44 protein-coding genes, 1 tRNA gene and 2 pseudogenes (1 of these 47 running past the window's edge) are annotated in these 57,671 nt (G+C 59.7%); 25 read left to right on the forward strand and 22 right to left on the reverse strand.

The window, feature by feature from the left end; genetic code table 11:
- On the forward strand, positions 1-1,583 hold a 1,583-nt coding region (locus EOA78_RS14805), incomplete at its 5' end, for a GAF domain-containing sensor histidine kinase (RefSeq protein WP_164783761.1).
- Positions 1,584-1,796: 213 nt separating this feature from the next.
- Here the strand turns inward: EOA78_RS14805 and EOA78_RS14810 are convergent.
- Entirely contained in the window at positions 1,797-2,783 is a 987-nt protein-coding gene (locus EOA78_RS14810) for an NADP-dependent oxidoreductase (RefSeq protein WP_127315780.1), read from the reverse strand.
- Positions 2,784-3,271: 488 nt separating this feature from the next.
- On the opposite strand from EOA78_RS14810, the gene EOA78_RS14815 reads away from it, so the two are divergent.
- The 5 genes from EOA78_RS14815 (at position 3,272) to EOA78_RS14835 (ending at position 8,699) form a co-directional block, all read left to right on the forward strand.
- Complete coding sequence (locus EOA78_RS14815) at positions 3,272-3,727, forward strand: (2Fe-2S)-binding protein (protein WP_127315781.1); 456 nt, start codon at positions 3,272-3,274, stop codon at positions 3,725-3,727.
- Positions 3,728-3,852: 125 nt separating this feature from the next.
- The gene (locus tag EOA78_RS14820) at positions 3,853-5,940 is read left to right on the forward strand and encodes a xanthine dehydrogenase family protein molybdopterin-binding subunit (RefSeq protein WP_245477505.1); all 2,088 of its coding nucleotides are present in this window, start codon (positions 3,853-3,855) and stop codon (positions 5,938-5,940) included.
- 23 nt (positions 5,941-5,963) lie between these two features.
- On the forward strand, positions 5,964-6,569 hold the full coding sequence (locus EOA78_RS14825; RefSeq protein WP_127315783.1) for a sulfite oxidase-like oxidoreductase: 606 nt from the start codon (positions 5,964-5,966) through the stop codon (positions 6,567-6,569).
- Positions 6,570-6,576: 7 nt separating this feature from the next.
- Complete coding sequence (locus EOA78_RS14830; RefSeq protein ID WP_127315784.1) at positions 6,577-7,323, forward strand: FAD-binding oxidoreductase; 747 nt, start codon at positions 6,577-6,579, stop codon at positions 7,321-7,323.
- On the forward strand, positions 7,320-8,699 hold the full coding sequence (locus tag EOA78_RS14835; protein ID WP_127315785.1) for an FAD-containing oxidoreductase: 1,380 nt from the start codon (positions 7,320-7,322) through the stop codon (positions 8,697-8,699). The genes EOA78_RS14830 and EOA78_RS14835 overlap by 4 nt, the downstream gene beginning before the upstream one ends.
- Before the next feature lie 240 nt (positions 8,700-8,939).
- On the opposite strand, the gene EOA78_RS14840 is transcribed toward EOA78_RS14835, so the two are convergent.
- On the reverse strand, positions 8,940-9,797 hold the full coding sequence (locus tag EOA78_RS14840) for an ATP-binding protein (protein WP_245477506.1): 858 nt from the start codon (positions 9,795-9,797) through the stop codon (positions 8,940-8,942).
- Positions 9,798-10,041: 244 nt separating this feature from the next.
- Here EOA78_RS14840 and EOA78_RS35970 point away from each other — a divergent pair.
- Positions 10,042-10,154, forward strand: a tRNA-OTHER gene (locus EOA78_RS35970).
- A 287-nt stretch (positions 10,155-10,441) separates the two neighbouring features.
- Here EOA78_RS35970 and EOA78_RS14845 read toward each other — a convergent pair.
- The 5 genes from EOA78_RS14845 to EOA78_RS37940 all read right to left on the reverse strand — a co-directional run bounded on the left by EOA78_RS14845 (position 10,442) and on the right by EOA78_RS37940 (position 16,120).
- Entirely contained in the window at positions 10,442-11,059 is a 618-nt protein-coding gene (locus EOA78_RS14845) for a response regulator (protein WP_127315813.1), read from the reverse strand.
- Positions 11,060-11,151: 92 nt separating this feature from the next.
- On the reverse strand, positions 11,152-11,526 hold the full coding sequence (locus tag EOA78_RS14850) for a response regulator (RefSeq protein WP_127315786.1): 375 nt from the start codon (positions 11,524-11,526) through the stop codon (positions 11,152-11,154).
- Positions 11,523-15,098: a PAS domain-containing protein gene (locus EOA78_RS14855; protein WP_164783762.1), complete on the reverse strand. Its 3,576-nt coding sequence runs from the start codon at positions 15,096-15,098 to the stop codon at positions 11,523-11,525. Before EOA78_RS14855 ends, EOA78_RS14850 begins: the two co-directional genes overlap by 4 nt.
- A gap of 170 nt (positions 15,099-15,268) precedes the next feature.
- Entirely contained in the window at positions 15,269-15,415 is a 147-nt protein-coding gene (locus EOA78_RS35975; RefSeq protein ID WP_206533446.1) for a hypothetical protein, read from the reverse strand.
- A 102-nt stretch (positions 15,416-15,517) separates the two neighbouring features.
- A complete protein-coding gene (locus EOA78_RS37940) occupies positions 15,518-16,120 on the reverse strand; it encodes a glucose-6-phosphate isomerase family protein (protein ID WP_348628480.1) in 603 nt (200 codons plus the stop codon).
- Here EOA78_RS37940 and EOA78_RS14865 point away from each other — a divergent pair.
- Positions 16,031-16,246 carry a PfkB family carbohydrate kinase gene (locus tag EOA78_RS14865; RefSeq protein ID WP_348628481.1) on the forward strand — a complete coding sequence of 72 codons (216 nt, stop codon included), beginning with the start codon at positions 16,031-16,033 and terminating at the stop codon, positions 16,244-16,246. The two genes, EOA78_RS37940 and EOA78_RS14865, sit on opposite strands and share 90 nt — an antisense overlap.
- Before the next feature lie 122 nt (positions 16,247-16,368).
- Here the strand turns inward: EOA78_RS14865 and EOA78_RS14870 are convergent, their stop codons facing one another.
- Positions 16,369-17,181 (reverse strand): response regulator transcription factor, encoded by an 813-nt coding sequence (locus EOA78_RS14870; RefSeq protein WP_127315789.1) that lies wholly within the window; start codon positions 17,179-17,181, stop codon positions 16,369-16,371.
- Between the two features lie 346 nt (positions 17,182-17,527).
- Here EOA78_RS14870 and EOA78_RS14875 point away from each other — a divergent pair, with 346 nt between their 5' ends.
- Positions 17,528-18,109: a hypothetical protein gene (locus EOA78_RS14875; RefSeq protein ID WP_127315790.1), complete on the forward strand. Its 582-nt coding sequence runs from the start codon at positions 17,528-17,530 to the stop codon at positions 18,107-18,109.
- Positions 18,110-18,323: 214 nt separating this feature from the next.
- On the opposite strand, the gene EOA78_RS37055 is transcribed toward EOA78_RS14875, so the two are convergent.
- Positions 18,324-19,922, reverse strand: coding sequence for a family 16 glycosylhydrolase (locus EOA78_RS37055; RefSeq protein ID WP_245477513.1), 1,599 nt, complete (start codon positions 19,920-19,922; stop codon positions 18,324-18,326).
- Positions 19,923-21,573: 1,651 nt separating this feature from the next.
- On the opposite strand from EOA78_RS37055, the gene EOA78_RS14885 reads away from it, so the two are divergent.
- Entirely contained in the window at positions 21,574-22,290 is a 717-nt protein-coding gene (locus EOA78_RS14885; protein WP_245477507.1) for a class I SAM-dependent methyltransferase, read from the forward strand.
- A gap of 109 nt (positions 22,291-22,399) precedes the next feature.
- Positions 22,400-23,175, forward strand: a pseudogene (locus tag EOA78_RS14890) (IS3 family transposase).
- Between the two features lie 84 nt (positions 23,176-23,259).
- Here the strand turns inward: EOA78_RS14890 and EOA78_RS14895 are convergent.
- From EOA78_RS14895 to EOA78_RS14905, 4 genes are read right to left on the reverse strand one after another with little or no spacing between them, the layout of a single operon-like run.
- Positions 23,260-24,312 carry a UDP-glucuronic acid decarboxylase family protein gene (locus EOA78_RS14895; RefSeq protein ID WP_095521564.1) on the reverse strand — a complete coding sequence of 351 codons (1,053 nt, stop codon included), beginning with the start codon at positions 24,310-24,312 and terminating at the stop codon, positions 23,260-23,262.
- 58 nt (positions 24,313-24,370) lie between these two features.
- A complete protein-coding gene (locus EOA78_RS14900; protein WP_127315792.1) occupies positions 24,371-25,330 on the reverse strand; it encodes a glycosyltransferase family 2 protein in 960 nt (319 codons plus the stop codon).
- Positions 25,327-25,485, reverse strand: coding sequence for a hypothetical protein (locus EOA78_RS35985; protein ID WP_164783763.1), 159 nt, complete (start codon positions 25,483-25,485; stop codon positions 25,327-25,329). Before EOA78_RS35985 ends, EOA78_RS14900 begins: the two co-directional genes overlap by 4 nt.
- A complete protein-coding gene (locus EOA78_RS14905) occupies positions 25,482-26,774 on the reverse strand; it encodes a cellulase family glycosylhydrolase (protein WP_127315793.1) in 1,293 nt (430 codons plus the stop codon). Before EOA78_RS14905 ends, EOA78_RS35985 begins: the two co-directional genes overlap by 4 nt.
- 321 nt (positions 26,775-27,095) lie before the next feature.
- Between EOA78_RS14905 and EOA78_RS14910 the strand changes: the two genes are divergently transcribed.
- The 10 genes from EOA78_RS14910 to EOA78_RS14955 all read left to right on the forward strand — a co-directional run bounded on the left by EOA78_RS14910 (position 27,096) and on the right by EOA78_RS14955 (position 39,576).
- A complete protein-coding gene (locus EOA78_RS14910; RefSeq protein ID WP_128204289.1) occupies positions 27,096-28,775 on the forward strand; it encodes a hypothetical protein in 1,680 nt (559 codons plus the stop codon).
- Positions 28,776-29,389: 614 nt separating this feature from the next.
- Positions 29,390-30,208 carry a glycosyltransferase family 2 protein gene (locus EOA78_RS14915; RefSeq protein ID WP_084831445.1) on the forward strand — a complete coding sequence of 273 codons (819 nt, stop codon included), beginning with the start codon at positions 29,390-29,392 and terminating at the stop codon, positions 30,206-30,208.
- On the forward strand, positions 30,196-31,341 hold the full coding sequence (locus EOA78_RS14920) for a glycosyltransferase family 4 protein (RefSeq protein WP_127315795.1): 1,146 nt from the start codon (positions 30,196-30,198) through the stop codon (positions 31,339-31,341). Before EOA78_RS14915 ends, EOA78_RS14920 begins: the two co-directional genes overlap by 13 nt.
- Positions 31,317-33,308, forward strand: coding sequence for a hypothetical protein (locus EOA78_RS14925; protein ID WP_127315796.1), 1,992 nt, complete (start codon positions 31,317-31,319; stop codon positions 33,306-33,308). The genes EOA78_RS14920 and EOA78_RS14925 overlap by 25 nt, the downstream gene beginning before the upstream one ends.
- Positions 33,295-34,053: a hypothetical protein gene (locus EOA78_RS14930; RefSeq protein ID WP_127315797.1), complete on the forward strand. Its 759-nt coding sequence runs from the start codon at positions 33,295-33,297 to the stop codon at positions 34,051-34,053. The genes EOA78_RS14925 and EOA78_RS14930 overlap by 14 nt, the downstream gene beginning before the upstream one ends.
- A gap of 14 nt (positions 34,054-34,067) precedes the next feature.
- Complete coding sequence (locus EOA78_RS14935) at positions 34,068-35,345, forward strand: glycosyltransferase family 4 protein (RefSeq protein ID WP_127315798.1); 1,278 nt, start codon at positions 34,068-34,070, stop codon at positions 35,343-35,345.
- Positions 35,336-36,673 (forward strand): hypothetical protein, encoded by a 1,338-nt coding sequence (locus EOA78_RS14940; RefSeq protein WP_127315799.1) that lies wholly within the window; start codon positions 35,336-35,338, stop codon positions 36,671-36,673. The genes EOA78_RS14935 and EOA78_RS14940 overlap by 10 nt, the downstream gene beginning before the upstream one ends.
- Before the next feature lie 13 nt (positions 36,674-36,686).
- The gene (locus EOA78_RS14945; RefSeq protein WP_127315800.1) at positions 36,687-37,949 is read left to right on the forward strand and encodes a GNAT family N-acetyltransferase; all 1,263 of its coding nucleotides are present in this window, start codon (positions 36,687-36,689) and stop codon (positions 37,947-37,949) included.
- Between the two features lie 96 nt (positions 37,950-38,045).
- Positions 38,046-38,423 (forward strand): FAD-dependent monooxygenase, encoded by a 378-nt coding sequence (locus tag EOA78_RS14950; protein ID WP_206533447.1) that lies wholly within the window; start codon positions 38,046-38,048, stop codon positions 38,421-38,423.
- Positions 38,416-39,576, forward strand: coding sequence for an NAD(P)/FAD-dependent oxidoreductase (locus EOA78_RS14955; RefSeq protein WP_164783764.1), 1,161 nt, complete (start codon positions 38,416-38,418; stop codon positions 39,574-39,576). The genes EOA78_RS14950 and EOA78_RS14955 overlap by 8 nt, the downstream gene beginning before the upstream one ends.
- Before the next feature lie 49 nt (positions 39,577-39,625).
- Here the strand turns inward: EOA78_RS14955 and EOA78_RS14960 are convergent, their stop codons facing one another.
- Positions 39,626-41,560 carry a polysaccharide biosynthesis/export family protein gene (locus EOA78_RS14960; protein WP_127315803.1) on the reverse strand — a complete coding sequence of 645 codons (1,935 nt, stop codon included), beginning with the start codon at positions 41,558-41,560 and terminating at the stop codon, positions 39,626-39,628.
- Between the two features lie 869 nt (positions 41,561-42,429).
- On the opposite strand from EOA78_RS14960, the gene EOA78_RS14965 reads away from it, so the two are divergent.
- The 3 genes and pseudogenes from EOA78_RS14965 to EOA78_RS37060 all read left to right on the forward strand — a co-directional run.
- Positions 42,430-43,137 (forward strand): Crp/Fnr family transcriptional regulator, encoded by a 708-nt coding sequence (locus EOA78_RS14965; RefSeq protein WP_127315804.1) that lies wholly within the window; start codon positions 42,430-42,432, stop codon positions 43,135-43,137.
- Positions 43,138-43,581: 444 nt separating this feature from the next.
- On the forward strand, positions 43,582-44,367 hold the full coding sequence (locus tag EOA78_RS14970) for a response regulator transcription factor (protein ID WP_164783765.1): 786 nt from the start codon (positions 43,582-43,584) through the stop codon (positions 44,365-44,367).
- 926 nt (positions 44,368-45,293) lie between these two features.
- Positions 45,294-45,476, forward strand: a pseudogene (locus EOA78_RS37060) (hypothetical protein); the annotation flags it as partial.
- Between the two features lie 484 nt (positions 45,477-45,960).
- Here EOA78_RS37060 and lpxD read toward each other — a convergent pair.
- The 8 genes from lpxD to EOA78_RS15020 all read right to left on the reverse strand — a co-directional run bounded on the left by lpxD (position 45,961) and on the right by EOA78_RS15020 (position 56,084).
- Positions 45,961-47,001: a UDP-3-O-(3-hydroxymyristoyl)glucosamine N-acyltransferase gene (gene lpxD, locus EOA78_RS14985; protein WP_281034047.1), complete on the reverse strand. Its 1,041-nt coding sequence runs from the start codon at positions 46,999-47,001 to the stop codon at positions 45,961-45,963.
- A gap of 162 nt (positions 47,002-47,163) precedes the next feature.
- On the reverse strand, positions 47,164-48,042 hold the full coding sequence (locus EOA78_RS14990; protein WP_245477509.1) for a DUF3313 domain-containing protein: 879 nt from the start codon (positions 48,040-48,042) through the stop codon (positions 47,164-47,166).
- A gap of 49 nt (positions 48,043-48,091) precedes the next feature.
- Entirely contained in the window at positions 48,092-49,288 is a 1,197-nt protein-coding gene (locus EOA78_RS14995; protein WP_245477510.1) for a patatin-like phospholipase family protein, read from the reverse strand.
- Positions 49,289-49,963: 675 nt separating this feature from the next.
- Positions 49,964-50,452, reverse strand: coding sequence for an SAM-dependent methyltransferase (locus EOA78_RS15000; RefSeq protein WP_245477511.1), 489 nt, complete (start codon positions 50,450-50,452; stop codon positions 49,964-49,966).
- A gap of 275 nt (positions 50,453-50,727) precedes the next feature.
- Positions 50,728-51,594: a MipA/OmpV family protein gene (locus EOA78_RS15005; protein WP_164783766.1), complete on the reverse strand. Its 867-nt coding sequence runs from the start codon at positions 51,592-51,594 to the stop codon at positions 50,728-50,730.
- A gap of 224 nt (positions 51,595-51,818) precedes the next feature.
- A complete protein-coding gene (locus tag EOA78_RS15010) occupies positions 51,819-52,778 on the reverse strand; it encodes an aspartyl/asparaginyl beta-hydroxylase domain-containing protein (RefSeq protein WP_127315809.1) in 960 nt (319 codons plus the stop codon).
- Between the two features lie 1,144 nt (positions 52,779-53,922).
- Positions 53,923-55,332, reverse strand: a complete 1,410-nt coding sequence (locus EOA78_RS15015) for an ATP-binding protein (RefSeq protein WP_127315810.1) — start codon at positions 55,330-55,332, stop codon at positions 53,923-53,925.
- Positions 55,329-56,084, reverse strand: coding sequence for a response regulator transcription factor (locus EOA78_RS15020; RefSeq protein WP_127315818.1), 756 nt, complete (start codon positions 56,082-56,084; stop codon positions 55,329-55,331). The genes EOA78_RS15015 and EOA78_RS15020 overlap by 4 nt, the downstream gene beginning before the upstream one ends.
- Positions 56,085-56,356: 272 nt before the next feature.
- Between EOA78_RS15020 and EOA78_RS15025 the strand changes: the two genes are divergently transcribed.
- Positions 56,357-57,671: the 5' portion of an efflux transporter outer membrane subunit gene (locus EOA78_RS15025; RefSeq protein ID WP_245477512.1), read on the forward strand. It continues 257 nt past the right edge of the window; the window shows 1,315 of its 1,572 coding nt (coding positions 1-1,315); the start codon lies at positions 56,357-56,359; its stop codon lies off the right edge, out of view.

Genomic DNA, 57,671 nt, shown 5'->3' on the forward strand with positions numbered 1-57,671 from the left:
TCGCAATTCCGTCCGATGTTCTTCGGAAATGGCAGCGGATCGCCGACCTTTTGGCAAATATCGTGCACGTTCCGTCGGCGGTGGTGTGCAAACTCGAACCGCCACACTACACGCACTACAAAATTCTGGCTTCTAGCGACTCGGAGGGAAATCCTTTTCCAGTGAATGATACTTTCTCGATGGATATCGGGACCTTCTGCGAAACTGTAATCAAGAGCCGTGAACCACTGCTTGTAGTCAATGCCTTGGAAGACGATCAGTGGAAACAGGCTCCTGAGATTCAAGTGGGGATGGTCTCGTATTTGGGGCTCCCAGTAGTCTGGCCTGATGGGCGGATGTTTGGAACCATCTGCGTCCTTGATGATAAGGCCAATAGATACAGCGACCACTACCAAGAGCTCCTGTTGCACTGCCGCGATGTTCTACAAGCGGACCTGCAGACGCTGGTCCGCTTCGGCGACGAACTCGAGGACCAAAAGGCACATCTCAGTGAACTGTTCGCCCGGGTTCCAGAGGCAGTTATCATGATTGATCGCGACTTCAGGATTAGGCGTATCAACCCGGAGTTCACCAATATTTTTGGGTACACGGCCGAAGAAGCGATCGGTCACGGAATCAAAGAACTAATTGCGCCTGACGATCTCCTTGAGGAAGCCGAAGGCTTTTTGCATCGGATGTTTGAGACAGGAGAGACATTCGCCGTTGAGACTATCCGTAGGCGTAAAAACGGCACGCGTGTGCCGGTCTCCCTGATTTGCGTTCCGGTACCCTCCCATGGCGGTGAGCAGGTTGGTTACGTGATCTATCGCAATATGACGGATACCAAGCGGCTCGAGGATGAGCAGCGGCGATACCACGAAATTCAATTGGAACTCGCACACGCAAACCGTACCGCCACTTTAGGACAGCTGTCCGCGTCGATTGCGCACGAGCTCAACCAGCCGCTGACAGGCATCATTACGAACTGCAGTGCCTGTTTGCGAATGCTGACACGCGATCCGCAAGACCTTGACGGCGCGCGAGAAGCCGTGCGGCGCACAATGCGAGACAGTGACCGCGCCTCGCAGGTCATTGCGCGGCTGCGTGCTCTGTTTAGCAACAAGGAGCCCGCATTTGAGCCGGTGGATCTTAATGAGGCGGCGAGAGAGGTGGTCGGGCTGTCGCTCGGCGAGATCCAGAACGCCAAGGCAATCTTGAGGACAGAACTCGCCGACGACATCACGTGTGTCGCGGCAGATCGTGTTCAGCTCCAGCAGGTCATCCTGAATTTGCTCCGGAACGCGTTGGACGCAATGACGGCGGTCGTTGATCGCCCAAGAGTCTTGCTGATTAGCACCGCAAGGGAGGAAAATGACTCAGTGCGGCTAAGCGTAAAGGATGCGGGGATCGGATTCGATCCCCACACCATGAACAAACTATTCGACGCTTTTTACAGTACAAAGAATACGGGGATGGGTGTTGGACTTGCAGTGAGCCGCACCATCATTGACAGCCATCATGGCCACCTATGGGCGGCTCTAAACGATGGGCCGGGATCTACGTTTTCGTTTTCTGTTCCTAGTGTCCGCCGTCAGCACTCATGAGACAGATTGGCTGAACCTTGAGCGCGCGGCCGGCATCGATATCAGCCTATTGCGGAACCCGAATCCAGGCGATCGCAGCCCCACCAGCCAACGCCGCCGACGCGGCGCGAAAGCTAATGGCAATCTAGTTGTAGGCGTTCGTCCCAGCCGACCGCGATGGAGGTCGGCGAGCTCTTTCCTGTTAGCGGAACTGCTGCCGAATGCAGCGTTAACTTAGTTCGTCCCTGTGAGGATGATTTTTCCCTTCGGCTGAGGCCGTACGCCTTCGAGCATCAGATGGGCATCGCGTGCATCCGCGAGAGGTAGGACTGCGCCCACACGAGTTCTGAGCTCCCCACCGTCGATCAGCCTTGCGATCTCCGCGAGATGTTGGCTCGTGACGTTGACCAGGAAAAAGGCTGCTTCGACGCCATGGGTTTGTGCGAGATGCTGATCAGGACGGGAAACGGCCGAAATCAGCTTGCCTCCGCGACGGAGGACCTGAAACGAACGCGCTTGTGTTTCGCCACCGACCAGATCGATGACAGCGTCAGCGTCGCGAACTGCTTCCTCAAAGCGCTGGGTCTGGAAGTCGATAACCGTGCTGGCGCCGAGCTCGTGCACATAAGGTATATCCGCCATTGCGGCAGTCGCGAGGGTTCTCAGACCAGCGCGAGAGGCGAGTTGAACGGCATAAGCGCCAACGTTGCCTGCCGCTCCATGGATAAGCACTGTTTCGCCAGCTTCTAGTTGGGCTTGATCAAACAACCCCTGCCAGGCCGTCACGGCAATGACAGGCACAGAGGCAGCTTCAACGTGCGTCAGCGAAGCTGGCTTCCTCGAGACCATCGCTGCGGAAGCCACAGCATACTCAGCATAGGCTCCTACAAACCGGGGGTTTGTAACACCATAAACCTGATCTCCTGCACGCAGCTCAGAAACCCCAGCCCCCACGGCGACAACTTCACCTGACAGATCAGAGCCCAACGTCAGGGGAAGCGGTTGCGGCAAAACACTCTTTCCGGCCCTGATCCAGCCGTCCCATGGACCAACGCCAGCGGCTTTGACTTCGACAAGAACCTCGCCGGGGCCAGGATCGGGCCTAAGGACCTGCTCGAAACTCATGACGCTTGGTGGTCCAAATTCATGCACGCGCCAGGCCATCATTGACTGATGCACCAGATCAACATTTGCCTCGTGCACGGTGCTGCTAGGGGTCATCTCATGCTCCTTACGCCGGGTTGGCTGCCAAGGCCGGGCAGTCAGTTGAAGCCTTCGGCAGCCTGGATCTGGATCAGTCCATCATTCGGCGCAGAATGCAGGAAGAGTCTCTCCGGATGAATAGTACGATGGTGTCGATGATACGTTCGGTATGCTTGCGGCTCGAACCAATACAGAAGTATCGCCGACACCTTTGTGCAATAGATTTGTCTCCGCTGTCAGTCGACCTTGTGTGTCGCTTCCGAACGATCGGAACTCATTGGAGGAGACATGTCAGCCATTTTCTATTGCGCACCTGGCGTAAGGTTCTGGCCACGGCCGCTGCCGCCAGCGCCTTCAGCCTGCTCTTTCCAGTGCGCGGCGCCACCGAACGGTCGATGACGTTCCACCGAGATGCCCGAAGCGCGGGAGGTCACGAGCCCGACAGTTCGAAATCGCGCAACACTCGCGGATCCTATGATTGCCGCGGACGCAAGGGAGAGGACGCCATGGCCTTCACCATCAATGTCAACGGTCAGACGCATGACGTGGATGTAGACGACGACACTCCTCTGTTGTGGGTGTTGCGCGACGTGCTCGGCATGACCGGCACGAAGTTTGGCTGCGGTGTGGCACTCTGCGGCGCCTGCACCGTGCATGTCGATGGGGTCGCGACCCGTTCCTGCATCACGTCCATTGACAGCGTCGCAACCTCCGAGATCACCACTATCGAGGCAATCGGCACGACGGTGGCCGGTGCAAAGGTCCAGCAGGCTTGGCTCGATCGGGAGGTCGTCCAATGCGGTTATTGCCAGTCGGGCCAGATCATGTCTGCCGCAGAACTCCTCGCCTCCAATGCCGATCCAACCGATGCGGACATCGACGACGCAATGTCGGGTAACATTTGCCGTTGCGGGACCTATACCCGCATCCGCGAGGCCATCAAGCAGGCAGCGGCGAGCTGAGAGGCGTAATCATGACAATCGATCAACATGCCTTCCGATATTCCGATCGGGGAGAATCGCGGTCGGTGAACGGGCTCTCCCGACGCAGCTTTCTCCGGGCAGGCGTCGCCGCGGGCGGAGGCCTGATGCTAAGTCTCAGCCTGCCCTTCCCAACCAGGGACGCCGGCGCGGCAGGCGACGATTTTGCCCCGAACGCCTTCGTCCGCATCAGTCGCGACGGGCGGGTCGTCCTGACCATGCCCTACATAGAGATGGGTCAAGGCACCTATACGGCTATTCCGATGCTTATCGCCGAAGAGCTGGAGGTGGATCTGGATCAGGTCACCCTGGAGCACGCCCCGCCTGATGAAAGGCTTTTCGCCAATCCGCTTCTGGGGGTGCAGGCGACCGGCAACTCAAACGCGATCCGCGGAGCCTGGCAGCCTCTGCGTCAAGCCGGAGCGGCCGCGCGAACCATGCTTGTGGCCGCGGCGGCGAAACAATGGAATGTCGAACCGTCGACCTGCCATGCTAGGCGCGCTGAGGTGCATCATTCACCGTCGCGCCGACGCCTCGGCTATGGCGAACTTGCCGGCGACGCCGGTCGGATGCCGGTCCCGTCGGAAGTGGAACTGAAGCGGCCACCGGATTTCAGGCTGATAGGCACGCCGGCGAAGCGTCTGGACGCGCCAGCAAAAGTCGATGGGAGGGCCATCTACGGCATCGACGTCCGGCCGCCCGGTGTGAAGATCGCGACGCTTGCGCAATCGCCGGTGTTCGGCGGCCGCCTGAAGAGCGTCGATGATACAGTAGCCAAGGCCATCAAGGGTGTGCGCCAGATCGTCCGGCTCGCCGACGCCGTCGCCGTCGTCGCCGACCACATGGGTGCTGCCAAGAAAGGCCTGGAAGCCCTGGTGATCGAATGGGACGACGGCCCGCACGCAGGGCTGACTACCGAAGTGATCGGGGCGGAGCTTGAACAGGCTTCGCTCAGATCCGGAGCCGTTGCTCAAGAAATCGGTGACGCCGATGCAGCGATGGCGAGCGTGCCTACGAAAGTCGAGGCTGCCTACCATGTTCCATTTCTTGCACACGCGACTATGGAGCCGATGAACTGTACGGCTCACGTTAGCAGCGAAGGGGTGGAAATCTGGGTCGGCACCCAGGCGGTTGCCCGGGCCCAAGCAGCGGCTGCAGAAGCTGCCGGCGTTCCACTCGAAAAGGTCATCGTCCACAATCACCTGATCGGTGGCGGCTTCGGCCGACGGCTCGACGTGGACGGGGTCTCCCGCACTGTCGAGATCGCCAAGCACGTTGGTGGTCCCGTGAAGGTCGTATGGACGCGCGAGGAAGACATCCAGCATGACATGTACCGACCGATGATCTTTAACCGGCTATCCGCTGGCCTCGATGCTACCGGGAAGCTCGTAGCCTGGAAAAATCGCTATGCCGGATCCTCGGTGGCTGCGCGCTGGCTACCCTCAGCGTTCAAGGATGGGCTTGATCCGATCACGATCGAAGGCGCCGTGCATCTCGTCTATGACCTCCCGAATCTTCATGTCGAATATGTGCGGACAGAGCCGCCTGCTATCCCGACCGCGTTCTGGCGGAGCGTTGGTCCGTCGCACAATGTCTTCGTAACGGAAAGCTTCGTAGACGAGTTGGCTGTTGCGGCGGGGCAAGATCCGGTTGCATACCGGCTCGCTCTCCTCGGCAAGTCGCCTCGGGCGAAGGCCGTGCTCGCCCTCGCTGCCGAAAAGGCAGGCTGGGGCGAGAATCTGCCGGCAGGAATCGGACGGGGGGTCTCCGTTCAGAACGCGTTTGCAACGTACATGGCTCAGATCGCGGAGGTGGAGGTCGCGACGGACGGCGCAGTTCACGTTAGGCGGGTCGTGTGCGCGATCGATTGCGGAACCGTCATCAATCCCGACACGATCGAGGCACAGATCCAGGGTGGTGTGATGTTTGGCATCACGGCGGCACTCTACGGCAACATCACGATCAAAGACGGCCGTGTCGAGCAGACCAACTTCCACGACTATCAGGTACTGCGCATGAACGAGGCGCCGAATGTCGAGGTGCATATCGCGCAGAGTGATGATCTGCCGGGTGGAATCGGCGAGGCCGGAACCTCGGCCGTCATCCCGGCCGTCACGAACGCCATTTTTGCGGCCACAGGCAAGCGCCTGCGAAGGCTTCCCGTCCATACCGCGGCACTGAGGCGGCCGACATAATGTAGTTGTCAGAGGAGGACCCGATGGTCACACGCGGTTTCACAGGTAATCGGGGCAATTCCGATCAGTCGGCCCGCCTCCCGCCGGGCCAACATCTCGTCCTGGATTTTCCGGTTTTGTCGGCGGGGCCGACGCCCCGGATAAGGCTTGACGATTGGACGTTCACGCTGAAAGTCGGTCCGCGCACCGTAGCGAAGTGGAACCGGGCGGAGTTCAACGCGCTGCCGCAGACCAAAATGACGCGCGACATCCACTGCGTGACGACCTGGTCGAAGTTCAACACGGCCTGGGAAGGCGTGCTTGTGGATGACATACTCGGCGACGCCGGCGTCGAGCCGCCGACGGGCTTCACGCTCGCCCATTCCTATGACGGCTACACGACCAATGTGCCGACCGCTGACCTCGTCGGCGGCAAGGCGATGGTTGCGTTGCGCTACGAAGGCAAGCCGATCCCGCCGGACCATGGCGGGCCGTCACGGCTGCTCGTGCCGCACCTCTATTTCTGGAAATCAGCGAAGTGGATGAATGCGCTGCAGTTCACCGAACGCGATGAACTCGGCTTCTGGGAGTTGCGCGGTTACCACCGCTATGGCGACCCCTGGCGCGAACAGCGCTACACGAACGATTGACCCGCCCATGAATTGGCAGAACGCGATCATCACGCGCATCGAGACGCGGTCACCGCGCGTGAAAAGCTTTTTCTTTCGCCTTCCGGAGCCCATGACGTTCCGGCCCGGTCAGCACGTTTTGCTCCGGCTAACTGCACCAGACGGTTATCGCGCCCAACGCAGCTACTCGATCACTTCCGCGCCCGGGCCTGGAAAGGCCAAAGAGCTCGAACTCGCGATCGAAAGGCTCGATGACGGCGAGGTCTCACCCTTCATGCACGATGCCGCGGAGGTGGACGACGAAATCGAGATCCGCGGCCCAATAGGCGGACACTTCAACTGGAGCCCTGAGGATGGCGGCCCGATACTTTTTATCGGCGGCGGATCAGGCGTGGCACCCTTTATGTCGATGCTGCGCCACCGCGCAGCGATCGGATCGCGCGTTCCCGTCGCGCTGGTGTTTTCGGCGCGATTGCGCCAGGAGCTTCTGTTCTTCGACGAACTCTCGAAACTGGCCACCTCAGGCGGCGGCTTTAGCCTGATGGTGACGCTGACACGCGAGGCTGGCGCGCACCCATTCCGGGCTGGACGTATTGACGCCGCTCTCATCAAGGACATGGTCACGGCCATGAAGGCGCCGGTTCGCCAGGTGCTGATTTGCGGCTCCAATCCGTTCGTCGAGACGGCGGCCGAGGGAACGATCGCGTCCGGCATAGATCCGACCCTAATCAAGACGGAACGCTACGGAAAAGCAGACAGCGGGAGCCCGCCATGAAACGAAATTTCGACTCGATCATCATCGGCGCCGGGCAGGCGGGACCCTCCCTCGCCGGGCGCTTGGCGGCGGCAGGCATGAAGGTCGCTCTGATCGAACGCAAGTTCTTCGGCGGTACCTGCGTCAACACCGGCTGCACGCCCACGAAAGCGATGGTCGCGAGCGCCTATGCGGCGCATCTCGCCCGGCGCGCCGGCGACTACGGCGTCTTGGTGGGGGGAGAAATCACAATTGACATGAAGAAGGTCCAGGCCCGCGCGGCCAAATTGACGCTCGATTCCCGTTCGGGCCTCGAGAACTGGCTGACCGGCATGGAGAACTGCACCGTCATCCGCGGCCATGCCAGGTTTGTGGACCAGCACACGCTCGAGGTCGGCGGCGAAACGCTCTCGGCGGCGCGGATCTTCATCAATGTCGGTGGGCGGGCGGCAAGACCGAACATGCCCGGCATCGACCAGGTCAAGGTCCTCGACAACACCGACATGGTCGCGCTCGACCAGGTGCCGCGCCACCTCGTCGTGGTTGGCGGCAGTTATGTCGGGCTCGAATTCGCGCAGATGTTCCGCCGGTTCGGCGCCGAAGTGACAATGGTGGAAAAAGGTCCTCGCCTGGTCTCGCGCGAGGACGACGATGTCTCTGCCTCGATCAAGGACATTTTCGAGCGAGAAGGCATCACGATCCGGCTGGACGCCGAGTGCATCCGCTTCGATCCTTACGGCGATGAAATCCGCGTTGGCCTTCACTGCGCGCGCGAGCCCCGCGACGTCGTCGGCAGCCACGTGCTGCTCGCCGTCGGGCGACGCGCCAACACCGATGACCTCGGCCTGGAGGAGGCAGGAATAGCGCGGGACGCCCGCGGCTTCATCACGGTCGACGATAGACTTGCGACCAATGTCGAGGGTGTCTTCGCGCTCGGCGATTGCAACGGCCGCGGTGCTTTCACCCACACGGCCTATAATGATTTTGAGATCGTGGCGGCCAATTTGCTCGATGGCGAAAGCCGCAAGGTCAGCAACCGTGTGTCAGGCTACGCACTCTTCATCGACCCGCCGCTTGGACGAGCGGGCATGAGCGAGACGGAAGCGCAAAGGGCCGGTCTTCCTGTTCTCGTCGGCACGCGGCCAATGACGCGCGTCGGACGCGCGGTCGAAAAAGGTGAGACGCTGGGATTTATGAAGGTCGTCGCCGATGCCAGGAGCGGCAAGATCCTGGGCGCCGCGATCCTCGGGCCGGGTGGTGACGAGGCCATCCACGGCATACTCGACGCCATCAACGTCGGCACCTCATATCGTGACCTCCAGTGGGCCGTGCCGATCCATCCGACGGTCTCCGAGCTTATACCAACTGTGATCGGCGCGATGCAGCAGAGTGGCTAGGCGATCATTGCGCTCGGGACGAAATCCCGTGTCGGTTAACACGGCATCGTCAGTGGCATTGACCGCGCAATTGGCACATGTGTCTCGCTTCCAACAAATCCTGCAGCGAACGTCGATTGGTCCGAGACCGCGCATATGGTGGTATTCCGGCCGGTAGCAGGGCATGCCGAAAGGTAAAGCGCTGCAGCATCTCGTCAGACAGGAGCCCAAAGTCGGGGCGCGATTTTCTCCGTTCGATCGTCAACGGGAGCCGACAATGGAAGATGGCATCACGGGCAGCCATAAGTCGATCGCTGTGCCGAGATATGGGGTGCTTGTGATTGACAGCCCGCCGCCTTGACGTTCCATCACTTGGCGCACCATCGCCAGGCCGAGGCCTGTTCCGTGACTTTTGGTTGAGAAGTAGGGCTCCCCTGCACTTCGCAGCGTCGCCTGGCTCATGCCGGTGCCTGTATCGGCAACCGACAGGCGGATCGTCGGGTCACGCGCCTCGGCAACGCTAACGCGCTCCTGATCAATGGCGGCTGCAACGACAACCTCGCCGCCGTCCGGCATTGCATCGCGGGCGTTGAGCACCAGATTGAGCAATGCCCGTTCCATAAGATGGCGGTCGACGAAGGCAGGTGGAAGACCGTCGGCAACATCGAACTGAAGGATGATATCGGCAGGCAACACGCTCATCAGGATCGGCTCCAGGGACTTCAGAAGCTGGCGAATATCGACCGCAGCCGGCCGGAGACTCTGGGGGGTGGCAAAATCGAGAAGCTGCCGTGCCAGTACATTGGCGCGGAACGCGCAGAATATTGCAGCGTCGATGCGTGTGACCTGCCTCGGCGTGCCGACCTTCTGACCTTGCAATTCCTCCAAGATCGTGACGATCGGGGTGAGAAAATTGCTGAAATCGTGAACGATCGAGGCGAGCAGCACTCGTGGATCGGTGTCCGGCTGCGCAGTGGTGTCCTCGTCCACTCTGCGATACGGAGACGTGAGGGGCCGTTGTTCGATCATGTCTTCTCCATCGCAGGTAGCCACAAGAACGGCTACCGGCATTTCGACCTGGCGGAGTCTAACCGCGATTTCCTGTCCCGCTTCGCGCATTCTGCTCGTCGATGTAGAGATTTCGCCAATCTCGAACGCAAGTCCATTGCACGATGGTATCCTCTATACTTTTGCATCGGTCGCTCGGATTCGCCGCGCGCGGAAATCCAAAACTGACCAGATGCTTGGAATGATTTTCACATTCGATACCTCTGCTTGTCATACCGCCGACCAATAGTTTTGCGCCTTTATGCGAGTGTGATCCATGTTGCGGTTGCCGCAGATTTCGGTTAGCGTTTGGATTGCGCGATTGCCGCAATATTGGTAGACGGATCCGATGCACAAAACACTCATGATGGAGTGTTTCCAATTGGGTGTGGCGAAAGCCTCGTACGGGTTCGATTCCCGTATCGCGCACGAACATTCGCCCCACTAATCAGATTTCAACTGGCCGGTTCGGAGCCGTCCGCGACACCACCCGCCACAAACGGTCAAGAGCACAATTTCCAAGCGGATGTGCTATTCATCGCGGGGCTTATGGACGGATACCGCGGCCAGATGCAGAAGATAACAGCAACTTGAAGCGCCATTGGCCTTGGGCTGCTGCGGCGAAGCCGGCCGATGCTGAGCCGGCAAGAAGCCGCCGGTGTGTGGCTGCGATCTTGGGCTGGCTATGAGGGTGTGCCAGGCATGCCCATCCCGAGCTAGTGGGCGATGGCCAGCTTTGCCGCCATGTTCACTAAGTCCGGGAGAGAGCGAGCCATCATCTTGCGCATAACCTGGCCTCGGTGTGCCTTCACGGTGATTTCGCTGATACCCAGCTCGAAGCCGACCTGCTTGTTCAGTAGACCGGAGACCACCAGCGTCATCACTTCGTGCTCCCGACGGCTGAGTGATGAGTAGCGATCCCGCAGCGCGTGGATTTCAGAGTCTAGGGCAAGCAATTTCCTACTGCGATCCAGCGCCTGCTCGATGGCGCTCAGCAGCACTTCGTCGCTGAAGGGCTTCGTCAGGAACTCGACGGCGCCGGCTTTCATCGCTTTCACCGTCGTCGGCACGTCGCCGTAACCCGTGACGAAGATGATTGGCATGTCGGTGCGCTCGACGGAGACGAACTGCTGCAGATCGAGCCCGCTAAGTTCCGGAAGATTAACGTCGAGGACCAGGCAGTTCGGAACCAACGGACGAGGACAAGCGAGGAATTCCCGCGCCGACTCGAATGCTTCCGGTTGCCAACCGGCGGATCGGATCAGCAATTCGAGGGACTCGCGCACGGAAACATCGTCGTCAACGACAAACACGATAGGTGTTTCGTGCGACATGGATGCCGACCTCGCTTCATCCCCAGGTGCAATCGCCAAATCTGTATTCATCGCTCCTATCTCCTTGGGATGGCCATAAAATGGCGTGACGTTTAGGGCTTACTGAGCGCCGAACTGAGCGCCTCCTGAAGGGCTGTATCGCTGAACGGCTTGAACAGGCACTCCACGGCGCCCCGCTCCAGAAGACGCGGCCGTACTGCGTCGTCCCGGTGCGCAGTGATGAAGATGATCGGAAACGGAAGACCCCGACGCTCGAGTTCCCGCTGCAGGTCGGGGCCAGTCATCCCGGGCATCGAGACGTCGAGGATCAAGCAACTGGTCTTGTCGACAATATCGGACTCCAGAAACTCCTTCGCCGAGGCGAAAGTCCTGGCACTGAAGCCAAAAGCCTTCAGCAGGTCTGGTAGCGACTCGCGTACGGATTCGTCGTCATCGACAACCGACACGAGTGGATGCGCAACTTTCATGAAATCTCCGTTGAACTCTCGGTATTGCTGGCGACCGGCGCCTGCAGGACGCCGACCTCGTGGACAGGGTTCTCTTCCCTGAAGTACTCGGGGATGGAAAACGAGAATGTGGCTCCGGGGCCGTCGTTGGATGTGGCCCACAGGCGCCCGTGATGGTGCTCGATGATGGAGCGGCTGACGGACAGCCCTATTCCCATTCCATCGCTCTTGGTCGTGTAGAACGCTTCAAAGAGTCGCTCTGTGCCGTCGGGCCCGAAACCGATGCCGGCGTCCTGCACGCTCAGGCGCACATGATCGTCTTCGTCATGTTCGGTCCTGATCCGCATCCGTCTTGGGCGATCGTCGATGCCGCTCATCGCATCCGCACCGTTGCGCAGCAGGTTCATAATGACCTGTTGGAGTTGAACACGGTCGCCGCCGACAGGCGGAAGCCCATCCGCCAATTCGGTGCTCACCCTCACCCCGCTTCGCTGCAAGTCTTCCGAACACAGGGCCATTACCTCTCGCGCTGCCTCGTTCAAATCGATCGGCTCTATGCTTGCCGCCCGCTTGCTGAAGAGCGTACGCAATCGCGTGATCACGTCGGCGGCACGGTTGCCGTCGCGGATAGTGCGACGCGCGGTCTCCCGCGCGACGTCGATGTTCGGCGGTTCGGCAGCCAGCATACGAAGGCAGGTGCCGGCATTGGTTATGATGCCCGACAGCGGCTGATTGACTTCATGGGCAATCGACGCAGTCAACGCTCCGAGGCTCGTGATCCTGGTGACATGGGCGAGGTCGGAACGGGCCTTGCTGAGCGCTTCTTCGGCGAGCCGGCGTTGTGAGATGTCAAGAACTGCACCGATATACTCCAGTTGGCCTGGATCGCCTCGAGACCGATGCGCGATCAGGTGCAGGTGTTTGATCGAGTCGTCGGGCAGGACGATCCGATGCTGGTATTCAAAATCACTTTCACCGCGCGTCGCCCGTTCAACCATATCTGATATCAGGGGCATGTCTTCAGGATGAACTCGGCTGGCGATTAGTTCGAGGGTCACGGGCACGCCCGGATCAAACTGGAAGATGCGACAGAGCTGCTCAGACCACGTTATCTCGCCCGTCGCGACATGCCAGGCAAAATTGCCCATCCGCGCGAGATGCTGACCTTCGGCAAGAAACGCCTCGCTCCGCCTCAGCGCTTCCTCGGTCCGCGAACGTTCGATTGCGATGCTCGCGATGCGCGTCGCATGCGCGATTAGACTTTGATGCTGAGGCGACGGGGTAGCAGGCTGCCGTTGATAGAGGCAAAGTGTGCCAAGGACGCGTCCATCCTTTGCATAAATTGGCGTGCTCCAGACCGATCTCAGTCCGTGGTCCAGAACATGGGTTCGAACAGGAGAGGTGCGCCAGCGTGGATCCGATTCGATGTCCCCCGCGACTACCTGTATCTTCTGCTGGGCTGCTATCGCACAGGGCAATGCGTCGCCGCTAATAGAGAGCCCTGCAATCGGGTCGGTATAGGTGGCAGGAAGCGATGGCGCCACGCTATATTCGATGGTTGGGCCGCTCCAGTCGATTGGGTGGACGTCACAGTAACAGCCGGGGCCAGCCTCCTCGACCATCTCGCACAGGGCGCCGAGAACATCCCGAAGCGGACTGCTGGACGCAATCATCTCCAGCAGATGCTTCTCTCGAGCTAGATTGGTCTCCGCGCGTTTGCGGTCGTCGATATCGGTGTTGACCCCATACCATGCGCCGCGCAATGGGCTGACGCGGAACAGAAGCCATCTATACTCGCCATCAAACCGGCGTAGCCGCGCCTCGGTCTCTCCCTGCTTCCCGGAGGCAATGATAGCCTGCCACGTAGCGGCTAGCCCACTCAGATCGTCCGGGTGGACGGCCACCGTCCAGCCCCAGCCTTGCGCCTGCTCCGCTGAGAGACCGACATAATCGAGATATTGCTGGCTAAGGAATTCGGCTGAGCCATCAGCATGAGCCGACCACGCCAGCGCGGGAATGGCATCGATGGTCAGTTTGAAATTGCGCTCGCTCACCCGGAGAGCTTCCTCGGCGCGCTTCCGGTCGTCGATATCGATGCTCACTCCATACCACTTGACGATATTTCCGGCTTCGTCGCACAACGGATTGGCACGAACTAGAAACCATCGATAAATGCCGTCGAAACGGCGAATACGTGCCTCCGCCTCCCCCGATCTTCCGGATGCTAAAATTGCCTCCCACGTAGCAGTAAGTCCATCCACGTCATCTGGGTGGACTGCTGCTGTCAGGTCCCAGTACTCGGACAGCGCAGTCGTCGGTACCCAATCCTTTGATTGGCCGATCGAGAGGCCCACATAGTGGAGGTAATGTTGGTTGAAAAATGCGAGGGAACCGTCCGGACGTGCCGACCAGGCCATCGTGGGTATAGTGTTGATGATCAGGTCAAGTTCGCGCTCCTTGAGCCGTAAAGCCTCGTCGGACCGCTTACGATCTTCAATGTCGATATTTGTTCCGTACCACCTGACCACGTTGTCTTTGTCGTCGCGCAGCGGATTGACGCGGAACAATAACCACCGGTATTCCCCGTCAAAGCGTCTCAACCGCGCTTCCGCTTCTCCAGGCTTCTCGGACGCCCGAATGGTTTGCCAAGTAGCAGCCAGTCCATCCCGGTCGTCGGGATGGACCGCATCCGTCCAACCCCAACCCTCGGCATGTTCGGAGGAAAGGCCGACATAGTCGAGGTAGTGCTGGTTGAAGAACTCTGCCGAGCCGTCGGTCCGCGCTGCCCAAGCCAGTGCGGGTATTGTGTCGATTGTCAGCTTGAAGTTGCGCTCACTTGCAGCGAGCGCCTCCTCGGCACGTTTGCGTTCGTCAATGTCGACAAGCAGGTTGTACCAGCGGACGATGCAGCCGGTCGCATCCCGAACCGGAAGGCCGCGAGACTGAAACCAGCGATAGACGCCGTCGAAACGTCGCGCACGGACTTCGAAATCGAAGGGCTCGCCCGTCTCAATCGATCGGGTGAAGAGTTTGATGGCGCGAGGAAGATCCTCGGGATGACACGCATCGCCGGTTCCCCACCGCTTTAGCTCCTCTAACGTCCTGCCGAAATATTCGCGGTTCTGCTTGTTGATGAATTCGACTTCGCCAGCTGCGCTGTGAACCCCGACCAAGCCGGGAATGCCGTCTACGATCAACTGAAAATCAAGCTCGCGCTCACGCAGGGTCGCCTCTGCCCGCCGAAAGGCATCTACGTCCGTGCCCACTCCGCACCATTTTATAATCCGCCCGGCGTCGTCGCGCATTGGACTGCAGTGAATGACAAACCAACGGCATTGGCCGTCGTCGCGCCGCAGGCGCGCTTCAATTTCGCCGGGTTCGCCGGACGCTAGAATCGATCGCCAGCGTTCTAGCACCGTGGGCAAGTCGTCCGGATAGATCGTGGCCTGCCAATCCCAACCATGAGCTGCGTCCAGACTGAAACCGGTATAGTCGGACCAGCGGCGATTGGCGAAGTCGATATGCCCGTCGGGCCGCGCAGTCCACACCATGGCCGGTAGAGCGTCGAAGGCGCGGCCGAGATCGATCTCCATTGCCATCCTTTCGCGTGTGTCTGCGCGTGCACGAGCATGCGTCTTGCCAATGTAAACGTCTATTGTGCCTTGGTGTCGGTTTTGCGCGTTAGACAAGCATGCGCCATTCCACCAATACAAACGTATCGCGTGGTCGCTTTGCGGTAAGACCATCGGCAGATTCCTAATCTCTAGGTCACAGATTCGATTCCTGTCGGGATCACCAATAATTTCAGCCGGTTAGGTAGTGCCAGTGCGGCCACCTGCACCCCATCCCAAGGGCTACTCAGCGGCGGCGTGTAGCTCAGATCCAAATCGCTCATCTGTTCGACGCTCATCCGTGATGGCCGAAGTACACCTTCACGTGCCGGTGGGGGACGGGAGCACAACTCTCGTGCTTCCAAGCGATGTGCCGTTGCACGACCTCGGATTGCTCCGCACTACCTGCCGCTTGTCCTGCTTATCAAGACCGGCATGCCGTCCTGTTGCACAACGCGGACACCCCAGCCGTCTGCGGGCACTGCGCCTCTATTCCTGCCCAGCGTCAGAGCTGCAAACCAGAGGAAGACCAATGGGGCAGGCCCGACGTTGACGGACCGGTGCGCCCAATCGGGGGCTATGAACGCGCAGACGCCGGGAGCCATGGCAACTGACATGACTTCGCGATCTCGGAACTGGAGCAGCAGGATTCCTTGGCCGGCTTGCGTATAGTAGAATTCAGCCCTGTCTCGACGCGCATGGAAGTGGCCCCGGGTCATGTAGAATTCGGCCGCGCGAGGCGATGAAACAATTTGAGCAGCGTTGGCACCTCGGCGCGCACCTGCTACGGACTCGCGCTTGCCCAATCTCGAAGAGGCAACCGCTATAACCGGAATGGGCGATCCTATCGCCGCGATCGAACTGTTTGGCGAGGCATTTCCTGTCGTTGCGCTGAAGGCGGGAGCCGGCGGCGCGTGGCTCAAAATGTTTGGAACACTTCGAAGAAGGTTCCGGATGTGGACACCACCGGCGCCGGAGACGCCTTTAACACTGGCTTCATCCATGCTTGGCTCTCAGGCGAGAACGCGCAAACCTGCCTCGCCGCGGGCGTTACGTTCGGCAGCCTCGCCCTTCAGGCGGCGGGTGGAACGGCCATCCTGCGCGACCCGGAGCAAGGGCTGATTACCTGAAGCCAACCTGGTTCGGGCACATCAATCTGGTCGAGATGCGCTCCCTATCTCGAATCGCGCGACACCTTGATGGCGAGCTCGCTGACCAATTCCTCGACTGTCGCTCAAGAAGGAGAGCTGATTCAAATGGGATGCGTACTTTCGAGATGGCCGTCAGCATGTCTCTCAACTAGATCTTGTGTATCGCGAGGCTCGGCCGTCATATATTGATCGCTTGCCCAAGCGTGGCCAGACACAGTCTTGGTTAACAACCCGTTATTCATAGCCCAAACTGCAGCTTGAGTCCGGTTGCGGACCCGAATCTTTCGAAGAATCGTCTTCACGTGCACCTTCACCGTTGCGTCGGCGATATGAAACTTACGCGCGATGATTTTATTAGACTTACCTTCAGTTAAGCAACCGAGAACACATATTTCGCGAGGCGACAGCATCGAGAGGACGCGCTCCTCATGCTCCGGGATAACGCCAGGATTGCTTGGATTTTTTTTATGTTCAGGTTCCAGATTTTGCTTCACAGACGGTAAAAATGGCAACGCCTCCGCAGGCAATATGGATTGTCCAAGCAACACTAATTCAAGAGATTTGATGAACGTGTCGTAAGCGGTGAATTTTGTCAAATAAGCATTTGCACCGGAACGAAAAGCTGAGACGACATCGTCCAATTGATAGTGATCAGCCAAAACAACTACATGGCTATCAGGATAATTTTCCTTGAAATCTGCAATTTGTTCAAATCCAGAACTGGCATCGGAGCAATCGACATCAATTATAAGCAAGATAGGCCGGCATTGCGGCAACGGTTTGAGAAGGAGGTCGTGAACAGAATCTGCTGAGAAAGCAATACGAAACTTCGATTTATCTAGGATCCGAATTAGGCTCTCTCGGAGTAATCCACTCGGTCCGACAAGTAACGTCAAAAAGGATTGTCGTCCCATCGGTAGCCTCCCCTGGTACACTAGTTAACAACCTATGACACTTATGAGGTACTCTTGTTTGGTTCTCCATGCGGCTGCAAAAATGGTATTTAACCGTATTACCTTACGCCGCGAACGCCGAATTTCAAAATACCTCATTAGGAGTAGATGGCCGGCCCAAGGTTCTCACTGCGCCCGCCCGGACGCACGTCACGCATTAGAAGGAGGCGTTGTTTAGTTTGGTTTAGTTTAGTTTAGTTTAGTTTAGTTTGGTTTAGTTGAGGGAACAAAGGATCGCAAACCGGCGCGCTTTCAACCAAGAAACCGGTCCGACAGTGCTGCCTCAGGTTTTCCGACGTGACCGCAATTGATAGTCCATAGATCGCGCCTCTATGGTCAGGGCGATTTCTTGCATGAGCGCCAGCGCGTCAAAGCCGGGCCATTCGGACCGCTGGCCGACAATCTGGTGACCGGCGACTATGTCCGCAGAACGGCGGCCATGCCACTGCCGCCGCAGATCGACGGCTTGCCGATCGGCGCCACCCGGGGTGGCGACGCCAGCTGCTGGGCCGAAATGCGCCGCGACCTGGCGGCATTCTCGGGTCTTCTTGCCCGGCCATACGCTGGGCAATGGGATATTCCCAGGGCGCCCATGGCAGCTATTCCAACGTCGCTTGCTGAACCCAAAGAGCGCCGTGATGTGGTCGATCCGCACCGACGCGGCAACTGCCGGCGAGGCCGTGAAGCCTTCCTCGCCACGCACGTTCTGTCTTTCCGCGCCTGCTACGCCTGCTACAATGTCAGCGATGCGGCGCTCGACAAGGCGATGGCAGCGGCCGGCGGCTGGGTGCCGCTCGACCCACGACTGCTCTGGCCATACAGCTCAGTCCCAGACGAGGAGGTCGCGATGCTGGCCGAGGACGCCCGCATGGCCTTCCCCGAATGGTGATAGCGACTATCGATTAGATGCAACCGTCCAAGGCCTATGAGTTTACGAACTCGACCGGCGCGATGGAGCTCAACGACTACGCCCGCGGCAACGATCCTTTCAACGCCGGCTCATCCACGCTCGCCAGAAAGAGACAGGCTTCAAGGTGCAGTTTATCCACCTGTCTCTGTTGGCGACCGCGGCCCTCGCGCGATGTCGCTTCTCGCTAGCTCCTTCAGGTCACAAAGAATGCACCTGCCGTAAGCGACAGACCTGGAGAAAGCGTGGCGAACTGTGTTTGAGATGCGCCGCCGGCCCCGTCGCTGTCGAAGGAGAGCGCTCCAGTCGAACTGTTGTAGATGATGTGGTCGGAACTGTCATGCGCGGCTGTACCAGCAAAGAAAGCCGCGGATGGAAGCCCTCCCAAATGAAGCCCGGCAAAAATGGCGTCGTCGAGGCGGATCTTGTCTTGGTTGAAGTCGGTAATCCTGTCGACATTGCCGTTACCAAGGGCGCTATTGAAGACGAAAGTGTCGTTGCCGCCGAAGCCGCTCAACTTATCGGCACCGCCGCCGCCGTTGATGACGTTGGCGCCGGCATTGCCCTGGATGGTTTGGGCCAACCCGTTGCCGGTCAGGTTGATTGCCGTGGTGCCGGCGTCCTTTGTGGTGCCAAGGACTTCAATCGACGAGCCGGCCGAGAGAGCATAGCTCACGGAAGCCCACACCCTGTCTTGACCTTGGCCAGAGGACTCGACCACCTTGTCGCCGGCATTATCGACGTAGTACTCATCGTTGCCGCCATAGCCGATCATCGTGTGGGCGCCGGTTTCCCGAAGTACATCGGCGCCGCTGGTGCCGTACAAAGTGCCATCGCTGGTGCCGCCGGGAGGAAGGACAGTCCCGGTCCCAGACCCAGTCTCGGTCCCGATCGCGCCAGTGGTTGGGGGAGTGACGTTGGCACCTGTAACGGTGTCGCCGCTGCCTGCCTTCTGATACAGCTGGATCTCATCGACTTGCATCTGCATCGACGAGGGAGTCGAACTATTGAGAGCCGTGTGCCATCCGGCCGCGTTCGAATTCGCGACCTGATTGCTCATGATCAGCTCCATCGGTTGATTCGGAATCTGCGCCTCTGCGCTGGTCACTTGCGCCATCTGCTTCCCGTCGAGATACCAGGTGATCGACTTACCAGGATCCCAGTTGATGCCGTATGTGTGGAAGCCGGCCGTGAGGTCGACGCCGCTGTCGACGACGCCACCGTCTACCCCTGACGGCCCGTGGAGGTGGTAGGAGAACGCTTGGTTTGCCGGTCCCGAACCGGTGAATCCACCCTCCTGTATATCGATCTCAAAATTGTCGCCGCTGCTGCCGGCGCCTTTGCCGGGCATCAGCCAGAGGGCTGGCCAAGCGCCGTCGCCGCTCGGCGCCTTCATGCTGATCTGAAGGTAGCCGCCATTGAATTCGAAGTTGCCATAGCTGCTGACGACGCCGGACGTGACAGGGAATGTATATGCCGACCCCTGAGCCACGCCGTTGACGGGCTGTTTGATTGCCGTGAGATTCAACAGCCCGTTGCCCACCTTATCTTGGCTCGGCATATTGTATTCGGCATTAAACCGGTTGCCCATCCCACTTCCGCCCGATCCATTGCTGTCCCACGGCCAGCCGTTGGCGGCATTGCTGGTGATGTAGGTATGCCAATCGCTGTCGAGTGCCGTACCGGAGAAGTTATCCTCGAAGACGAGGTCGCTAGAGGCAAAGCCTGTGGGTGCGGAAAGAGCCATTCCGTGATCCTTCTTTGGCGTTGAAAACAGGAATTCCACGCCGCGCATCGCCAAGGCGCGCGACAAATCGCATGCCCGCTATTGGGCACCGCGAACGGATTTCAAAGTAGCGGAGATTTGGAAGTCCTCGCCCCGACATTATTGTCGAGCGAGCTTAACGCTGAACTCGCCATCGAAGGTGAGTTGTCGACGGGAATGCCCATCAGGCCCTCCCTTGAATCGGTGGGCGCGCGCGCAAGGTGTTCAACGGTTCGAGCCGCAGCCGAATTGAAGTCGAGCGCAGCTCTTTGGCGGAGGCACCGCCAAGCTTGCCGTTCAGTAAAAGCACGGTAAATCCTTAGTTAGTTGCGCTTTTCTTGTTTTCATTCCACCCGCGCCCTAAGTAAAACGCAGGCATTTCCGCTCTGTGATTTATACACACATCGTCTTGTACCACGTGAATGGATCATTCGTGGACGATGTACGCAAGCCAAGCGACCATTTGCGGCGAGAATGAGGCTAGGCGAAAACTTATTAACAGCTTCTAATATATCCGGTGCGTCGAACAACCACACCGAAACAGCCTTCCGGACGTCCTTCGAAAACCGTGTCCGTCGGTTAAAATGTCGCTGTTTTGGGGGCCTGTGGTTCGAGCGGGTCGTTCGCATAGAGGTCGTCGAAAAGCACGGCCGGGCTGCGTGGCGGATGGGCCGTCGGGCTTGGGCCGGAGCTGCCGGCCCGGATGTTCGACCGGCCATTTGCGCGGCCGATGCGCCGGCCCAGGTCCGCTGTTGCGGTTCGACTAAGCTCCAGTCTCTACACGTGTTGCTGAGCGACGTCGCCGGCGGCACGGCGGCGATGTCCGCATCATCCGTTTTCAATGATCGAAGGTGGAAGGCTGGCACCGTTATCGAGCGTACCCTACAGCACCGGACAGGCTGTTCAATCGCAACGCATCGAACAGCGCCAAAACCTGCAACCGCATCCAAGGGGAGTACGATCGCTTACGCGGCTTGTTGAAATGGCTAATACATGGCCCTAGGCGCGAGGGAGCTTTCTCGCCGCAGGACGGCCCCGAATTTGAACCGCGCAACCAGTCGCCAAGGCTCCACCTCGTGGCCAAGTGCCAACCGGTTAGCGTGCTCTTTCGCTGCATCGTCATCTATGCAGGCTAGGTTGCGCACCCATGAATTGGCCGTGTTCCTTCAGAATGCAGAGCCGATAATGCGGCATCGCTTGTCCCTGATCGGCGACAACATTCTACCAGCAGCGTCGCTGTGGAACGCGAAGAGTTTGGTTCTTTCTTATGAGCTACCTCAGATGGGCCGCGTGCTTTAAGGTGCCCCCCGGAAGCTTCGCAGCCGGCGGCTTGACGGCATCGAGAGTGTCGTTACATTTGTAATGACTAGGTTTTGTTTTTATCCGGTTGCGCCCACTTTCTGAGGTGCGCGGTTCGCACCCTGCGTGCAGCCCGGGGCAAGGGAGGAACTCTAGAACTCTGGAGCGACCTCAAGGCGGACCGGTGCCGACCTAAGATTCGTTCATTCCCAAAATGTGAAGTTCGATCAACAGGGACGACTTAGGATTCCCGTTCTGGAGCTGGCCTTAGGGCCATGCAGAGAGCTGGTTGTTTTCATTCAAAGTCACAAGCAATTATTAGGTCGAAGCATTCGAAGAGGCAACTTAATCTGGCTCAAGCACACTGAGATTGGCAGAGATGATGTCAAGTAATGACCTCTATACCGGAAAAGATTATGCCGCTGCCAATCCGACCTGGCATGACGAAGACGGCGGTGTCAAGGCCGCCAGCATCGCCAAGATCGTGCGCGCCAACAATATCAGTTGCCAGAAAATCGTAGACACAGGTTGCGGGACGGGAGGCGTTCTGAAAGCCCTCCTTCAGCACGATATCTTCCGTGACTCAACGGCCATCGGCTACGATATCGCTCCCTATGCTATAAATTTTGCCAAACAGCGAGAAAGAAACAACCTAAGCTTTCACTGCAGTGACTTCCTGCAAACCAACGAAAACTACGATCTTCTTTTGTGCATCGATGTTTTCGAGCACGTCGATGACTATATGGGCTTTCTTCGAAGGCTCAGAGGACGTTCGAAATACTATGCATTTCATATTCCTCTCGACATTAGTATCGTCGGCCTTCTGCGCGGTCAGCACCTTAAGCAACGCAAGGAGGTCGGTCACCTGCATTACTTTGATCAGGCAACAGCTCTAGCGACTCTGCGCGACACGGGCTTCAAGATTATTGACGCACAGTACACTAGGACGGCGGAAGATATCCTGCAGATCCATCCCGAATGGCGAACCACGACAGCCATCCTTGGTAACGCCGCGCGGCGCATTGTCCGGACTATTGCCGGAGAGGACCTGTCGGTGCGCTTACTCGGCGGCGCCTCACTGATGGTCCTCACTAGCTGAGGTGGTGTTAGGCGCGCGTCAGAACAACCGACTCCAAGTGGCGGCAAGGGAGATGTTTGATCCCAGGCTTTGATGGGGCATCCTTGTGTTCCGAATCAAAGGATGCGCTATGGGCCAGGTTCTGCATGGGAGCGCCACGACGACAGAGGCGGTCCGTCGAGCGATACAGCATAGTCAAGAGAGCCTGAGGACGCTGGCCAGGCGCTACGGGATCAACCAAAAGACCGTGACGAAGTGGAAGACGCGGACTTCGGTCGCCGATCTTCCGACTGGTCCGAAAGCGCCGCGATCGACGGTGCTCTCGGTCGAGGAGGAGGCGGTCATGGTCGCTTTCAGGCGCTATACGTTGTAACCGCTCGGGTAGCTCTTGAACTTCTTCTTCGCCGGCTTGTCGCCTTCGACATTCCGGCAGGCGGGCGCCTGCACGAGAAGGCCACCACCGCCATCTCGAGACTTCCTGCTGCGGCTGATCGCGGCCGTCCCTTACAAGATCCACACCGTGCTCACCGACAACGGCATTCAGTTCACCACCCCCGGCGCCGGAGGGTCGGCAGTGCCGCTGATCAAGGAGGCGATCGCAAAGGGCGAACGCTTCTGGGCCATGCCTTCGAACTGGCCTGCGCCAGGAACGACATCGAGCACCGCACGACCAAGGCCAAGCATCCATGGACCATCAAGGACGCCACCGTCAAACGCTTCTACTACGAGAAACACGACCAACTCCGCCGGCATCTCGCCGACTTCATCGCGGCCTACAACTCGGCCGAAGACTCAAGGCCCTCAAGGGTCTCACACCCTACGAGTTCATCTGTAAGTCATGGGCCACTCAGCCCGAGCGCTTCCACACTCAATCCGCTCCACCAGATGCCGGGACTCAACATCTAGGGGCATAGACCGTCGCGACGCAGCTTCGGGGCGCCGGAGATTCGGTCGACAGTCGGAATGCCGAAGCTCACGATGTGCGAGTGGTTATCCAGATGAAAGGAAGTCGCCAGCAATGGAATGGAACCGTTGTTTCCGCTCTTCGAAAGCGATCACTTGTGGCTCCTCCTGCGATCGTGATCGGCGTGCCTGGTCGCTGCGAAAAAATGCAACGGTTGGCTTCAGCCCGCCTTTCAGTGCCATGGTCGGTTGCCAGCCCAATTCGGCTTTGGCGAGGGATATATCGGGTCGGCGTTGTCTTGGATCGTCGCGGGGTAAGGGCAAATTGACGAGTTTTGACGACGAGCCGGTTTCAGCGAGCACCAGTTCCGCAAGCTCTCGAATGGTGAATTCCCCATCATTTCCAAAATTGACTGGTCCCGTGAATGAAGCTCGACTGTCCATGAGGCGTACAAGACCATCTATTAGGTCATCAACGTAGCAGAATGAACGAGTCTGGTTGCCGTCACCGTAAAGCGTAATCGGCTCGCCGCTGAGTGCCTGAACAATGAAATTGGAAACAACTCGACCGTCAGCCCGATGCATCCGGGGGCCGTATGTGTTGAAGATGCGCGCAATCTTGATTTCAAGGCCGCACTGTCGGTGATAATCGAAAAATAACGTTTCGGCGCAACGCTTTCCCTCATCATAGCAGGACCGAGGACCAATGGGGTTCACATTGCCCCAATAATCCTCGGTTTGAGGATGAACCGCAGGGTCGCCATAGACCTCACTTGTTGAAGCCTGCAGAATTCGGATTTTGAGCCGCTTGGCGAGGCCCAACATATTGATCGCGCCTTGCACCGACGTTTTTGTGGTCTGCACCGGATCGTGCTGGTATTGGATGGGCGATGCAGGGCAGGCCAAGTTGTAGATTTCGTCAACTTCGACGTATAAGGGAAACGTGATATCGTGGCGCAGAAATTCAAAGCGCGGGTTCGCGTGTAGATGTTCAATATTGTACTTGGTTCCCGTGAAGAGATTGTCGACGCAGAGAATCTCATGACCATCGGAGAGCAGTCGATCTATTAGGTGGGAGCCCAGAAAGCCGGCTCCTCCGGTGACCAAAACGCGTTTGCGACTCTCATAAATCCGTGGCATGTGAATCTCCTTGCGAAATGAATAGGCTGACGCTGCATTGTGCCAGTAGCGGCGAGAGTCACGTCCTGGACGTAACGCCCTTTCGTTCCGTGGCTATCTTTGGACCCTGCGAGATGGCGGCCCGTGCCCGTGCCTGCGTGTAAGCAATTGAAGTAGTCGCCAATCCGACAAAGATGGCGAGCGCCTGACCGATCTTGCCAGTCGCTGCGTATTCGAGGATGGAGCGCCCCAGAGTAAGGACGTAAAGCCGCTCGGAATCCAGCCCGTCCTTAGTCCCCGCTAAGCCTACGAGTGCCGCTTTGGAGGTCCCCTCCATGCGGCACCGATGGAGGAAATACTTCCAGGTCGTGCGTTCCGCTGTAACCACATGGCGAACGCTGGCCTCGGGTTTGTATATCCATACGCCTCCTATTTTTTTTGTGGCGCGGATACAAAACTCGGTGTCGTCGCATGTATTGGCTGAGCCCCTACCGCCGCCGATGCGTCCCATTTGACCGGCAAACCCGCCGCAGCCATGCAGCACTTCGGCGCGCACAGACATGTTCGCGCCTATCACATTACGCACTTCGCCACCATTTCGTACCCGCATTCCGCGATAGGTGCAGCCGATGATCCAGTTGAATTCAGGCGGGAACCACCAGGGCCGAGGTTTGCGCCATAGAGGCTCAATGCGTCCGCCGACGCCAAGCACGCGCGGATCGGCGTAGGGCACCAGCAACTCTTCTAGCCAGCGCTCATCGGCGATCGCATCGTCGTCGAGAAATGCCACGACCGGTGCGGTTGCCAATCCGGCACCCGTGACGCGACCGCCGCACAGTCCACCCACGTTATTGTTAGGTGTGACGACGATACCCTCGATCTCGCGCCGGGCTCGCTTCAAGAGAGCCTTATTGTTGTCGACGACGAGAATGATCTCGCGGGCAGGGCTGGTCTGTTTGCGCACCGACGCGATAGCCGCGTTCAAATCGTCCCAGCGATCGAGTGTGTAGGCGCAGATGACAACCGACGCATCGATCATGGCTGCTGGTTCCTTTCGCGGGCCTGTTGAATTGCGGCTGTTACGACGATATTGCGCGGGGCGCGCGTTTGGGTGCTGGCGGACCCGACCGCACGCTTCAACTCGTCCCAGCGGTCGAGCGTGCGCGCGCAGATCACGACGGAGACTTCGGTCATGGGACTTCCCGGATGGTTTCTGAGACCCGGCGGGTCTCGCGGGTCTGCGCCGCCTGGGCCGTCGCGGCTTTGAGAATGTTCCAAATCGCGCTTCCGTCGTTGCGGATATCGAACTGGTCGTGTTCGTCGACGGGATAACGTCCGCTGTCCTGCCGGGATACCAGCCGCCACACCATCCAGCCGGCGCAGTTGCGATCACGCGTCAGCGTGTCGAGCCACATGGCGTAAGCTGCAGCCACGTTCTGATTGGATCGGGCATAGCCGAATTCCTCCAGAAGCACCGGCTTCTTGGCGCGGGCGGCCAGCTGGCAGAACTCGGGGATCATCTCGTTGAATTGCTGAACCGTCAGCTTGTTATAGAGCGGGTAGCCGTGCCAGGTCCCGAAATCGAGAGTTGGGATCGTCAAATCGGCTAGCTTCGGGTCGAGAATGTTGGCATGCCCTGAGCTGAGAAGGTGATTGGAATCGAGGGACTTGACGTAAGCCGACATTTCGCCAGTCCAAGCCAACCGCAAAGCCTCAGGCTGCGCATTGCCTTCGTTCATCAGCTCCCAGGCCATGATGGTCGGATCATCCCGGTAGGCGCGCCCGGTGAGCGGGTTGACTCGCTGCACGACGTGGCTGACCCAGGTCCTGTAGTCGCGCTTCGTGCGCGGATCCTGGAAGAAAAACTCCGACTTCTCTTTGCTGAGGTCGGTGTTGTACTGGCTCTGCACGCCTGGGGCGTCCCGGCTCCCATACCAGGCCCGCATCTGCTGGGCGCCGCCTGTGAAGGCCCAGAAATCCAGGACGGCGATGATCAGCCTCAGGCGTCGCTTGCCGGCCTCGGCGATGAGGAAATCAACCTTCTGCATGCCGTTGGCGCCGTCATTGATCGCCATCTTGTTTTGGCTCGGGTCCCAGTAGAGCAGGTACGTGCCCTTGACCGCGAGATTGCTGGCTTCGCCTTCAAGCCGCCAATCCCAGATCGTAGGATTGCTTCCGTCGAGCGACCCAATCACCGGCTGGAGGAAGGTGCGGACCACATTGGCGCCCATCGCCACCGCGTCGTCGAGAACGCGGGTGACCTCATCCGGCGACCCGTAGGTCAGATAGTGGTTGTTTACGCCGGTCACGAAGAACGGCCTGCCGTCCAAGGTGAAGTTCGTTCCGGAAGTCTTGATGAAGGACGTTGCCGACGGATCATCCGCGGCGCTCGCGATTGCCGGAACGGATACGAACGCGAACACGAGCGCACACAACCACGCCCTGCGCAGTCCGTATTTCGCCCGTTGCCATTCGATAATCATCCCTCCACATGACCCTTGCCGGAGGCACAGCACAAGAACCCCGAAGGATTACCTCCTCTGACCTCGCACAGCCCGGCGTCGTTCGGGCATAGTGGTGCTTGGCCGCTTCCAGCCGCTCGAGTATGGACCCGTGCTGTCAGGCATCTCCCAATCAAGTGCTCGGCTCCCCGCATGGCGAGCCCCCCGCAACCGCAGTAGGTGGAGACCATCCTCGCGTTACCGCTTTCCATCTGCCGCCTTTGGCTCGCCGGCCCGCGGCGGAGTCCAGTGTAGGCGGATCGCCTGAGGTGGTTCTCGTCAAAGCTGTGAGGTGGCGTCCTTTTGAAATCCGCCGTGAGAACAACAATGCGCATTTGCCTGAGTCTCGATCCGTCCCGGCTACTGCGGTGGCACCTCTGGCTGGCAGAAGCGCTTGCTGAGGTGCCCGGCAACGAAGTCTCCTGCGCTTTGGCGGCCAATAGTCGCCCGCTGCCGTTAACCTGCCGCCTGCTGCTCGAACTCGAACGGCTGGTCTATGGCTTTCGCGGGAACGGCGCCATCGACCCCGTCGAGGCGGCGCTGCGGTGCCTGCCGCCGCCTCCGGCCGACCAAGTGGATGTATTGATCGATTTGAGCGGGGCAGAATCGCTCCCGGCGGGGCGGCGCGTGCTCACCCCGATCTTCAACGGCGCACCCGGCGAGATCGGAGTCGTGGCGGCCTGGGTGAATCATCAGGATCTTCTCGTCGACCTGCATGACACGGCGCGCCCGTTGCGGCCGTGGACGGCGCGTCCGGCCAGTGGAGACCGTGAAGTGTTGGCAGCGAGGCTCGACAGCGCCCTTTCCTGCGCTGTGCCGCTGATCCTCAAAGCCCTGTGCGAGGAAACCGGTTCAACTGCGTCTGGTATCCCCGGTCCACGGACGGCGGTGCCCTCGTTTGGCGCGCTCTCGGCGCTTGCAAGGGCGACCGGCACGGTCGCATCGAAGGCGATCGGGCTTTTGGACGTCCTGGCGAGGGGCGGCAGCATGTGGGGGATTGGATGGCGCTTCGATGAAACGGCGAGCTTGCTCGACAAAGGCGAAGCAGCCTTCCGGGTGCTCACCGGAAATGCCGACAGCTACCTTGCCGACCCGTTCCCGTTCCGGCACCAGGGGCAGGATTTCATCTTTGTCGAACAGTACCTCTACTCGAAGAACCGGGGGTGCATTGCGGTCGTGACGGTGAACCTGGACGGGACAGCCGGCGCATCCCGGATCGTCGTGGAGGAACCGCATCACCTCTCGTACCCGTTCGTGTTCGAGCAGGATGGGCAGATCTGGATGATCCCCGAATCGGGGGCGGCCAGGAATGTCAGCCTCTACAGGGCAGTGGAATTCCCTTACCGGTGGAGGCGGGAGGCCTGCCTCATGGAAGGCATTGAGGGCTACGATACCACGCCGCTCTGGCATGCGGGCGGCTTTTGGTTTTTCGTCAGCCCAAGGCTGTGGAGGTCCACGTCTTGGGATGTCCTCAGCCTCTACCGTGCCGAGAGCCTGACCGGGTCTTGGACGCCCCACGCCGCCAACCCCGTCCTGCTCGATGCCAGGCTCAGCCGCCCCGCAGGCGCCGTCATCCGACATGGCGGACGCACGCTACGTCCGGTCCAAGACTGCGCGCGCGGTTATGGCGGCGCGGTGACGTTCTGCCAGATCGATGCGCTCGGGGCGTCGGAGTTTGCCCAGACCCCGGTCGGTCGCATTTGGTCCGGAGCGTTGGGGTGTCACACCTACAACCGCCGCTCTGGCTTGGAGGTGATCGACCTATTCGGGCGTATCCGGGGTTTGCGAGAGGTCACGACCTCGTATCGTTTGCTGGCACCCGACGCGTCGGTCCCGGAACCGCGTGGGGTCTCGGGACCGCGTGGGCAGTCCCTCTCTTGGCCGGTCTCGTCCGGGTTAGCTCCCCGCAGCCAGGCGGTCGAGCGCGAGGTTCCCCGTTTGCGAAGGGTCGGGCGCGCTCGACCCTTCCCGAGCACAGAATAAGCTCGGAAATCACGGCCGAGTGAAGGAGCGAGCCCACGTTCATTCCTTCGCGTCGGCGACCTTCACTGCCTTCTGCACGGCTCGCTCGGTAGAAATTGTCGCTTGCGAGCTCGTGCCGGCCGCGGGTCAATGTCCTTGCTGGGGTTGAAGGTGGACTCAGAGGTCTAAACGGGTTTGGTAACGCTGCCAATTCAGCTGCTGAAGGTGATCGGTGCCGCTGCCGTACAATCCACGCCGGTCGTATGGCTGGAAATACCTGAAGGGATACCCCAAAAGAGCTAATCATCTATTTTCTTTTCCTAACCATCTATCGTTCTTCCATTTCAGATGTGCATCAGTAATCGTTGCACAACAAAATAATATTAAGGGGTCACAAGCGCACCAATCTTCTTTGATTTAATCTTCATTTCATTATGGCCGGGGAGTCCGCATATGGTTGGATCAATCACGTTCGTGGATGTGGCGGTCATTGGAGCTGGCGGCTGCGGCTTGTCGCTGGCGGCGCATTTGCGCGCGCGCGATGTGGAGCACCGGATTTTCGGGGAGCTCATGGGGTCATGGAAGCACAATATGCCCCCCGGATGGGTCCCATCGTACGACCTCGAAGCGCTGCCATGAACGCCGGGCTCTCCAGCATTCTCGCCCCCGTCGGTGCCACATCGCCGCCTGACCTGATTAATTTCGCGCTGCGGCGATCGCTGACTCTGCCCCGAGTCAGCTTCGTCGTCCCGACGCTCAATGAAGCCGAGAACCTCCCTTGGCTTCTGCCGCGCATCCCCAACTGGGCGCATGAGATCATTATTGTGGATGGTCATTCGACTGACGATACGGTCGCGGTCGCGCGTCGCCTGCGCGAGGACGTGAAGGTTGTCATGGAGCCCCGTCGGGGCAAGGGCGCTGCACTGCAAGCGGGATTCCTGGCCGCCACAGGCGACATCATCGTCATGCTGGACGCCGATGGCTCCATGGTCCCGGAGGAGGCGATCGTTTTTGTCAGTGCGCTGATGGCCGGCGCGGATCTCGTTAAGGGTTCACGCTTTATCCAGGGCGCCGGCACCGGTGACATGTCGCTGTTCCGGATGTTGGGCAACAGGGGGCTGACCCTGTTCGTGCGGCTGCTCTATGGCGGTTGGTTCTCCGATCTATGCTACGGATACATAGCCTTCTGGAGCAAGCACGTCGCCACGCTGAACTGCGATTGCGACGGGTTCGAGATCGAGACCCTCATCAACGTGCGAGCCTTGAAGAACCACCTCAATATCGTCGAGGTGGCAAGTTTCGAGGCTCCGCGCATCAGCGGTGTGAGCCATCTGCGCGCCCTCCCGGACGGCTGGCGCGTCCTCAAAACCATCCTGCGCGAGAGGGTGCACCCACAGCACAGGCGGAGCGCGACGGCCTGTGATGGCGGTGGACAAACCCGATGCGAATCCTGATGGTTGCCGCCCGCTGCTATCCTCTCATAGGCGGCATCGAAACTCACATCCAGGAAGTCGGTGCCCGCTTGGTGGCGCGTGGCCACTCGGTCGACGTGCTCACCACCGATCCCTCGGGGGAGTTGCAGGTTGAGGAGGAGATGCGCGGCATGCGCGTGCGGCGCGTGCCGGCCTGGCCGAGGGAGCTGGACCTCTATGTTGCGCCCGGCATTTATACCGCGATCCGGCGCGGGGCTTGGGATCTGATCCATTTCCAAGGTTACAACACCTTCGTGGCGCCGATCGGGCTGCTCGCGGCCGTCCGAGGGGACCTGCCGTTCATCCTGACCTTCCACAGCGGCGGGCATTCCTCCCGGCTGCGCAACGCCGTGCGCGGCACACAGCACGCGCTGCTCCGGCCGCTGGTGGCCCGGGCCGCACGGATGATAGGCGTCTCCGAATTCGAAGCCGACTTCTTCAGCGTGAGGATGGGCGTGCCGCGGGAACGGTTTGTCGTTATCCCGAACGGCGCCGCGATGCCAGCCGGGAGCCCCGGCATCAAGGTCGATCCACACCTGATCGTCTCGGGCGGCAGGCTGGAGCGCTATAAGGGCCATCACCGGGTGATTGGGGCCTTGCCCGAACTGATCCACAGGGTACCGGACGTGCGACTGCACATCGTCGGAACAGGTCCGTACGAGGGAGAGTTGCGGCGCCTCGTCGCGACGCTCGGCCTCGAGAAGCGGGTCACTATCGAAGCTATCCCCGGATCCGAGCGGCAGGAAATGGCAGACCTTCTGGCGAGCGCCGCGCTGTTCGTGCTGTTCAGCGACTACGAAGCCCATCCGGTTGCCGTCATGGAAGCCCTGTCGCTGCGCCGTCCGGTCCTTGTCAGCGACACGTCCGGGCTGCGGGAGCTGGCCGCCAATGGCCTATGCAGGGCGATTCCGCCCGACGCCGGTCCGAAAGAGCGGGCCGCCGCCATGGCCGAGGAGCTGAGGGCCCATCGGGAGGTCCCGGATTTGGCGCTGCCGGACTGGGATGCCTGCGCTCAAGCGCTGAACGACGTCTACTGTGAGGTCCTGAGCAGCCGATCCACGGTCCGCTTGCCCTCCGGCGGCGTGACATCGTGGCCCCCTGCGACGAGGGCATGATGCTGATGATGGCGGCTCATTTCACCGCGGGAAGCAGAATCAACCCGCTCCAGGCCGGGATAAGGTTCGTTTCGGCCGTTATCGGTCCCGACCTTCGCGGGGGCAGCGCCGATACCCCGCCGCAACGGGCCAACTCCGGATGGATCGCGGTTCTGTGCCTGACGGTCGCTACGGCTCTGCTCCTGGTCGTGGCCGGGCACGCCGCCGGGCGCCGGGGCTATGACGTGGCGCCGCTGCTCTTCTGGCCCGGTATCGTTCTCCTGGTCGCTCCGACCAGCCTTCGCATAGCTTGGCCGACAACAGCCAGGGGCGAGCGCGTCTTCCTCCTGTTCCTGCTTGCCGAAGCCCTTTTCTACTGCAAGGTAGTCTATTCCCCGACGAGCTTCATCGGCCACGACGAGTTCTTGCACTGGATCGCAGCCGACGATCTTATGACGGCACGGCGGCTATTTCTGTCGAACCCGCTTCTCCCGATCGGGCCAACGTATCCCGCCCTGGAAATCGTTTCGACGGCGATCGTCAATCTGACGGGATTGCCATTGTTTGTGGCGGGGACGCTATTGTTGGCCGTCCTCAAGGGCACGTTCATCGGTACCCTGTTTCTGTTCTTCGAAAGCATCACCGGATCGCCGCGAATCGCGGCCATCGCCTGTCTGGCCTATATGGGCTGCTCAACCTTCGTCCTGTTCGAGTCGATGTTCTCATACGAGAGCCTCGGCATCGTGCTGTGCGTGCTGATCTTCGCCGTCGAGGCAGCATCCAAGGACCTCGTCGGACGAGAGCGGCTGAAGGCGCTTGGGCTGATCGTCCTGCTGTTGATGAGCCTTTCGGTCACGCATCACCTCGCGGCCTTCTACGCCGCCATCTACCTCGGAGCGGTGGCATTCCTCGAGGCTTTGCGCCGGGACGCCTCCATGCGGAGCGAAGCGAGGATCGCAGTGGGCTTCACGGGGATGCTGGCAATCGCCCTGCCAATCCTGTGGATGGAGGCGCGGGGCAACCATCTCGCAGGTTATCTCGGACCCATCGTCGAAACTGGCTTCAAGACATTGCTCGGAAAGATCACGGGCGCCCCAAACTCGGACCAGCTCGGCGCGCCACCGCAGCCCCTCGCCATGCGGCTGACCACGCTGCTCGCAATCCTGCTGTTGGCACTTGGGCTGGCGACAGGATTCTTTCGGTCGCTGGCCATGGCGGCGCCGAGCGACGCGCGGACGGGTTGGCGTCCGCTTCAGGATGTTCTCGGGAGGCGCTGGCGCGACAGCCGCCTCGTTTTTCTCAGCCTGCTGGCCTTCGGCTTCCCGATCTCGGTGGCTTTCCGGCTGACCATCGGCGGATGGGAAATCGGCAACCGCATGGGAACGTTCGTGTTCATCGGCGTCGGGCTGGTCGTCGGGGTGAGCGTCGTCCACTTTTGGGAGGACCGCACGCTACGCGGGTGGCGCCGCATCGCACCGGCCGTTGCTCTGGCGGTCATCGTCCTGGGCGGCGTCACGAGCGCTGCGCTCGAACCGTTACGTGGACGCTACAGGGTGGCGGCCGACCAGCAATCGATCGAATCCATGGGGATCGAAACGGCGCTGTGGACCAAAGCATGGCTCGGGGCCGGCAACCGCTTCACATCCGACCGCATAAATCGCCTGCTGCTCGCAAGCTACGGGCGGCAGGACGTGAGAGTAAAGATCGTCGAAGGCGTGCCTCCCTCGCGGGTGTTCGAGAACGAGACCTTGGGCCCTGACGAGTTTTGGGCCTTGGTGAGAAGCGATATCGATTTCCTGCTGGTGGACCTGCGCCTGTCCACTGCCCCGCCGGTGCTCGGCTTCTACTTCGAGCCGTGGCAACGGCGGGGAACGCCGCTCTCGGGCGCAGAGCTGCTTAAGTTCAATGACATCAAGGGCATCACCCGCATCTACGACAACGGCTGGATCGTCATCTATGACGTGAGGGGATTGCATGAGAATTTGTAGCAAGCTGGACCTTCTGGCCGCGTGCCTGTGGGCGGGGGCCGCGGTGGCGGCTGTTGCGGTCAGCGACAGTTTGCTCATCCGTACTGCCCTGGGCGCGCCCATGGTGTTCCTCGTCTCGGGCCACACGGTGCTGCGGGCCATTGGCGTGAGGACCGGCTCCGCGTTGCAACACTTCGTCTACGCGGTCGGCGCAAGCCTCGCCGCCGGCATCGCCGGGGGCTTTGCCCTGAACGCCGCGGGCTCGCTTACGCCGCTCGGCTGGGCGCTGTGGTTCTGGGTTGTGACGGTAGCCGCGGCACTGGTGGCCGCCTGCCGCCGCGACACTCCCGATCTGCCAGCCTGGCCGGCTCCGGCGCGGGTCCGGCTCTTGCAGGGGGCCGCGTTCATGCTAGCGCTGCTTGTGGCGACCGGAGCCTATGCGCTGGCCGTCCGGGACGAAGCGGCCTACCGGGAATTCAAATACACCGCGTTCTGGTTGTTGCCGTCGGCCAGTGGCGAGTCCGGCCGGATCACCGTCGGCATCAGGAGCGCCGAGACTCAAACTCAGCTGTTGGACCTGGAAATCACCCTCGACGGGCAACCGTTCGCCATCTTCCGATCGCTCGCCATCGCGCCGGGCGAGAGCTGGGCGCGGGAGATCCCGGTGCCCGTTTTGGCCACCCCGCAGAAGGCGGATGCCCGGCTCTATCGGCCGGAAGACAACCGACTCTACCGCAGCGTTTCGACGCTGGTGCCGCACATCTGAAACGGGGCCTGACCATGCGCATCCTGCTACTGTCGCAGTTCTATCCTCCGGTGATCGGGGGAGAGGAGCGGCACATCCGCAACCTCGGCGCGGCGTTGGCGCAGCGGGGCCATCACGTGAGCGTCGGCACCTTAATGCATCCCGGGTCGCCCGAAACCGAGCTGGACGGCGCGGTCCGCGTGCATCGCCTGCGCGGCACGATCCAGCGTCTGTCGGGCCTCCACACCGATCCCGAGCGCCGCCATGCACCGCCCTTTCCGGATCCCGAACTGGTGCTTGCCCTCAAGCGGCTGGTCGCCCGGGAGGAGCCGGACATCGTCCACGCCCACAACTGGATCTACGCGTCCTTCCTGCCGCTCAAAGGTCTGAGTGGGGCACGCCTCGTGGTTACGCTCCACGATTACGGTCTTGTCTGCGCCAAGAAGAACTTCATGCACTTGGGCACCCATCTCTGCAGTGGCCCAGCGCCGGCCAAGTGCCTGCCCTGCGCTACAAGGCATTACGGGGCGGTGAAGGCAGCCGCGACCACCTTGGGCAACTGGGCGTCGAGCTTCGCCGCTCGGCGCGCGGTGGACCGCTTCATCGCGGTGAGCCACGCGGTAGCGCGTCACACCGGACTGACCGAAGGCAGCGCCCCCTACGAGGTCATCCCCAACTTCGTGCCCGACGATGTCGGGGTGCTTGGCCCGGAAAATCCCTGCCTGCGGGAGCTACCCCGGGATGAATTCATCCTGTTCGTCGGTGACATGATGCGCCTCAAGGGCATTGACGTTCTCCTGCAAGCCTATACCGGCCTGGAGCGGGCGCCGCAGCTGGTCCTGATCGGGCGCCGGGTCGCCGATACGCCAACAGAGTTTCCGCCGAACGTCCGCGTCTTCAGCACATGGCCGCATTCCGCCATCATGCATGCTTGGCGGCGCTCACTGTACGGCGTACTGCCGTCGGTCGGGCCCGAAGCCTGCGCGACGGTCATCATGGAAGCGATGGCGTCCGGCAAGGCGGTCGTTGCAACCGGCGTCGGCGGCATACCGGATCTAGTCGATCATGGCGAAACTGGGCTTCTCGTGCCGCCCGGTGATGCGCACGCCCTTTCCCACGCAATGCGGACCCTTCTGGAGAACCGCGCCTTGCTCGCCCGCCTGGAGGCGACAAGCCTCGCCAGGGTCGGCCGCCTCAAGGCCGGAGCGGTCGTGACCCGGATCGAGCAGGTCTACCGGGACGTCCTGCGCCCAGCCGCCAGCAGGGCAGCGGTGCCGGCGCAGCAAGGTTCGGGAGAGCCATCTTGCCGGTAGACCTCGTCAGGACGGCCATTATTCGCGCCCGACGAGAGCTTCGAAAGAGCGCCGCGCTCGTGCTGAATTCCAGCGCTCTGGCGATCGGAACGATTGCAGCGGCCGGTCTCGGGTTTGTCTATTGGTGGCTCGCGGCGCGGCTGTTTCCGCCGGAAGTGATCGGCAAGGCCGCCGCCCTCCTGTCCGTGATGGCGTTCGTCGGCCTGCTGGGGGAGGGCGGGCTCGGGACCCTGCTGATGGGTGAAATCGTACGGCATCCAGGCAGGGACCGCGGCCTCGTGGCCGCTGCAGCGTCCATCGGGGTGGTGCTGGGGGTCGGCCTGGCCGTGGTGTTTGTCTTCGGAGATGCGTACCTCAACAGCTCGACCGAGTCGATCGGCGGCTGGCTCCAAAGAGTTGCATTCGTCCTCGGCTGCGGCCTGACGGTTCTCGCCATGATGGTCGACCAGGCCTTCGTCGGCAACCTGCGCAGCACCGGCAGGATGATCCGTCAAGTGCTGTTCTCCACATTCAAGCTGCTGCTGATCGCCTGCGCTGCGGCCGCCGGCCACACGTCCAGTGCCGCGCTTCTTCTGACCTGGGTGGCCGGCCTGCTGGCGTCCTTTGTCGGCGTCGATCTCTTGACCCGGGGCGGCGCGCGTCGTCTTGTTGGGGCCCCCGATTTTCAGCTGCTCCATATTCTCCGACGCAAGGTGGTCGACCATTACGCGCTCGATGTGGCCTTGCAGGCCCCGAGCGTCATCATGCCCTACCTTGTGCTGATTCTCCTGTCGCCCACCACAAATGCCGCTTTCGTGGCGTTGTGGATGCTGGTCTCTATGGCGTCATTGATTCCCGCAGCCATGGCCACGGTCCTGTTCCCCGTGATCAGGGCATGCCCGAAACAATCCAGACACGATGTCCTTGTATCGGTGACGGCGTCATTGCTCTTCTCGCTGGTCTGCGCCGTCATAATCTTCACCTATTCGCAGCAGATCCTTGCGGTCTTCAATCCAGCGTATCCTGAGATCGCCGGTTCGAGCCTGCGCTTCCTTGGCTTCAGCCTGTTGGGATCAACGCTCAAATTTCATGCCTGTACGCTGGCGCGGTTGGGCGACAGGATGCGCAAGGCATCTCGCTGGTTCGCGCTTGGCGGATTGCTGGAGCTGTGCTTCGTGGTCGCGGGGGCGAAGCTTGGTGGACTTCAAGGCCTGGTCCTAGGCTGGACGCTCGCCGTCAGCATCGAGGGTGCATGTGCCGCCCTGATTTTGGCCTTCGCGGTGAAACTGGATTCTGCCGCCGGCCCCGCGCAGCACGAGCGACCGACCGAGTCGCCGCTCCAGACTTGAGGAGACATCGATCATGGCGCTGGGTTTGGGATTTCAAGCAGAACATTCTCTAGCAGCAAGACTGGCTAAAACCTTTGTTACATTGGAACACCCAATGACGACGGCGAATATTGCTCTGCAAATTTTCACCGATATGGAAGCGGTGGAAGCTCAGTGGAGAACATTAGAGCAGCATGCGGATTGTACTGTATTCCAATTGTTTGATTGGCAGATGGAATGGTATCGCCACATCGGCTCCAAAGAGAAACTGATTCCCGTGATCGTGCTGGGTCTCGACGATACCGGCGTGGCGGTTTTTATTCTGCCATTGGCGATCGAACGCCATGGTCTGATCCGCCGGCTGGTCTGGTTTGGATCGGAATTGTGCGATTATAATTCGCCCATCCTGGCGACAAATTTTAGCGATCACGTGAAACCTGGGCAATTCGGCCGCCTGTGGCAAGACATAATTCGGACGATTCAAGACTATCCTCAACTTCGTTTCGACGCTGTTGAATTTTACAATATGCCCAGTGTTGTCGGCTCTCAACCTAATCCCTTTCTCGACTTGCCAGTCTTGCTGGCGAATTGTGGCGGACATGTCGCAACCCTCCCGGAAGCGAACTGGGGTCGGTTTTATGCGTCAAAGTTTTCGAATTCGACGCTGCATACCCACCGGCGCAAGGCCAAAAACCTCGCCAAGCAAGGTGGCGGGGCGATTCGCTTTGTAGACGTGCAAGAGCAGGCCGAGATCGAGTGCACCATTACAAAGCTGATCGAACAAAAACGGAGCAGCTATGCCCGAATGGGTGTTCATGATATGTTCGCACGTCCGGGTTTTCGCGAATTTTATTTGGCGATTGTCGCCAATCCTCGCTTGTGCGAGGTCATCCATGTCACGCGGCTGGATGTGGCTGGGATTCCGGTGGCGACGGGTCTCGGTCTCCGGTTCAACTCCAGTTATTCACTGGTGATGTCGAGTTATGAGGACGAGTTCGCCAAATACAGTCCCGGGCGTCAGCATATTCAGGAAATGATGCAATATGCCATTGGCCAGAAGATGCAGAAATTCGATTTTACGATCGGCGACGAACCCTATAAGCTTGCATGGTCAGATATCAACTTGCCTTTGTTTTTCCATTTTGATAGCATAACTTTGCGCGGTCGTATTGTAATTGCAGCGCGAATGGTGATCCATTATGTGGATACATGGTATAATCAAACGACGCTGTTAAATCCGCCGCTGCGGCAGGTTCTTCGTAAGACAAGACGATCCTTGCGACGCATGTTTATCTGACCGACCGTTCACGAGTTTTTGATCTTGGAGCGGGATACAATCATCGAGCTTCTCGATAAAGTATATTATAATGCGATTACTTTGCGGGAGACTATGATGTATGGCGTAGATATTGGGACTGTCGGCGGCGGCCTGGGGGGCTCCATCGCCGCCGCGACGCTCGGGCGAGCTGGATTCTCGGTCGTCCTGATCGACCCGCATCATCCCTATCCGGAGGATTTTCGCTGCGAGAAGATTGAGGAGAAGCAGTTCAAGTCGCTTCGCGAGACTGGCCGGTTGATGGAGGGGATTGTTGCCGCGTCAACGCTGTGCACCGAACTGTGGATTGCGCGGTTTGGTCGCGTGATGAACAAGCGCCCCTGGTTTGGTTTTGCAGCAAAAGACGGGGTCTTGAATTTTCTTCGACACCGTTTGGTTCGCTGTCATGATCGTGTTGTCAATGAAGTGGTGGGCGAAGGAGCGGGAATTGAATAATATTGATGTAGCGGTCCTCGGGGGTGGTACCGCCGGCTCGTTAGCCGCTGCGATGCTTGGCCGGATGGGGATTTCGACCATCCTTGTTGATATCCATCAAGTCTATCCGGTGGAGTTTCGCTGCGAAAAACTCGATGGCGATCAAGTCGACTTGCTCAAAAAAACCGGGCTGGTGGATGCCGTATTGGCGGCTGCGACACCGATGACTGAGATATGGGTGGCCCGTCGCGGTTATGTCATTGGTAAAAAGCAAGGGAAACACGGCGAGCCCTGCGAATATGGGGTGGCTTATGAGGATTTGGTAAATGTTATTCGCCGCCAGATTCCTGATAGTGTCCAATTCATCTGCGCTAAAGTGACCAAAATAACGACGAGTTCCGACCGGCAGCAAATTACCCTGTCAAATGGTGACACATGGTCGACCCGATTGATTGTGGTGGCGACCGGCTTAAACAATGTCGTCCGGGGTGCGATCACGCGATCCGAGATCAGCAAATGCCACTCGATCAGTGTTGGTTTTGATCTCACCTCTAAAGCTGGTTTCAAATTTCAAGCTTTAACGTATTCTGCGGAAAAGCCAGGGCCCATGGGTTATGTGAGCATGTTTCCGATTGGTTCAAGAATGCGCGCCAATGTGTTCGTCTACCATGGTGATATACGCCATCCGTGGTGTCAGGAAGTGCGCACATCGCCGTTATCTGCATTGTATTCGGTAATGCCCCGATTGAAGCGTCTCCTTGGTGATGCTGTCGTGTCAAGCGATATTCAGATTCGACCCGTTGATCTTTACGCCGCGCAGAATCATGAACAGCAACCTGGTCTGGTATTGGCTGGTGACAGTTTTGCTACCAGCGATCCGGCGGCGGGTACCGGTCTCAATAAAGTGCTAACCGACGTTGATCGGTTATGCCATCATATTCCGACATGGTTAGCCACGCCCGGAATGGGGATCGAGAAAATTCAGACATACTACAGTGATCCCGTCAAAGTTGCCTGTGATGAATGGTCGCTTGGTGAAGCATTTTACAACCGATCACTGGCGTCCGATACAACGCTTTTATGGCGTATTCGTCGGATGGGCTGGATTGGTCTCGATATGATGGGGATCTCGATCCCACAACTTCGCTTGATGGCGGCAAGCGCAGTTCGTTGAGGAGCAGGCTGAGCTGGTCTTCATGCCGGGTCTCCCGGGGATAGCAGCGCTACTGTTGAATGCCATTCTCGAGAAGCGACGTTCCAAGACCATCGCTAGGTCTGCGCGCGGCCGGCAAGCTCTCGCCGGTCAGCGGCAAGGTCGGGACCGGCGAACCGGCCGGCTCTCTTGGCTCGCTAGCGCCCACGCTGATGTTGACGAGGTCGCCTGGCTGCAACAGGGTCATCCCGTCGGACTCGATGCTGACCGGCCCGGCTGCCGATTGCCGCACGATTTGATAAGTTGCGCTGTTTGCGTCCTTCGCAAACTGCGCGCGGGTCACCGGCAACGTGTACAGGACGCCTTCGCTGGCGTTCAACTCGCGCACATTGGCCGCGATCTGGCTCTCCGTGGTCTCGATCTCGACCTCCAGATCGTTCCTGAGGTCGGCCCGGGTCCGCAACACCTCAGACTCTAGCCAAGCGAGGCGCTGCTTGGCGCTCGCGTATTGGTTGCGGGCGTCCTGCCGACGCTGTTGCGCGTCGGACAACTCACTCTGGATCTGATCCATCACCGTCATGCTGAGAACTTTGCGGTCCACGAGCGTGCGCATGCTGTTGACGCGCTCCTGGCGCAGCTTGATGAGTTCGTCGAACGACTCCATGCGCGCATAAGCGGCAACATCCTGCTTGGCCGCCTCCAGCGCACGCATGGTCGCGCGCTCGCGATCCTTGCGGGCCGTGGCGACGGCCTTGCGCCGGTCGCTCTGCTCGTTCACGAGGTTGGCAGCTTCGGTCGCGCCGGCCAGCTCCAGCAACTGGCGCGGGATCTTGGGCGCCGTGCCGTCGCGCTCGGCCTTCAGCACCGCCGCGCGCGCGAGCAACTTCAACATGGTATCGATCGCCCCGCTCCGCTTCTGGGTCTCACGCACGGCTTCGATCTTCTGCCACGGCTCGCTCTCGGCCCGGTCGAGTCCGCCGGCCAGCGCGATCGCGTGCAGGATCGTCATGCCGGCCGCGTATTTGAACGAGCCTGGATTCTTGACCGGGCCCAGCACGTAAATGGGCGGGCGCTCCAGCGGCAGGACGTTGACCAGTCCTTCGCGGCCCAGCAGTTGATTGAAGGTTTCCGCCAGGTCGGCCTGTACCTGTTGCGTCGACCGGTTGGCGACCGGAATGGCGCCAAGCAAGGGCACTGAAATCGTGCCGTCCTCTTGGACAATATATTGGCCGCTCAGTTCCGGACGCTGGAGGATGCCGTGCAAGGCCGAGGACGCGCCCCCCCACTTGTCTTCCTCGACGTCGACGCGCTCGTAGAACACGACCTTGAGGCGATCGCCGACGCCGAAGAGGGCTCCGGTTGGCACGCCTGGCGCCTTGCTGAGGGTTTTGGGGCGCTCGGCACTTGAATCGGCAGCGCGGGCGCTAGGGACGGCGCTAGTAGCTGTGGGGGTAGAGACTAACATCGCGGCCGACGCATCGGGCCCGGGCGCGGCCGCAGGGGATGGTTCGGTCGTGGCTTGAGCCGGTTGATCTTGCCAGCTATCGATAATGCCATATACCTTCTGGACCACCGCTGCGGAGATAGGCTCGGCCTTCTGCGCCATGGCTGCGGAGACAGCCTCCGCCTTCTGCGCCACGGCTGCTGAGACGGCCTCGGTCCTCTGCACCACGGCTGTGGAGACAGCCTCCGCTTTCTGCACCACGGCTATGGAAAGGGCCTGCGCATTCTGCGCCACGGCCGCGGAGACGGCCTCGGTCCCCTGCGCCACGGCTGTGGAGACAGCCTCCGCTTTCTGCACCACGGCTGTGGAAACGGCCTGCGCATTCTGCGCCACGGCCGCGGAGACGGCCTCGGCGGCATCCAGGTTTCTGACCGCTGCACCGACCAAGGCGGCGAGCCCGCAGAGCCCAAAGACAACAAGGATGGCGTTCGCTACCTGCCCCTTACTGCGAGACGCCTGTGGAGCGACAGGTTCGGAATTGCGTTTTGCGTCGATGACCATGGCGTGTGGCTTTCACTCTGGTGGCCACCCGGTCCCGGACTGATAGGGCAGCGAGCAAGACGTCACCTTGAGCCTTGCCCGCTAATGGCACAATGATCCTTTGTGGGCACTCCTTTTGGATTATCGTCCTTCATGGGCGCAAGCTCGTTCATGAGCGGATGCGACGCATATGACACACACGCCGAAGGCGATCGGGGTCGGCCGAGTCCTGCGCTCGCCCATCGCCAGGCGTCCGCAAGATCATACTCCGTCGCCTTGGACATCCGCTAACGCAACGGCTGCGCGGTACGGGGTTGGAGGAGCGGCTCCAAATACTCAACGGCACCATCCTACCCGGCCACCGCACCGAAGCGACCGCCTATCGACTAAATCGGCCGGAATAAAGGAATGACAAAAAAGCGTCGCGACAGCGTCCATCGCAACGGTCCGAGGATGAGGGGCTACAACACCAACTGCTTTGCCGAAAAGACGTGCCGCGGGAACGGGGAAAGCCCGCCATGACAATGGTGGCGGGTAAGGACCGTTGTGTTGGCCCACCTTCATCACAATGAAGGGCGACATATGCCGGCGCCTGTGGAACCCTGCCCCCAAAGCGAGGAGGACTGCGGCACGCTTCATTGAAGACGTTCACGAGATCTGGCTGATGTGTTGGCACTATGAACGACCGATCGGAGATCGCAGCGGCTGAGCGCGCGGACCGGCCGCTAAAACGGCTAGGTTGAAGTCGCTTCGCATTGCTAATTTTCTTAAAGCTGACCGGCAAGCTCTGTACGCTGACGAACTTGATTGCTCCCTCCTTGTCGAAGTGCTGTCTCGCCCAGACGCAAAATGATGTCGCGTAAGGGAACCGGAGGAGAGCTCGGCTTTACATGCAGACGCTAATACAGTTCATACGTTCGCATCCCGTTCGGGCGGGGTCGGAAAGGGATTGGGGAAACGGCTTTTTTGGCGTTGTCACAAAAAGCTACAAACCTCATTCGATCATATGCCACCAGGGCGACGAAGACGACAGGATCTTCATCGTAAAATCGGGTTGGGCCCTACTTTATCGCGATCTGCTTAATGGTGGACGGCAGATCGTTGACACTCCTCTTCGGGGGGACATTATCGATTTCCGTTTCGTAGAAGGTCCCCGCTACGCTTCACTATCGTCCATAACTGAGTTAGCTGTTTTTGACGTTTCCAGGAAGGAACTGACTGAGGCCATCTTTGCGGGAGGCTTGCTGGCGAAAGAGGTTGCCTGTTCCTTAGCTCGCCTGAACGCTATCTTGGCAGAGCATCTAGTGAATATCGGGCGGCGCAATGCGATAACCCGCACAGCCCACTTCTTGCTTGAACTGGAGGAGAGGCTCTCCATTGCTGGCATATCCGCCCAGGGACGGTATGATTGTCCCCTCACTCAGCACGATCTGGCTGACATTCTCGGGATGACCCCTGTTCATGTTAACCGCACGCTGCGGGAACTCCGCAACGCCGACCTCCTCTCTTTCAAGGCTGGCCATGTGCAACTGATCAATCGCAAGAAACTGGTCAAAATGGCTGGGTTCGACAATGAGTATCTCAGGTATGGTTTGTAGCTCGGGCTTAACTTATTGATTTCGTTCGCGCAGGATCTTCATCCGATGGCGAGCAACTGGGTCTTCCCTGGCGGGAACAGGGTGTTTCGAAAAGAGCCTGCTCGCGGTCATGAAAACGTCCATTTGGAAATTCGGACACATTCGGTTTAGCCACCGTCCGGGAAGCCCGGGCGCATAACGGCCTTGGCTACCGCAGGGCATTGGCTTACCTTGAGGTAAAAATTGTGCCAAATTGATCCATGTTAGAGCTCGCTTATATACAGGTCGTAAGCTGTGCGGGCTGTTCTCGTAAGGGCCAGGTGAAGAAACAGCTCGAAAACCTAAAACGTTGGAGCAATCGACCTGAATCTTTTGCGAGGGAAATATCAACTGTCAAATCGGAACGAGGGAGCCGTATTGGGCCGCCGTAAAGGCGGACTGCGTGGGAAAAGTTGGGGATAGATCATGACCTCCACGATAGGACTGCATAGTAACACTTCTGCTAATCGGTCAGTCGCTATATCCCGGGAAACGGGAGCGCTTCACGAAAAAGAAGAAAGGGGATATCTCCTTATCCTGGACGAAAGGGCACTAGACCGCGAGTGCCTGGCATCAGCCCTCCTGGACCACGAAATCGGAATGGCGATAGTCGCCATGCGTTCGATCGAAGAATGGCGCTTCAAGAAGCGATCAGCTTCTCCCCTCGTGGCCATTCTCTTCAACCTTGGCGACCAGAAGGTCACCGATAATCGTGTCGCAGACAAGATCAAGCGTATTTCGTCCGAATTCAAGTCGGTCCCTGTGGTAATCCTGGCCGACACCGAAGATCTTGCGCAGATATTGGCGGCTCTCGAATGCGGCGCGCGCGGCTATATTCCGACCTCTGTTGGGATCGATGTCTGTGTCGAGGCTGTCAACCTTGCGGCGGCGGGAGGCATCTTCGTCCCGGCGAGCAGCGTCCTGTCAATTCGGCATCTGATAAATCCAGGCAGCCGCGACGCGCAACCTTTGACAGACATGTTCACCCTCAGGCAGGCCGAGGTCGCCGAGGCGCTCCGGCGTGGCAAAGCGAACAAGATCATAGCTTACGAACTCAACCTGCGCGAAAGCACAGTAAAGGTACACATCCGAAACATCATGAGAAAGCTGAAGGCGACTAATCGCACCGAAGTCGCATACAAGGTCAACGATCTTTTCGCAGAAGGAAATCTGGCTGAAGAGCGAAACCAACAAGAAGAAGGCTCGCCGTAGAGGAGTTTCGACGAGCCGCCTTCGCACATTAGCCATCTGGCATCTTCACAACAGCCAAGACGGCAAGCCATGAAAAAAGCACAGAGGCAATCAGCAACTTCACTTCGGCTTGAGTGTATTGATCCCGACCCGACTACCTTCCTGCCGCAAATATGGCCGATCAGTGCGATCATAGAATGTGTGCTCGGCCACCCAACGCACGGCTTCCTCGACCGTGTCGAAACTCCTGCGCTGCCCGGTCAGCAGCCAGAAACCTGTCTCGAGAAACCACTTTCCTTTCGTGGAGTAAACTTCCTCATCGAGCTGAGTAAGAACTGCTACCAACTGGCGGGACGCGTTGCTCCCACTCCGCGAGCGAGCAGTAACTGGGGCTTTCCGCGGACATCACGAAACGAACCGCTCATTGGCGCTCGTCCTTCAGAGGGCCGGATCATTCGGGCGCTAACGCTTACGGAGCATCCCCTTTTTGTTGAATTAGCAAATATAGGAAAAGGACTAAGCTGCCGTTTCAGCTGGCGGCCCGCAACACGCCGGTCAGGCCCAGCGGCCATCCGGTCACACACCGATGCGCACGGTGCAAGGCGAACATAGGGGGATCAAGCAGTCAAAGCTAATTTAGTTCCGGAACATTTTGGCTTTTGAACCTTGAACCCGTTAGTATGATGAAGCTATCCGATCTCGGCCGATTTGAGCCTCATCTCAACGGCAAGACTGCCGCTCAAGAAAGTGAGTATTTCTACCGCTGCCCCAAGTGCGGACAGATGGTGGACGAACGCGACGCGCGGCAAGTGATCTGGCATTCTTTCTCGGAGCACGAGCGACTGATTATCGATGGCGGAGCATCTCACCTGCCATAGTGTAGCCCAGGCTCGCTAGCTCACGCTCCGGGATGAGCGCAACGATGCAAGCGTCCCTCGCAGTTCGCAGCAGAAGCTTCGACCAGGCAGCTCATGGATGTGCTAGATCACGACGACATCGATCACGCGAAACTCAATTCACGCGAGGCATCTCAAGTTCATCTAGCGGTGCAAGGTATGGATCGAGTCGTAGGGCTGGTGACCCGCAAGCCGCTGCTTGGCGAACCTTTTTGGCGAACCAACTATCGATAAATACCGATAATGGTGGGCCCGGAGGACAATCACAAGGCATTTGATTTCATTAGGTTTTTTGTGGTCACGTATCGAGGAATCGTATGGTTCCGCAGCAGGCGTGAGCTACATCTTATCCATGTGGCCGGCCTGCTGAATCAAAATGATGGCTCTGTCAGCGGTGTAAGAGATGTCGATCCAGCTCGTCAGCGTCCTGCGCCCGGGCCGCAGTGGCCTGGACAATGACGCACGCTGTCGCCGCAAATGCAGCAGAGGAAATGCCCGCCCTCAATGTTGCCTCCAAGACGATGTCCCAGCTGTCGGCTTCTCGCTGTGGCCGGAACTCTTCGACCCCTGAGACGATAGAATTTGATGGATCTGGCACTGCAGGGAAAGCGTCTCATGCGAGAGCCTCCGGATGCGCAGCGCCGACGGATCGGCCCATGACGTCCGACGCAAACTCATGCTCTAAGATAATCCGACCGGGGTGAGGTCGCTGCAAAGTTCAGACGCCGCGGCGATATTTCCCTAGTTTCTTAAGCGTCGTCAGTTCGCGGAACCATTCTCGCAGCGGCTTGGCGGGCATTCCGCCCCAGCGCTCGCCTGCCGGTACGTCTCTCATGAGCCGCGATGCTGCCGCAACTTGAGCGCCGTGGCCGATGTGGAGGTGACCCGCGATGGCGCTATGGCCGCCCACCGCAACGCAATCCTCCAGCACAGTCGAGCCCGCGATCCCGACCTGGGCAGTGATGATGCAATGTCGCCCAATCCGAACATTATGCGCAATCTGAACGAGGTTATCGATCTTGGTCCCGTCCCCGATGACGGTGTTGCCGCCGCTGCCACGATCAACAGTGCTGTTGGCGCCAACCTCGACGTCGTTTCCAATAGTGACACGGCCGATTTGCGGTACCTTCACAGGTCCTGAAGCGCTCATCGCGAAGCCGAAGCCATCCTGGCCTATGCGGGCTCCGGCATGAACGATCGATCGATCGCCAATATTGCAATGCGCGATTGTGACACTGGGGCCGATAGAGCAGTCCCAGCCGATCACCACGTCTGGACCCAGCACCGAATGCGCACCGATAGTGGTGCCGGCCCCGATAAATACCCGCTCTCCGACAACAACCCCCGGATCGAACAAGACGCCGGCTCCGACCTGAGCCGATGGATGAACAAAACATCTCTCAGTTATATTGGTACTGCCGATGAGCGGCGCAGCGCGCAACGCCTCGGGGTGCAGGCGCGCAAGGATTTTGGCAAAAACCAATCGGGGTTCCCGCACAGTTATGGGAACGGTACCCGACGGGACTATCTCGGCGAAGCGCTCTGTGACAAGGCAGGCTCCGGCCTTGGTGATCCGCAGGGCGTCAGTATAACGGGCATGATCAATGTAGGCGATATGCCACGACTGTGCCGCCTCAAGGCTGGCCCCACTTTGCAAAACCATGTCTGGATCGGCGGATGCCGGCAAAGGCACTCCGGCCTCTTGTGCGAGTTCGGCTAATGCTAGTCCAGCCGGCTGGGGAATCGGTGACACGGTCAGGCTCGGTTCATGGGAGGATTGGGCATAGGGTTTGCCATCGTGCGTCGGTTGCCTCCGGGGGCGGGGGAGCAGGCCGACCGACTTACCGCGGGTCCGCATGCGGACGACGCATTCCATAAAGCCGGATACCCGGCTACGAGTGTTGCGCGATACAATTCTGCTCTACTGGCTTTGCGGCCGTACCGGCTTGTCGGTCCACGAAGGCGGCAAACCGAGTTGTGAGCCTGCGAAGTCCTTCAGTCCGGGCGCCCGGCCGAATCTTTCGCAAGCCTGATACTTGGGTTTGCCGCCGAGCCCGGATTTCAACTTCTGATAAGACGGCAGCTTCGGCAGGCCAAACTTGAACGGCGTTTTGCCCGTGACAAGCATCTTGGAGAAGTCACTTCCGAAACTCTCCGCCAGCGAGTAGGCGTCACCGATCTGTGACATCCGCGCGCCTGTGGTCACGAAATTCGCTCCCTTCGACCACACCATCGCTGCCGCCTGTTTCCCGTCTCGGGTGGTCGCCTCGGCCTCGACGGCAAGCCCACCCAGCCCCAGTGGAATTCTCGGAACGGGAACCGAGGAGGCAGCGAATGATGCCCCGATCGACGCCGCGGTCGACAGCCCGGCAACTGTAGCATTGGTGGGCACAATGCGGGTGACCGTAGCGTGAACGACCAGATCGGCGCTCTCTCTGTCGTCCGTGACAGTGAAGCGATCGCTGACGCCAACGCAAAGCGCGCGGCTGACCACGGTTGCCACGAGGGCCTGATCAGTGACCTTTATCGAGGCTTGCGCAGCGGTGGGCGAAACAAGCGTGGGCTCGATGTAGACTGTTCTGCTTACATTGAGATCCGCGGGCACTGCCTTGTATTCCGCCTTCCTGATCCGCCCATCCACTTTGGTCAGGCCGTCATAGGAGGTCAGCGTGTTGTCTGGCTGGAGTGGCACCGAGGTGCAGCCGGCGACTGCCGACAAAAGCAGGGACGGCAGAAGCGCGAAACCGATCGATCGATGCTGCCGTCGATCGGCAGCCTGGTTTGTACGGGAATTTGGCACTTCGTTCTCCTGTTGGGGCTTAAGTATTCGAATGAGGCAGGCGGGTGGGCTATTGCCTCTGTTCCGCGGGCTGGGCCGCGGCAAGCTTGTCGGTGAACACAGGCCTGTCCTGCCACAGCGTCCCGTTCGCCATTTCTTGGTACCCGAGGTTGTAAACGGCCCGCATGTAGTCAGTGTTGAATGGATCGGTCATGCTGTAAGGGAACTGCTTGTCGATCGAAGCCACCCGGAACCGAATGCCGTTCTTCTGGGCGTAAACGTAAGTGGCCAGCAGCGCACTGCGGGTCTGTGCCTTAATGAGAGTAGAATTCGCCCTGGCCATGACAGCAAACGTGTTGTTCGTCGTCGTGGTGAATTCCGGCATCAGCGCATTGTTGATGATGATCCACATGTTGAACTTGAGATTGTTGGGCCGCACGTCTTGGTCCGAATTGGCTATCCACCCCTCCGGAATTGTCAGGATCTGCGTTGCCGAACCACCGTCGGAGTGCATTTCTTCAAATGACTCTCCGCCGGCTTCGGCCTTGATGAGCACGGCTGGGTAAGCGCCGGGAACACTTGCCGAAGCGATGAGTATGTCCTGGAAAAGTTTCAGCGCACCGGGCCGCCCGCTGTTGGCGATGGCGCCCACGTTCCAGATCACGGCTCTTTGAGAATCAAGATTCGAGGTTAAGATGAGCAGTCGGCGCCCCTTGCGGTGCTCAACAGCAATTTTCTCCAGTATGTCGCGTGTCAGGTAGCGCTCGACCATTTTTCGCAGCGGCTCCTGTTTCAGGAGACTTGCTCCGAACAGGCCCTTCGGCAGGAAATCCGCATCGACCAGCCCCTTGGCGACGCCACTTGTATAGAGATCCACGAGTGGCTGGTCATAGGCCGAGCCGAGGAACGCGTACGGCGCGATCAGCGCACCCGTGCTGACACCGCTGACCATATCGAATTCCGGCCGCTGCCCGCTGTCAGACCAGGCCTTGAGGGCCCCCACGCTGAAGGCGCCTGCGCCACCGCCGCTCGACAGAACCAAATAGTTGATTTCCTTGCGCTGCGGGACGGGGAGCCAGGCGTGTGCCTCGGGCAGTTTCCGGGCCGAATCCGCATATATACGAATGTCGCTGAAGCCTTGGATGCTGGCTACGGTCGCAGCCTTTGACCCGTAGACAATGCGGTCCGGCGCCAGACAGCCGGCAAGAAGAGCCAGCAGGACCATGGCCACCAGTCGATGCATATCTACCGCCTTGTCCCGGGCCATCGCCAGTTGGAACCATCACGGTTTCCGCCGACGGTGGGCATACTCCGCGACCATTCTTGGTCATCGCGTCTGGCGGCATTAATCCCGATTTGTCATTGCCGTGGGTTATGTATTGTTAAGAGTTGTTTCGGCCCGCGACCCTGGACGCGGGCAAACAGTCCGCCGCTCGAAAAACCTGCTAAAGCGTCGAAACCGGCGCCACCAATGGTTTGGCTGTTGCCGGCCACTGGGATGGGTGGTGCGCGTGTCCCGGGGACCGTGACGCGGCACCCGGCCACGCGGTCCGAGCGAATGGCTGGCGGCCTTCCGTGCAAGCGCGAGGCAATCGGCCACAGTCGCGCCGCGCGACCCGCGTAATGCTGATGCTTCTGCGGTCGTCCTGTCGAGCGGATCAGGACCATGAACTGGTCCCGATGGCCGAGACGCCACTCCACGCCTCGCGCGGTACGCTTTTTTTCGATTTTGGCCAGGGGAAGTACGCGGCATTGTCTCCCGCAAGCGATCTCCGGCATGCTCAAGCCAGCGCCCGGTTGGTTTGAGGCAATATCGATGCGTCCCCTACCCTCGGATCGTCGATGGCTTGGGTTCTCCCGCACGAACCCGCGACACCTGGTATTTTCTTCTCCGTGCGGGCGACCTCGGCCCTTGACGCCAGACCGCGAACGGCTGAGCCCATCACGCTCCTCCGGTCGCGTCTGGACGCCGGGCGATCCGGTAAACCTGCGCAGGCGGGGCATTGGTGAAAACCCACTCGGTGAAAGCCGCCTCGAGGCCGACCCGGTCAAGGACGCAGTCAGGAACCGGGCAACGCCAGCCATAGGTGAATTGAAAGAAGGCGCCTTCCGGGCGAAGAATGCGGAAAGCGCCGTACAGAATGGCGAACACACGCCAAGCCGGCATCGTGAGAAGCGGAAGGCTGCTGATCACCGTTCCTATCTTCTCGCCATTGAAGGGATCGCATCGGCGTAGCTCCGTCGCATCAACGTTCAGCAAGGCGGCAGCCGGAAACTGGCGACGCAGCATGGGAGCAAAGGAGACGGCGTTTTCTATCAGCGCTATACGCTCCTGCGGCACGCCGCGCAGGATCAGCTGCCTGGTGAAGACACCGGTCCCGGGGCCGAGCTCGACAACCGGAGACTGCGAGGAACTGATCTCGCGCGTCATTGCCACCGCCAGGGCTCGCCCGGAAGGCACGGGCAAGGCCGTCCGAAAAGGATGCGACATCCACGTTCGCAAGAGAGTAGTTGGGTTCCACATTGCACAGCTCCGCATTGACGACAGAGAACATTGATTCACCCGCAAGCCCTGCCGGGAGACGCCAGCCGCGGATTCTGAAGGGATGAGGTGTTGCTGACCGCAAAGCGTCGGCGCCCCGACGGTTGCCAATGGCTTGTTGTGCCGCCAGTTTGCCGACGGGGCCGGCGAACGGCACGGAACTCCTAGAATCTATAGCCCACCATGAGCATCCCGGAAGGCTGCGCGGCTTTCCGGACGATGGGGCTGTCCTTCGCGTCGCCTGTGAGGAAGCCCACCCCTGCCTGGCCGCGGACAAACCAGTTCTGCGATGCCATATAGGTCACCGAAGCTTCGATATCGAAGCGCTTAAGCCCTGCACCCGCATCATACTGCTGCAACCCCGATCTTGCAGACTGCAGAGCAGTCACTCCAAAATAGCTTTGCATGTGGTTTTTGTCAGCGAAGGTCGCCGACGCGCCCGCAGAGAGAATAAACGCATTGTAGTGATGGGAAACGTTTGCACCGATTTGACCAATCAGGCCGTCGCTGCCGCCGAACGTCTTGTCGACAGACGCATAAAATTCCATCGGCCCCACTTCGTATGAGAACTGCGCTCCGACGACACCGCCGCCGTCAATATCACCGAGGCCTTTCAGGTGCTTGGAGTCCTTTTCCTTTCGCCCTCCGCCAATGTCATAGCCGCCCTTCACCAAGACCTTGAAACCGTTGGTTTCCAGCACATCGATGCTCAGGCCGCCTGGATCAATGGTAAGACGACCAATGGTTGCGGAGATCATCGGTAGCGGGACGAGTTCGAACTCGTCGGATCCTTCGTATTTTGGCGCGTACATAGCTCCGGCGGCAAGCATCACGTTCCAGTCGGCAAGCTTCTGGCGTATAGGGCCGTACCGTCTCTCGTCGACAGCATCCGCAGAGGGCGCTGTTGCAGCCGCCTCATTCTCGAACGGTTCAGCTGCGCCTGCTTGGAACGGGAAAAAAGCGACTGCTGAGAGGCTCGTGGCGACAACAGCATGCCGTGAACGGGTTGAGAGAGACATTTTGGCTGACATGCGAATCGGCTCCTAGGGATGGTGGAGGAATTCAAAGACGGCAAAAGGGAAGCCCGACGCAGTCGTACCCCCAGCGTGCGCACCATCTCGGACTACGAGGTTGCTTTGGGTTTTGTGATGTTAAGAAATGTTGCGGCGCAACACGCCTGGCGGGTATGGCGGGGCAACAAACGCGCGGCCTTCGCTCAGATCATGCATATCAGAAGCGAGGCCAAAACTGTGCGTTAAACGAGTCGACTCAGCAACTGCGCTACTCCGGCAATCAGCCCCAACACCAATAGCAACAGCGAGGTATTCACCGACCACTTGATAACTAGGTACAAGGGTCGGTTCGTCGACTTCAGCGCCTTGGTGCCTGTCAGCAACGGCGCGAGCCCCGCAAAGATCCTGTTGGCCAAGCCGCGACGATCTTCCGGTGTGTTGGGCACCACGGTGGCACGCGTCAGGCCTTCGTAAAAGAAATTGAACACCTCCCCGAGCGGGTTCAAAGGCCTTTTGACATCACACATGAGGATGAGGCGGTCGCTTTCGGTATCGTTGCGCACGAAGTGTAGATAGGTCTCATCGAACATGATGACCTCGCCGTCGCGCCAGCTCAGGTTGCGGCCATCCACATTGATGAAGCAGGCGTCGGAGTTCGGAGTGGCGAGACCGAGATGGTAGCGCAACGACACAGCGATCGGATCGGCATGCCGGGTCAGTTGGGCTCCTTTGGGAAGATAGGCAAACATCGCACCATGCACGCTCGGGACGCTCCGCAGTATCTTGACGGTCGTGGGGCACAGGCGTCTCGCGGAATGATGCTCATACCCGTACCACTTGATATAGAAGCGGCTCCAACCGTACTTGAAGAACGTCCGGAAGCCTACGTCGTAGGTCCCTGCGGTGCCCGGCCGTTTGGTGGAGTCGAAGTAGTTTTGGCGCAGCAGTTCGAGGCCTTCGTGGCGAATGGTGTGCCAGTTCTGCCGCAGCACCGCGAGATCCGGGAAATCGGCCGGGTCGAGAACAGCCTTCGATCCGCGCTGCTGCGTCGTCATGTACAACGCACAATTCAGCGGCGAGAAAATTGGCCATCCTTTGCGGATGTACTCCGACAGGCTTTCGTAACGGGCTCTACCCCGGAAACGATAGACATACACGATGCTCGCGGCCACAAGCGCGACCATGACGACAAGAATTAGCATGCGATTTGACCTGAATGCGCCGGTTGCCGCGATGTTGATCGATGATCCCGTTGCGCTGACCCAACTCAGCCACTTCAGGATATTTTCATCCGAAGCGCGCGCTCACACGCTCCGGATGGCGGCATTAGTTCAGATTTGTTATTGCCTTGGATTTTGTATTATTAAGAGTTGTTATCCTCACGGCGCCCTCGCCTTCGGTGCCCCACATCTCTTGACAGTTGGTCGTGATGAATGCCGGCAAGCACCCGGCTGGAGCAGCCAAGCCCAGGCTCACCCTTGACGGGATTAAGTCCTCGATGAGTGCGGGCGTGGTTGCCTTGCCCCGTTTGACCAACCACCGTCGCCTGAGGTGTCGCGCTCCCCGCGCCACAGGTGCCCGCTCCGCTCGGTGGGCGGCTAGCCGGCAACGAGTTCGCCCGGGATTCCCGGGCTTCAAACTCGTCGTCGGCGAGCGCGTTAGCTAGAACGAACGCCTCGCAGCTATTACGACTTCGTCGACAAGGTCTCGTCCCAGCAAGTCGATGGGAACACTGCCCTCAAGATACGGTGAAGGGTGAACGAGCCATGACCAGGCGGACCTTGGCTCCTTTGCCAGCGCGAACACCTCAGGGATTCCGCCTTACCCGATTACTGATAGCGCGCGCCGATACGCAATACGGCCTAATGCAACACGCAATTCGCGGCGATCGATTTGGAAGAAGGCGGCCGGACCGCTAGGGTCAGGATGCGCAAACGCTATCGATCTCATGATCATCTCGGCTGAGGACGGCTTGCCGCTCAGGGCAGTGGCGGCCGCGATGACCGGCAACAAAACTTCACCAACTGCCTTGGTTTCGTCCTGCTTTTGACATCGCAACGGTCAGGGCCGCGACTACGTCGAGACAAGACAAGCGCGGACGCCCTCATGGCCAAGGACGATGATTTAAAGCTGGCAGACATCCTGAAAGACCCGCTCATCAGACAGATGATGCGTGCGGATCGGGTGTCCGTCAGAGCGATGAAGAAACTGCTTCAGGATGTGGAGCGGTCCCACCGGCTTGCTGGGAAGGATCAGCCATCCAGGTCCAGGAGACGCTCTCCACCGTGATACAGTTTTGAACGCCGCTCCCGCCATCCGCGCCCCAGGGACTCGCTCTGTCGCCGACTATCTGCCTTTGACGAGCGCCTCCCTCGCGGAAGCCTGCTTCTGCACATCCTCGGCCTTGCTGCTGCTGAGCGCAACAACGCCCGTCAGCGGCAATGATATCGTCGCGCGCAGCCCATGCGGCGATATGTTCTCGAGGGACAAAGAACCACCGAGGCTCTTTGCGATCTCGTCTGCGATCGAAAGGCCCAGTCCGAAACCGCTGTTGGTATTCGAGGATCGAGCCTGGTCCGCCTTGAAAAATGGCTCCAGAGCCTTCTCGTGGAGGCCCTCTGCAAGGCCGGGGCCATCGTCCTGCACAACAATGGACACCCTGTCTGACGGGAAATTGGAGAGCTGAACATGCACTATCTTGCCGAATCTGACGGCATTTTCCACGATGTTGGTAACAGCGCGCGACAACCCTTTCTGCTTGCATGAATAGACGAATCGCTCAGGGCCGACATACATCACCGTATGTCCAAGGTCGGAGAATCCGGCAACGATCGTCTTCATCAGAGCTGCGATATCAACCTTTCGAAGAGGCTCGTCGCGGGCCGTACTGCTGAGGTACTGAAGGCTCTCCTCGATCATCGCCGTCAATGTGGCGATGTCATCCAGCATCGCTTGTTTGGACGGGATTTCCTTTGATCGCTCCACGCGCATTCTCAGCCGCGTCAGCGGCGTTCTCAAGTCGTGGCTCACGGCGGTCAGCATCCGCGTGCGGTCGTCGACCATCTTGCGAATTCGACCTCGCATATCGTTGAGCGCCATTGCCAGGGTGCGAAGTTCCTTGGCGCCTGCGACCGCGAACAATTGCTCCTCGTTACCGTCGAGCCGCAGGCTCTTTGCCGCTTCGGCAAAGCGCACGAGCGGCGATGTGATCACGCCGCCTATGTAGAGGACCAGCAGAAGCATCGGCAGGATCAGAATCAGTATCTTTGCAACGAGTTCGACAATTGTGCCGAAGAACGTTGGATAGGTGTCGGCGTCCGCGAAGCGGATCAAGAGCCCACGCTGAGCGTCGACGCGCACTGCCAGGGCGTTGTGTTCCGCGTCCTGGGGAAGAACCGTGGCCGAAAAATCAGCAGGCAGCGCGACGCGAAGCTTGTCGGCGATGACTTGCATATCGTCTTCATCGCTGCGGGCGACGATGACATCGCGCCACGGCAGAATCCTCATTTCCAACCCGACGGGAGCGGTCGCCGGCAGCAGTTTCTCGGCGCCCGCATCATCCGTGTTCCTAAGCTGCTCCACGATCAATTCGATCTGTGCGCGTCTGACGGTAACTGCCTGCTGGGCTGGGCCATTCTGGAAGATGTAGGGCTCCGGCATCAGCGCGATGACGCTAAGCAGCACTGCCGGAATGGGAATCGCGGCGAGCACGACGAATTGAAGGCGAATGGGCGCCCGTCTGAACCGGCCGATCATGAGGCCACCGCGACCTCTGGCGTGAAGATATAACCGCCCAGTCGCACCGTCTTGATGAAAATTGGTTCCTTATAGTTGGGTTCTATCTTTTGCCGGATACGACTGACATGCACATCGATGCTGCGCTCGACAGGTCCGGCGGCGCCAGCGTGGGTGCGGGCGAGTATGTCTTGCCGGTTCATGACCTGTCGAGGATTCTCGCAGAACACAAGCAGCACATCGAATTCCGCTGTCGTGAGCGGCACATGGACACCGTCCATGTCAGTCAGTTCGCGCGTGACAGGGTCGATGCGCCAGCCCGCGAACGTCATAGGGTCCTGGCCTGGCTTGACCTGGCTTGAATAGGACGATCGACGCAACAGCGCCTTTATTCTCGCCAAAAGTTCCCTGGAACTGAACGGCTTTGTGACATAGTCGTCAGCACCCATTTCCAGTCCAACGACCCTGTCCACCTCTTTCGTGAGCGCGGTTAGCATGAGGATAGGTGTGGTGTCGGATGCCCTGATCCTTCTGCAAATGCTGAAACCATCCTCTCCCGGCAGCATGCCGTCCAGGACGATCAGGTTGAACTCCCTCTTTTTCAGGACGCGGTCCATCTCGACGGCCGATCCGACCGTCTCGGCGGCATAACCTGCATCCCTCATCAACTCGATCAGCATCGTCGCTATGTCCCGATCATCCTCGACGACGAGGATACGGGTTGAAGGTGGACTGGGGACGCTGCACCCGACGTTATCCATAGGCCTGGCCATCTTCTTGCCCTTTCGCTTTCCGAATAACACGCCCAACATCATGGCTGTCAGCAACAATTGTGTTTAATTTTGTTGCTGCGCCGCTCCCGCGAGACCCACCGCATCTGCTTCCACGAAAGCAAACCTTTGCAACGCGGCGCCGATGACCCTGGGGGCCGCGGCTTAGCAATTCTTAACAATACAAAATCCACGGCAATGACAAATCGGGGTTAGTGCCGCCAGACGCGATCATCAAGCGATCGCGAAGTATGCCGACGCGCGTGGAGACCTTGATGGTTCCTGCCTGCAACGGCCCGGACAAGGCGGTAGACATGCATCGACTGGTGGCTATCGTCACGATGGCCTTTCTTGCTGGCCGGTTCACGCCGCACCGCACCACTCACCGATTGCACGCGGTGACAAAGCCAGCCCGTCGCGGGACTGTCGGCACGGGCGGCATCGCGGCATGCCTGATCGTCTCAGGCTGCACGACCGTCGCCAGCGTACAGGAGCCCGATGTCAAAATAGCAAAGGCGTGGCATGCGACCTTGCCGCATGGCGGCCGGACCGGCGATCTCATGTCCTGGTGGGCGACATTTGCCGATCGATCCCTGACGGCCCTCATTGCGTCGGCGCAGGCGCAAAGTCCCACTCTCGAGTCCGCTGCAGCGGAGATCGAAAGGGCTCGCGCCATGCTGGCGTCAACGCAGGCCGGCCTTTTTCCCGCGATAGGCGGCTCGGGTTCGCTAACGCGCGCGGGGACGGGCGGCAACAAAGCCAACCAGATTGCTGCCGAAACGACGACCAGTGGCGTCCTCGACGCCTCCTGGGAGATCGATCTGTTCGGCAAAACGCGCCAGAGAGGCGAAGCCGCGCGGCTGCGGATGCGCGAGCGGGCCGCCGATTGGCACGAAGCGCGCGTCTCGCTCGCGGCGGAGGTGGCGGACTACTATGTGCGGTACCGCGCCTGCCGGCAGCTGGAGCAGATCTATGCCACGGAACTCGCTTCGCAGCGCGAGACGATCCGGGCGATGGAAACGGCCGCAACCTCCGGCCTCATGTCGAGCGCCGACCTTGCTCTGGGTCGGGCGAGCGCTGCAGCCTCGGCCTCGGCACGGACCGCCCAACGTGCGGAATGTGAGGTTCTCGTCAAATCCCTCGCCCGCCTGACCGGCGGTGACGAACCCCGCGTCCGAGAAATTCTGGCAAGGGGCAAGCAAGCCTTACCCGCGCCGGCGAACCTCAAACTGTCCGCAGTGCCTGCCGAAGCCCTGCGCCAGCGCCCCGACATCGACGCCCTCGAACTCGAGGTTGCGGCATCGCTCGCCGAGATCGGCGCGGCAAAAGCCGATCTCTATCCGAGCCTCAGCCTCGGCGGCTCGGTGACGATCAGCAGCTCGTCGCTGACGGGAACGTCTCTTCCCTGGTCCTTCGGCCCGGCCGTCTCGATTCCGCTCTTCGACGGCGGCTCGCGCCGGGCGGCAGTGGGCAGCGCGGCGGCCGCATACAAGGTCGCGGTGGCCACCTACAAAGCAGGCGTGCTGGATGCGGTCGCCGACGTCGAGACCGCGCTGGTGCGGATCGACAGTTCGCGGCGGCGCATTGGCG

Origin of the sequence: Mesorhizobium sp. M5C.F.Cr.IN.023.01.1.1, assembly GCF_003997585.1 — a bacterium.
Lineage (GTDB): Bacteria > Pseudomonadota > Alphaproteobacteria > Rhizobiales > Rhizobiaceae > Mesorhizobium > Mesorhizobium wenxiniae.

Excerpts from the sequence above, each read along its gene's own strand:
- EOA78_RS14840 (WP_245477506.1), bottom strand. The coding sequence starts at position 9,797 with ATGCGCGAAGCGGGACAGGAAATCGCGGTTAGACTCCGCCAGGTCGAA.
- EOA78_RS14810 (WP_127315780.1), bottom strand. The coding sequence starts at position 2,783 with ATGACCCCTAGCAGCACCGTGCACGAGGCAAATGTTGATCTGGTGCAT.
- EOA78_RS14905 (WP_127315793.1), bottom strand. The coding sequence starts at position 26,774 with ATGATTATCGAATGGCAACGGGCGAAATACGGACTGCGCAGGGCGTGG.
- EOA78_RS14815 (WP_127315781.1), top strand. The coding sequence starts at position 3,272 with ATGGCCTTCACCATCAATGTCAACGGTCAGACGCATGACGTGGATGTA.
- EOA78_RS15010 (WP_127315809.1), bottom strand. The coding sequence starts at position 52,778 with ATGCTAATTCTTGTCGTCATGGTCGCGCTTGTGGCCGCGAGCATCGTG.
- EOA78_RS14920 (WP_127315795.1), top strand. The coding sequence starts at position 30,196 with ATGCGAATCCTGATGGTTGCCGCCCGCTGCTATCCTCTCATAGGCGGC.
- EOA78_RS14970 (WP_164783765.1), top strand. The coding sequence starts at position 43,582 with ATGACCTCCACGATAGGACTGCATAGTAACACTTCTGCTAATCGGTCA.
- EOA78_RS14950 (WP_206533447.1), top strand. The coding sequence starts at position 38,046 with ATGTATGGCGTAGATATTGGGACTGTCGGCGGCGGCCTGGGGGGCTCC.
- EOA78_RS37940 (WP_348628480.1), bottom strand. The coding sequence starts at position 16,120 with ATGGATGAAGCCAGTGTTAAAGGCGTCTCCGGCGCCGGTGGTGTCCAC.
- EOA78_RS14835 (WP_127315785.1), top strand. The coding sequence starts at position 7,320 with ATGAAACGAAATTTCGACTCGATCATCATCGGCGCCGGGCAGGCGGGA.
- EOA78_RS15005 (WP_164783766.1), bottom strand. The coding sequence starts at position 51,594 with ATGTCAGCCAAAATGTCTCTCTCAACCCGTTCACGGCATGCTGTTGTC.
- EOA78_RS14995 (WP_245477510.1), bottom strand. The coding sequence starts at position 49,288 with ATGGCCCGGGACAAGGCGGTAGATATGCATCGACTGGTGGCCATGGTC.
- EOA78_RS35985 (WP_164783763.1), bottom strand. The coding sequence starts at position 25,485 with ATGACCGAAGTCTCCGTCGTGATCTGCGCGCGCACGCTCGACCGCTGG.
- EOA78_RS14915 (WP_084831445.1), top strand. The coding sequence starts at position 29,390 with ATGAACGCCGGGCTCTCCAGCATTCTCGCCCCCGTCGGTGCCACATCG.
- EOA78_RS15020 (WP_127315818.1), bottom strand. The coding sequence starts at position 56,084 with ATGGCCAGGCCTATGGATAACGTCGGGTGCAGCGTCCCCAGTCCACCT.
- EOA78_RS35975 (WP_206533446.1), bottom strand. The coding sequence starts at position 15,415 with ATGAGCGTCGAACAGATGAGCGATTTGGATCTGAGCTACACGCCGCCG.
- EOA78_RS14825 (WP_127315783.1), top strand. The coding sequence starts at position 5,964 with ATGGTCACACGCGGTTTCACAGGTAATCGGGGCAATTCCGATCAGTCG.
- EOA78_RS15000 (WP_245477511.1), bottom strand. The coding sequence starts at position 50,452 with ATGACGCGCGAGATCAGTTCCTCGCAGTCTCCGGTTGTCGAGCTCGGC.
- EOA78_RS14960 (WP_127315803.1), bottom strand. The coding sequence starts at position 41,560 with ATGGTCATCGACGCAAAACGCAATTCCGAACCTGTCGCTCCACAGGCG.
- EOA78_RS14850 (WP_127315786.1), bottom strand. The coding sequence starts at position 11,526 with ATGAAAGTTGCGCATCCACTCGTGTCGGTTGTCGATGACGACGAATCC.
- EOA78_RS14895 (WP_095521564.1), bottom strand. The coding sequence starts at position 24,312 with ATGCCACGGATTTATGAGAGTCGCAAACGCGTTTTGGTCACCGGAGGA.
- EOA78_RS14845 (WP_127315813.1), bottom strand. The coding sequence starts at position 11,059 with ATGTCGCACGAAACACCTATCGTGTTTGTCGTTGACGACGATGTTTCC.
- EOA78_RS14830 (WP_127315784.1), top strand. The coding sequence starts at position 6,577 with ATGAATTGGCAGAACGCGATCATCACGCGCATCGAGACGCGGTCACCG.
- EOA78_RS37055 (WP_245477513.1), bottom strand. The coding sequence starts at position 19,922 with ATGCGCGGCGTGGAATTCCTGTTTTCAACGCCAAAGAAGGATCACGGA.
- EOA78_RS15015 (WP_127315810.1), bottom strand. The coding sequence starts at position 55,332 with ATGATCGGCCGGTTCAGACGGGCGCCCATTCGCCTTCAATTCGTCGTG.
- EOA78_RS14900 (WP_127315792.1), bottom strand. The coding sequence starts at position 25,330 with ATGATCGATGCGTCGGTTGTCATCTGCGCCTACACACTCGATCGCTGG.
- EOA78_RS14945 (WP_127315800.1), top strand. The coding sequence starts at position 36,687 with ATGGCGCTGGGTTTGGGATTTCAAGCAGAACATTCTCTAGCAGCAAGA.
- EOA78_RS14885 (WP_245477507.1), top strand. The coding sequence starts at position 21,574 with ATGTCAAGTAATGACCTCTATACCGGAAAAGATTATGCCGCTGCCAAT.
- EOA78_RS14820 (WP_245477505.1), top strand. The coding sequence starts at position 3,853 with ATGCTAAGTCTCAGCCTGCCCTTCCCAACCAGGGACGCCGGCGCGGCA.
- EOA78_RS14870 (WP_127315789.1), bottom strand. The coding sequence starts at position 17,181 with ATGGGACGACAATCCTTTTTGACGTTACTTGTCGGACCGAGTGGATTA.
- EOA78_RS14930 (WP_127315797.1), top strand. The coding sequence starts at position 33,295 with ATGAGAATTTGTAGCAAGCTGGACCTTCTGGCCGCGTGCCTGTGGGCG.
- EOA78_RS14935 (WP_127315798.1), top strand. The coding sequence starts at position 34,068 with ATGCGCATCCTGCTACTGTCGCAGTTCTATCCTCCGGTGATCGGGGGA.
- EOA78_RS14855 (WP_164783762.1), bottom strand. The coding sequence starts at position 15,098 with ATGGAGATCGATCTCGGCCGCGCCTTCGACGCTCTACCGGCCATGGTG.
- EOA78_RS14965 (WP_127315804.1), top strand. The coding sequence starts at position 42,430 with ATGCAGACGCTAATACAGTTCATACGTTCGCATCCCGTTCGGGCGGGG.